General features: G+C 57.1%; 45 protein-coding genes (1 of these 45 only partly in view). 24 read left to right on the top strand and 21 right to left on the bottom strand.

What is annotated here, in order from left to right:
• The 5 genes in view from ftsH to OZ410_RS00360 are tightly spaced (at most 28 nt apart) and all read left to right on the top strand, a layout consistent with a single transcriptional unit that may run on beyond the window.
• Nucleotides 1–132 carry the final stretch of an ATP-dependent zinc metalloprotease FtsH gene (ftsH, locus tag OZ410_RS00340; RefSeq protein ID WP_277705917.1) on the top strand. The gene continues 1,902 nt to the left of window position 1, outside the view, so 132 of the gene's 2,034 nt are visible here — the last part of the coding sequence; its start codon lies off the left edge, out of view; its stop codon occupies nt 130–132.
• 28 nt (nt 133–160) lie between these two features.
• Complete coding sequence (locus tag OZ410_RS00345) at nt 161–772, top strand: LUD domain-containing protein (RefSeq protein WP_277705918.1); 612 nt, start codon at nt 161–163, stop codon at nt 770–772.
• Nucleotides 773–774: 2 nt separating this feature from the next.
• Nucleotides 775–1,578, top strand: coding sequence for a phosphatidate cytidylyltransferase (locus OZ410_RS00350; RefSeq protein ID WP_277705919.1), 804 nt, complete (start codon nt 775–777; stop codon nt 1,576–1,578).
• On the top strand, nt 1,568–2,239 hold the full coding sequence (locus OZ410_RS00355; protein ID WP_277705920.1) for a phosphatidylserine decarboxylase family protein: 672 nt from the start codon (nt 1,568–1,570) through the stop codon (nt 2,237–2,239). The genes OZ410_RS00350 and OZ410_RS00355 overlap by 11 nt, the downstream gene beginning before the upstream one ends.
• Nucleotides 2,229–2,495, top strand: a complete 267-nt coding sequence (locus OZ410_RS00360; protein WP_277705921.1) for an acyl-CoA-binding protein — start codon at nt 2,229–2,231, stop codon at nt 2,493–2,495. The genes OZ410_RS00355 and OZ410_RS00360 overlap by 11 nt, the downstream gene beginning before the upstream one ends.
• Here the strand turns inward: OZ410_RS00360 and OZ410_RS00365 are convergent.
• Nucleotides 2,488–3,264, bottom strand: coding sequence for a creatininase family protein (locus OZ410_RS00365; RefSeq protein ID WP_277705922.1), 777 nt, complete (start codon nt 3,262–3,264; stop codon nt 2,488–2,490). The genes OZ410_RS00360 and OZ410_RS00365 overlap by 8 nt on opposite strands.
• A 10-nt stretch (nt 3,265–3,274) precedes the next feature.
• Nucleotides 3,275–4,540 carry a sterol desaturase family protein gene (locus OZ410_RS00370; protein ID WP_277705923.1) on the bottom strand — a complete coding sequence of 422 codons (1,266 nt, stop codon included), beginning with the start codon at nt 4,538–4,540 and terminating at the stop codon, nt 3,275–3,277.
• Nucleotides 4,541–4,712: 172 nt separating this feature from the next.
• Here OZ410_RS00370 and OZ410_RS00375 point away from each other — a divergent pair, with 172 nt between their 5' ends.
• On the top strand, nt 4,713–6,830 hold the full coding sequence (locus OZ410_RS00375; protein ID WP_277705924.1) for a glycoside hydrolase family 97 protein: 2,118 nt from the start codon (nt 4,713–4,715) through the stop codon (nt 6,828–6,830).
• A gap of 6 nt (nt 6,831–6,836) precedes the next feature.
• Here OZ410_RS00375 and OZ410_RS00380 read toward each other — a convergent pair whose 3' ends face one another.
• Nucleotides 6,837–7,532: a response regulator transcription factor gene (locus OZ410_RS00380; protein WP_277705925.1), complete on the bottom strand. Its 696-nt coding sequence runs from the start codon at nt 7,530–7,532 to the stop codon at nt 6,837–6,839.
• A complete protein-coding gene (locus OZ410_RS00385; protein WP_277705926.1) occupies nt 7,513–8,799 on the bottom strand; it encodes a sensor histidine kinase in 1,287 nt (428 codons plus the stop codon). Before OZ410_RS00385 ends, OZ410_RS00380 begins: the two co-directional genes overlap by 20 nt.
• A 259-nt stretch (nt 8,800–9,058) precedes the next feature.
• Between OZ410_RS00385 and OZ410_RS00390 the strand changes: the two genes are divergently transcribed.
• On the top strand, nt 9,059–10,198 hold the full coding sequence (locus OZ410_RS00390; RefSeq protein WP_277705927.1) for a hypothetical protein: 1,140 nt from the start codon (nt 9,059–9,061) through the stop codon (nt 10,196–10,198).
• Nucleotides 10,199–10,210: 12 nt separating this feature from the next.
• Here the strand turns inward: OZ410_RS00390 and OZ410_RS00395 are convergent, their stop codons facing one another.
• Nucleotides 10,211–12,841, bottom strand: a complete 2,631-nt coding sequence (locus OZ410_RS00395) for a valine--tRNA ligase (protein WP_277705928.1) — start codon at nt 12,839–12,841, stop codon at nt 10,211–10,213.
• A gap of 199 nt (nt 12,842–13,040) precedes the next feature.
• Between OZ410_RS00395 and OZ410_RS00400 the strand changes: the two genes are divergently transcribed.
• Nucleotides 13,041–13,430 carry a DUF1573 domain-containing protein gene (locus tag OZ410_RS00400; protein ID WP_277705929.1) on the top strand — a complete coding sequence of 130 codons (390 nt, stop codon included), beginning with the start codon at nt 13,041–13,043 and terminating at the stop codon, nt 13,428–13,430.
• Nucleotides 13,431–13,484: 54 nt separating this feature from the next.
• Here the strand turns inward: OZ410_RS00400 and OZ410_RS00405 are convergent, their stop codons facing one another.
• Nucleotides 13,485–14,828 carry an aspartyl protease family protein gene (locus OZ410_RS00405; RefSeq protein ID WP_277705930.1) on the bottom strand — a complete coding sequence of 448 codons (1,344 nt, stop codon included), beginning with the start codon at nt 14,826–14,828 and terminating at the stop codon, nt 13,485–13,487.
• A gap of 167 nt (nt 14,829–14,995) precedes the next feature.
• On the opposite strand from OZ410_RS00405, the gene OZ410_RS00410 reads away from it, so the two are divergent.
• From OZ410_RS00410 to OZ410_RS00445, 8 genes are all read left to right on the top strand, one after another.
• Nucleotides 14,996–16,195 carry a pyridoxal phosphate-dependent aminotransferase gene (locus OZ410_RS00410; RefSeq protein ID WP_277705931.1) on the top strand — a complete coding sequence of 400 codons (1,200 nt, stop codon included), beginning with the start codon at nt 14,996–14,998 and terminating at the stop codon, nt 16,193–16,195.
• Nucleotides 16,185–17,198, top strand: coding sequence for a UDP-N-acetylmuramate dehydrogenase (murB, locus tag OZ410_RS00415; RefSeq protein ID WP_277705932.1), 1,014 nt, complete (start codon nt 16,185–16,187; stop codon nt 17,196–17,198). The genes OZ410_RS00410 and murB overlap by 11 nt, the downstream gene beginning before the upstream one ends.
• A gap of 223 nt (nt 17,199–17,421) precedes the next feature.
• Nucleotides 17,422–17,988, top strand: coding sequence for an RNA polymerase sigma factor (locus tag OZ410_RS00420; protein ID WP_277705933.1), 567 nt, complete (start codon nt 17,422–17,424; stop codon nt 17,986–17,988).
• Entirely contained in the window at nt 17,985–18,743 is a 759-nt protein-coding gene (locus OZ410_RS00425; protein ID WP_277705934.1) for an anti-sigma factor, read from the top strand. Before OZ410_RS00420 ends, OZ410_RS00425 begins: the two co-directional genes overlap by 4 nt.
• Nucleotides 18,744–18,817: 74 nt before the next feature.
• Nucleotides 18,818–19,018 carry a membrane or secreted protein gene (locus OZ410_RS00430; RefSeq protein ID WP_277705935.1) on the top strand — a complete coding sequence of 67 codons (201 nt, stop codon included), beginning with the start codon at nt 18,818–18,820 and terminating at the stop codon, nt 19,016–19,018.
• A gap of 38 nt (nt 19,019–19,056) precedes the next feature.
• Nucleotides 19,057–19,632 carry an RNA polymerase sigma factor gene (locus tag OZ410_RS00435; RefSeq protein ID WP_420917737.1) on the top strand — a complete coding sequence of 192 codons (576 nt, stop codon included), beginning with the start codon at nt 19,057–19,059 and terminating at the stop codon, nt 19,630–19,632.
• Nucleotides 19,633–19,694: 62 nt separating this feature from the next.
• Nucleotides 19,695–20,570: a lipoyl synthase gene (gene lipA / locus OZ410_RS00440; RefSeq protein ID WP_277705936.1), complete on the top strand. Its 876-nt coding sequence runs from the start codon at nt 19,695–19,697 to the stop codon at nt 20,568–20,570.
• A 240-nt stretch (nt 20,571–20,810) separates the two neighbouring features.
• Nucleotides 20,811–22,967, top strand: coding sequence for a tetratricopeptide repeat-containing hybrid sensor histidine kinase/response regulator (locus tag OZ410_RS00445; protein WP_277705937.1), 2,157 nt, complete (start codon nt 20,811–20,813; stop codon nt 22,965–22,967).
• Here the strand turns inward: OZ410_RS00445 and lpxK are convergent.
• The gene (gene lpxK / locus OZ410_RS00450) at nt 22,964–23,953 is read right to left on the bottom strand and encodes a tetraacyldisaccharide 4'-kinase (RefSeq protein ID WP_277705938.1); all 990 of its coding nucleotides are present in this window, start codon (nt 23,951–23,953) and stop codon (nt 22,964–22,966) included. The genes OZ410_RS00445 and lpxK overlap by 4 nt on opposite strands.
• A 50-nt stretch (nt 23,954–24,003) precedes the next feature.
• On the opposite strand from lpxK, the gene OZ410_RS00455 reads away from it, so the two are divergent.
• Both OZ410_RS00455 and OZ410_RS00460 read left to right on the top strand, forming a co-directional pair.
• Nucleotides 24,004–25,098 (top strand): Nif3-like dinuclear metal center hexameric protein, encoded by a 1,095-nt coding sequence (locus OZ410_RS00455; RefSeq protein ID WP_277705939.1) that lies wholly within the window; start codon nt 24,004–24,006, stop codon nt 25,096–25,098.
• Between the two features lie 3 nt (nt 25,099–25,101).
• On the top strand, nt 25,102–25,884 hold the full coding sequence (locus OZ410_RS00460; protein ID WP_277705940.1) for a zinc ribbon domain-containing protein: 783 nt from the start codon (nt 25,102–25,104) through the stop codon (nt 25,882–25,884).
• Nucleotides 25,885–25,956: 72 nt separating this feature from the next.
• On the opposite strand, the gene OZ410_RS00465 is transcribed toward OZ410_RS00460, so the two are convergent.
• On the bottom strand, nt 25,957–27,306 hold the full coding sequence (locus OZ410_RS00465; RefSeq protein WP_277705941.1) for an FAD-dependent oxidoreductase: 1,350 nt from the start codon (nt 27,304–27,306) through the stop codon (nt 25,957–25,959).
• Nucleotides 27,307–27,432: 126 nt separating this feature from the next.
• Here OZ410_RS00465 and OZ410_RS00470 point away from each other — a divergent pair, with 126 nt between their 5' ends.
• Genes OZ410_RS00470 through OZ410_RS00480 form a run of 3 tightly spaced genes read left to right on the top strand, consistent with a single transcriptional unit; the run spans nt 27,433 to nt 30,430 of the window.
• Nucleotides 27,433–27,588: a DUF2256 domain-containing protein gene (locus tag OZ410_RS00470; RefSeq protein ID WP_277705942.1), complete on the top strand. Its 156-nt coding sequence runs from the start codon at nt 27,433–27,435 to the stop codon at nt 27,586–27,588.
• Nucleotides 27,585–28,901 (top strand): DASH family cryptochrome, encoded by a 1,317-nt coding sequence (locus tag OZ410_RS00475; RefSeq protein ID WP_277705943.1) that lies wholly within the window; start codon nt 27,585–27,587, stop codon nt 28,899–28,901. The genes OZ410_RS00470 and OZ410_RS00475 overlap by 4 nt, the downstream gene beginning before the upstream one ends.
• On the top strand, nt 28,898–30,430 hold the full coding sequence (locus tag OZ410_RS00480) for a cryptochrome/photolyase family protein (RefSeq protein ID WP_277705944.1): 1,533 nt from the start codon (nt 28,898–28,900) through the stop codon (nt 30,428–30,430). Before OZ410_RS00475 ends, OZ410_RS00480 begins: the two co-directional genes overlap by 4 nt.
• Nucleotides 30,431–30,593: 163 nt before the next feature.
• Here OZ410_RS00480 and OZ410_RS00485 read toward each other — a convergent pair whose 3' ends face one another.
• From OZ410_RS00485 to OZ410_RS00500, 4 genes are all read right to left on the bottom strand, one after another.
• On the bottom strand, nt 30,594–31,142 hold the full coding sequence (locus OZ410_RS00485) for a ClpP family protease (RefSeq protein WP_277705945.1): 549 nt from the start codon (nt 31,140–31,142) through the stop codon (nt 30,594–30,596).
• Nucleotides 31,143–31,280: 138 nt separating this feature from the next.
• The gene (locus tag OZ410_RS00490) at nt 31,281–32,111 is read right to left on the bottom strand and encodes a mechanosensitive ion channel family protein (RefSeq protein WP_277705946.1); all 831 of its coding nucleotides are present in this window, start codon (nt 32,109–32,111) and stop codon (nt 31,281–31,283) included.
• A 26-nt stretch (nt 32,112–32,137) separates the two neighbouring features.
• Nucleotides 32,138–32,326, bottom strand: a complete 189-nt coding sequence (locus OZ410_RS00495; RefSeq protein ID WP_277705947.1) for a hypothetical protein — start codon at nt 32,324–32,326, stop codon at nt 32,138–32,140.
• Nucleotides 32,327–32,902, bottom strand: coding sequence for an RNA polymerase sigma factor (locus OZ410_RS00500; protein WP_277705948.1), 576 nt, complete (start codon nt 32,900–32,902; stop codon nt 32,327–32,329).
• A gap of 125 nt (nt 32,903–33,027) precedes the next feature.
• On the opposite strand from OZ410_RS00500, the gene OZ410_RS00505 reads away from it, so the two are divergent.
• Complete coding sequence (locus OZ410_RS00505; RefSeq protein ID WP_277705949.1) at nt 33,028–33,702, top strand: hypothetical protein; 675 nt, start codon at nt 33,028–33,030, stop codon at nt 33,700–33,702.
• Here OZ410_RS00505 and OZ410_RS00510 read toward each other — a convergent pair whose 3' ends face one another.
• From OZ410_RS00510 to OZ410_RS00520, 3 genes are all read right to left on the bottom strand, one after another.
• Complete coding sequence (locus OZ410_RS00510) at nt 33,703–34,848, bottom strand: MFS transporter (RefSeq protein WP_277705950.1); 1,146 nt, start codon at nt 34,846–34,848, stop codon at nt 33,703–33,705.
• Between the two features lie 29 nt (nt 34,849–34,877).
• Entirely contained in the window at nt 34,878–36,155 is a 1,278-nt protein-coding gene (kynU, locus tag OZ410_RS00515; protein ID WP_277705951.1) for a kynureninase, read from the bottom strand.
• A gap of 163 nt (nt 36,156–36,318) precedes the next feature.
• Nucleotides 36,319–36,786 carry a GNAT family N-acetyltransferase gene (locus tag OZ410_RS00520; protein ID WP_277705952.1) on the bottom strand — a complete coding sequence of 156 codons (468 nt, stop codon included), beginning with the start codon at nt 36,784–36,786 and terminating at the stop codon, nt 36,319–36,321.
• 121 nt (nt 36,787–36,907) lie between these two features.
• Here OZ410_RS00520 and OZ410_RS00525 point away from each other — a divergent pair, with 121 nt between their 5' ends.
• On the top strand, nt 36,908–37,549 hold the full coding sequence (locus OZ410_RS00525; RefSeq protein WP_277705953.1) for an O-methyltransferase: 642 nt from the start codon (nt 36,908–36,910) through the stop codon (nt 37,547–37,549).
• On the opposite strand, the gene OZ410_RS00530 is transcribed toward OZ410_RS00525, so the two are convergent.
• From OZ410_RS00530 to OZ410_RS00555, 6 genes are all read right to left on the bottom strand, one after another.
• Nucleotides 37,527–38,087 carry a phosphatase PAP2 family protein gene (locus OZ410_RS00530; RefSeq protein ID WP_277705954.1) on the bottom strand — a complete coding sequence of 187 codons (561 nt, stop codon included), beginning with the start codon at nt 38,085–38,087 and terminating at the stop codon, nt 37,527–37,529. The genes OZ410_RS00525 and OZ410_RS00530 overlap by 23 nt on opposite strands.
• 9 nt (nt 38,088–38,096) lie before the next feature.
• Entirely contained in the window at nt 38,097–38,375 is a 279-nt protein-coding gene (locus OZ410_RS00535) for a Sec-independent protein translocase subunit TatA/TatB (protein WP_277705955.1), read from the bottom strand.
• Between the two features lie 83 nt (nt 38,376–38,458).
• A complete protein-coding gene (locus OZ410_RS00540; RefSeq protein ID WP_277705956.1) occupies nt 38,459–40,768 on the bottom strand; it encodes a M1 family metallopeptidase in 2,310 nt (769 codons plus the stop codon).
• Nucleotides 40,769–40,832: 64 nt separating this feature from the next.
• Nucleotides 40,833–41,336, bottom strand: a complete 504-nt coding sequence (locus tag OZ410_RS00545) for a DUF6702 family protein (protein ID WP_277705957.1) — start codon at nt 41,334–41,336, stop codon at nt 40,833–40,835.
• Nucleotides 41,337–41,383: 47 nt separating this feature from the next.
• Nucleotides 41,384–42,112 (bottom strand): carboxypeptidase-like regulatory domain-containing protein, encoded by a 729-nt coding sequence (locus OZ410_RS00550; protein WP_277705958.1) that lies wholly within the window; start codon nt 42,110–42,112, stop codon nt 41,384–41,386.
• A gap of 52 nt (nt 42,113–42,164) precedes the next feature.
• Nucleotides 42,165–42,911 (bottom strand): carboxypeptidase-like regulatory domain-containing protein, encoded by a 747-nt coding sequence (locus OZ410_RS00555; protein ID WP_277705959.1) that lies wholly within the window; start codon nt 42,909–42,911, stop codon nt 42,165–42,167.
• Between the two features lie 270 nt (nt 42,912–43,181).
• Here OZ410_RS00555 and OZ410_RS00560 point away from each other — a divergent pair.
• Nucleotides 43,182–44,308, top strand: a 1,127-nt coding sequence (locus OZ410_RS00560; RefSeq protein ID WP_277705960.1) for a hypothetical protein, incomplete at its 3' end; no start/stop codon positions are given.

The raw sequence follows: 44,308 nt of genomic DNA on the forward strand, positions 1-44,308 counted from the left end.
CCCTTCGAGGACAATTTTGACCGCCTGGGACAGGAACGGGCCATTACCCCGGAGGAGAAGTCAAATGACGGTGCGAAAGGCGACAAGGGGTCCCAGACGGAAGAAACCGAAACCGCCGTAGAGGAAAAATAAACCGGTGGTGTAAACCCAAAACCCGATTATGGGCATACTGGACAAACTTTTCGGGGGAGGAAAGAAAAAACCCTCCCGGGACACGGTGCAAACCCGCGGCAAGCATATGCCGGACCTGAAGCTGCCCGTGGACGAAAAGTTTACCATCCACTTCAAGAAAAACGGCGGGAAATTCCTGTATTGCGATACCTTCGAGGAAGCTTCGGCTGCCCTGAAGGACATCGTAACCGAAAACCACTGGGAGGCCATGCCCTTTTTCTGCATGAATGCCAACCTGGAGGGCCGGTTCAAGGGAGAGGGTATCCAATTTACGGCTCGGGCTGGCGAGAGTGAGGTATTTTTCACCACCTGTGAACACCTGGTGGCCCAGGATGGCTCCATCCTGGTTTCCTCCCACCAGTTGCTGGAGAAAAAACTGCACGAAATTCCCGAAAATGTGATTGTCTTTGCCACCACCAGCCAGCTGGTGGAATCCATTGGCGAAGGGCTCAAAGCGATCAAGAAACAGTACCGGGACCGTATCCCCACCAACATCACTACCCTGAAGCACTTCGAACCCACGGATGAGAATGCGCAGGACTTCCTTACCTACGGGAGCAGTTCCAAACACCTATACCTGATCCTGCTGGAAGACCTGTAGCCATGAAAGAAGTCTTCCGACGCCTGATTACCGGTGGCCTATACGTGCTGATCCTACTATCCGCAGTCTTCCTGAGTTCGGATGCCTTCGATTTTCTCTTTATGGTTTTTGGGCTGGCCTGTCTGTATGAATACAAACGACTGGTCCGCCTGAAGGGTTATTATATTTTTATCGCCTACCTGGCCCTTTGGTGGGTTTTCATATACCTGAACCGCAGCCAGCTGCTCATCCATTTGCTGCTGGTGCTCACCCTGATGGTAGATCTGGTACTGATCGCGCGCCTGTTTAACCCCGGAGCGCGTGCCTTTACGGAAGTACAGAAATTCATTATCGGGCTGTTTTACCTGGGGGGCGGGTGTATATTCCTGACCATGATCCCCTACCAGGACCAGAGTTTTGCAAAATTCCTGATCATGGGGGTCTTTGTCATGATTTGGGTAAACGATTCCTTCGCTTACCTGGTTGGAAAAACCCTGGGGCGCAACAAACTTTTCCCATCCGTATCACCCAAGAAAACGGTAGAGGGTACTGTGGGAGGCTTCCTCTTTACCCTGGGGGCTGCAGTGGCGCTCGGGTATTGCACCCCTGTGCTGCGGGTCCCGCACTGGCTGGCCCTGGCCGTGGTGCTTACCGGGATGGGAACCCTGGGCGACCTGATCGAATCCAAACTCAAGCGCAACGCCGGCCTGAAGGACTCCGGCGCCATCCTGCCCGGGCACGGGGGGATGCTGGACCGCCTGGACAGTTTGGTATTTGCCGCGCCTTTTGCATATTTGACATTAATTATCCTGCGCTATGTTTCATAAGGAAGGCCAACGCATCATTTTAATTACGTTTTTCGCCACCGCGGCCCTGGCCCTGGGGGCAGAGTACTATGTGGGCACGCCCTGGCTGCGCATCGGCCTGCAGGTTCTGGCACTGGTGGTATTGGTGCTGATCCTGCAATTCTTCCGCAACCCCAAGCGCCCCGTGGTACCCAGTTTCGATGAGATCCTGGCTCCGGTGGACGGGAAGGTGGTGGTCATTGAGCAAACGGAGGAATCCGAGTACTTCAAAGGACTGCGCCTGCAGATTTCCATCTTTATGTCGCCTGTTAATGTACACGTAACCCGCTACCCGGCCTCCGGGGTGGTTACCTACTCCAAATACCATCCCGGGAAATACCTGGTGGCCTGGCACCCCAAGTCCAGCACCGAAAACGAACGCACCACCGTAGTAGTGCGCACCCCCAAATTTGGCGAAATCCTCTTCCGGCAGATTGCCGGCGCCATGGCCCGGCGTATCGTGAACTATGCCGAAAAAGGAGACAGCGTGCAGCAGGGGGAAGATTCCGGGTTTATTAAATTCGGTTCCCGGGTAGATGTGCTGCTGCCCGTGGATTGCATCCCAACCGTAAAACTGAACCAAAAAGTAAAGGGGGCCGTAACCTGCATTGCCACCCTGCCCCACCCCAGCGATGGAGAATGAAGCCCTGCGCAAGGAATTTGAAGCGGCGGTGGAGCAAATCAACAACTACACCGACCTGATCCCGGCAGACCTGCTGCTCAAGCTTTACGCGTACTACAAGATCGCAAACAACAACTTCAGCCACCCCGGCAGCAAGACCCCGCTGATTAACGCCTTTAAGGCCAATGCCCTGATCCAGGCCCGCCGTATGGAGCCCGAAGAAGCCATGCAGGCCTATGTGGATTTGGTGAGACGGGAAATCCCCAAGCTTAAGTAGCTTCGGCCTCGTATAAATCCTCCGGATTCGCCCGGCAGAGTTCCAGAAAAAATTCCCCTAGCTTTTTGGTAAGTAACCCCGTAATTTCCTGCCCTTTTTCGGCAGATGCCCCACTGGGGTCCCCTACCCCTGTATCCAGGGTGGCCCTGGACCATTGGCGCTCTGCCCAGGCCCAGCCTTCGCCCAGGGCCTTCATCTTAAAGGGCCTGGATTTGCCCTCACCCCATTCGGTCCTGGGTAGCACCAGGCCGGGCTGCAGGTGCAGCAACAGGCTGGTTTCCACCTCGTCCGCGTGGTCGCCAGGGGCTACCCCAAGGGCCTCACGGTCCAGGGCCCGGAACCATTCGGTCATACAAATAAACATTTCCGGGTACCTGAGGCCCAGCTCCCGCAACAGGGGTTTAAAATTATTGCCCCCGTGGCTGTTAAACACCAGGAATTTCCGGATACCATGCCGCTGCAGCGTATGGGCCATATCGTCCAGGATGGCCAGTTGGGTACTCGGGTTCAGGTTCATATCCAGGTAGATATCGGCCTGCCCCGTATTTACCCCGTAGGGCAGCGTAGGCAGTACCACCACCTTGCCGCCCCGCTCCCAGGCGTGGGCTGCAGCACCGGCAGCCAGGGCATCCGCCTCGTAATTGTCCGTGCCGTAGGGCAGGTGGTAATTATGGGCTTCCGTGGCGCCCCAGGGGAGTACCGCCAGCTCCATCCGGGCATCTTTCAGGGCCTTCCAGTTGGTCTCGGCCAGGATATAGGGTCGTATCATCTGTAGTTCTTTAAGCAATTTCTGGGTGCTGGCGTTTCAGGTCCTGTCCGCCCAAAAGGACCCCGCCCGCCAGGGTTAGGATTAGGTATGCTCCCATGGCTAAACCGCCGTAGGCCCACCAGGTTTCCAGGCCAAACCACCCGCCGCTGGCCAGCAGCCACCACAACCCTACCAGGGCGCGGCCGCTTTCCACCCAAATGGCATAGGGTTTGCGGTCCATCAGCGCGGTATACCCGAAGATGCCCACAAAAATAAAAGCCCCGAACCAGAGCAGGCCCTGGGTGCCGATTTGCGCGAAATTCCCGAACATAAAAAGCAAAAGCGCCAGGGTTGCCGCCATCTGCACTACCGCATAGGCCTTGCGCCAGGGGCCGGCCGGGGTCTGGTAGCGTTTAAAGCCATACACATCGGTGATGCCTTCCCTGGGGTAACGGGCCACCACATCGGCCGGGCGCCAGCCGGTGGGCATAAACCAGATGCGCAGCTTGTCCTGCCACCGCTGTGCCCTCCAGGCGTCCTGCATCAGGCGCCAGAGGTGCTGAAAATTGATCAGGATAGGGTTCCAGGTAGCCGCCGGTTTCAGCACCCCGTACTGGGGTGGCACCGTATCCAGCTCTTCCTGGAAGGTCCCGAACATACGGTCCCAGATACAGAGGATCTGCCCCAGGTTCTTGTCGATATACTCCGGGTTGATGGCGTGGTGCACCCGGTGCTGGGAAGGGGTAACCAGGACGTACTCCAACCATCCGAGCCTGCCAATGTGCTGGGTGTGGTACCAGAACTGCGCAAAAAGGTGAATAGGAGCCAGGACGGCAATCACCTGTTCCGGCACCCCGAGAAGGGCTGCGGGAATCAACAACAGGGAGAAATACCCCACCAGGTTGGAGATGGGCTGCCGCAGGGCACAGGCCAGGTTAAATTCCTCGCTGCTGTGGTGAATCACATGCTGGTTCCAGAAAACATTAACCCGGTGGCTCAGGCGGTGGTTCCAATACCCCGCAAAGTCTATGGCCAGAAAAGCCGCCAACCAGACCGCCCACCCGGCTTCCAGGTGTACCAGGGCCAGGTGGTCTACCAGTACCGGATAAGATACCAGCACCAGCACCAGCCCCAGGGAATCCTTTACCACATTGGTCAGGCCGGAACTCAGGCTGCTTACGGTGTCCATCAGCTTGTATTTCTGTTTTCCGGTAACATGGCCATAGGCCATTTCTACCCCCATCAGGAGCATAAAGAAGGGGATGGCGATCAGTAGGGCGTTGGCGTAGGCTTCCACAGTTGCGGCTTTCCCCAAAAATAAGAAAACCCGGAATACGGTACGGCCTGAAACCAGTGTGCCCCTCCCCTCTGTGCCATGGGCCATTTTCGGTTTTGGCCAGGGCTTTGTACTTTTAAGGCAGTACTCCGGCCGCGTGCCGGATGCCGCCTTGACCCAAAAACTTCGCTACATGAAACGCCTTTTATACCTGTTGCCCGCTTGGGCCCTGATCCTTAGCTCCTGCAATCCCAATCCCCAATCCGAACCCTTGTCTTCCCCCGGGGGGAACAACACCATAGACTTTTTCCTGAGCCCGGAGGGCCAGCCCATGTACCGGATTACCCATGGGGGGAAAGTGGTGATCGATACCTCGTCCATGGGGTTTGAATTCGAGGACCAGGCCCCATTATCTACCGGCCTGGAATGGATAGCCACCGAGCGCACGAGCATGGACGAAACCTGGGAAATGCCCTGGGGTGAGCAACGGGAAGTGCGCAACCACTACAACGAAATGACCGTTACCCTGCAGGAAGCAGCCGCCCCCAACCGCAGCCTGGATATACGCTTCCGGGCCTATGACGACGGGATCGGTTTCCGGTACGAATTCCATGCCCAGCCCGGGCAGGACAGCCTGCGCATCACAGACGAGCACACGGCCTTCCAGCTTACCGGAGACCATACGGCCTTCTGGATTCCGGGAGACTGGGACATTTATGAACATAAGTACAATACCACCCCGGTTTCCGGGATCGATGCGATTTCCAAGCGGGACAATGAAGACCTGGCTGCCACCTACATCCCGGAAAACGCCGTAAACACCCCGGTAACGCTGCGGGCAGCAAATGGGGTGCACCTGGCCTTCCACGAGGCGGACCTGACGGATTATGCCGGCATGACCCTGAAGGTAGACACCGCGGCCCTGAGGTTTGATAGCGAACTGGTGGGCTCAGAGCGCACCGGATATAAGGTAAAGCGGGCCCTGCCTTTCCATACCCCCTGGCGCACCGTACAGATTGCCGACCGTGCAGGGGACCTCATAGAATCCCGACTGATCGAAAACCTGAACGAACCCAACAAACTGGGGGATGTCTCCTGGTTCCAGCCCATGAAATATGTGGGTATCTGGTGGGAAATGCACCTGGGGGTTTCTACCTGGGATATGGAAGCCACCCAGGACATGAATACCTTTTCCACCCTGGGTAAGGATCAGACCAGCAGCAAACACGGGGCTACCACAGCCAACACCAAACGCTATATCGACTTTGCCGCAGCCAATGGTTTCGGAGGGGTGCTGGTAGAGGGATGGAATACCGGCTGGGACCACTGGATCGGGTTCGAGGACCGGGAAGGGGTTTTTGACTTTGTCACCCCCTATGCAGACTACGACCTGGAGGAAATCAACCGCTATGCCCGCGAGAAAGGGGTAGAAATGATCATGCACCACGAAACCAGTGCCGCACCCCGCACCTACGAGCAACAAATGGATACGGCCTATGCGCTCATGCAGCACTACGGCATGCACGCCGTTAAGACGGGATATGTGGGTAAAATCATCCCCAAAGGCGAATACCACCACGGGCAATGGATGGTGAACCATTACCGGAAATCCCTGGAAACGGCAGCGAAGTACCAGGTGGCCGTTAATGCCCACGAGCCCATTAAAGCCACTGGCCTGAGGCGAACCTATCCCAATGCCATTGCGCGGGAAGGCTTGCGCGGACAGGAATTCAATGCGTGGGCCACGGACGGGGGCAACCCGCCGGAGCACCTGCCCATAGTTGCCTTTACCCGCATGCTGGCCGGACCCATCGATTTTACCCCCGGGGTGTTCGAAATTTCCCTCCCGACCAAACCAGACAACCAGATCAATACCACCCTGGCACAGCAACTGGCCCTTTATGTGGTGATTTACGGCCCGGTACAAATGGCCTGCGACCTCCCCCAGAACTACGAGGGACAGCCGGCCTTTCAGTTTATCCGGGATGTTGGGGTAGATTGGGAACAAAGCCGGGTCCTGAATGGGGAGGTGGGCGAATACCTCACCATAGCCCGGGAAGAACGGGAGACCGGCAACTGGTTTGTGGGCGGCATCACGGACGAAAACGCCCGGGAACTGGAGGTGGATTTCTCCTTTCTGGAAGACGGGGTAACGTATAAGGCCCGGATTTATCGGGACACGGAAGCCTCCCATTACCAGAACAACCCTACGGACATTGCCATTGAAGAAACGGAAATTGCCAAAGGAGATACCCGCACCTTTGCCCTGGCCCCGGGCGGTGGATTTGCCATTAGCCTACTCCGGGAATAATCCGGGTTAAGGCATCCGGAAGATAAAGCCCTGGCCGTGGATGTTTTCGATCTTCAGGTCGGGGTCGTCGGTCAGGTGTTTCCGCAGGCGGGTAATAAAGACATTCAGGCTTTTGCGGTTAAAATAATCGTTACGCCCCCACAGCTTCTTGAGGATATCCGCGTGGCTGCACAGGCGGTTGGGGTGCTGGGCCAGGTAGGCCAGCAATTCGGCTTCCCGGTGCGTTAACGCCCGGGTGTCCCCTTCCAGTTCCAATTCCTGTTTTCCGGGGTCGAAGCGGAACCTGCCCAAAACCAGGGGGGCATCGGCCGTTTCGGGTTTGCGGGGTTCCAAGCGAGCCAGCAGGGCTTCGATGCGTACTACCAGTTCCTCTTCGTCAATCGGTTTTTTAAGGTAATCCACTGCCCCTACCGAAAACCCCTTCAGCACATCGATCTTCATGGACCGGGCCGTGAGGAAGATAAAGGGGAGTTCCGGGTATTTTTCGTGGATCTGCTGCCCCAGGGTAAAACCATCGGTTTCGGGCATCATCACATCCAGGATCAGCAGGTCAAACGCCCGCCGTTCCAGCATGGGCATGACCTCCTCGGCCCGCTGGGCCCATCGCATGCGGAATCCCTTCATCCCCAGGTATTCGGTAAGCAGGTAACCCAGGGAGGTGTCGTCCTCCACCAGCAGGATGTTATACGGGGTTTGTTCCATGGTCAGATAAAGGTAATACAATCGTGAACACTGCGCCCTTCGCGGCACCCGCTTCCAGGCGGATACGCCCCTTGTGGCGGTCTACCACCGTGCGCACATAACTCAGGCCCAGGCCATAGCCGCGCACGGCCGGCCGGTCGCCCTGGGGGATGCGGTAATATTTGCGGAATACCTCCTCCCGAAGTTCCGGGGGGATGCCCGGACCCTGATCCGTAACGGCCAGTACCAGTTTCCGCCCTTCCACCCGGGCTTCCAGGTGTACCGCCGCCCCACCCCCATATTTACGGGCATTGTCCAGTAAATTGTTCAGGGCGTGCTCCAGGTGGAAGGTCGATGCCTTCATAGGGAGGGCTGCATCGGGCAACTTCCAGGTAAACGGAATGCCTTCCAGCCGGCAAAGGGCTTCAAACTGCCGGCAGAGCTCCTCCAGGTGTGGGCGGAAATCCACCGGTTGGAGCGAAATGGCCGTAGCAGAGCGCTCCATGCTTCCGAGCTCCAGGACCTTGTCAATATGATCACTCATCCGGGCCGTCTGGCTCAGAATGGTGTCGGCCAGGGGCTCACTCGCCTTCCCGGCTTTTTCTTTCAGGATCTTGGCCGCCAGGCTGATGGAAAAAACCGGAGTGCGAAGCTCATGGGTGAGGTTGTTGATGAATTCGTGGGTAGTAGTTATGGTACGCTGCTGCCAGTAAAAGGTACGCAAGACCCAGAGTACGGCCACCAGAATCCCGGCCAAAAAGAGCAGGCTGGGCAGGGTCAGCCCATTGAGCTGGGTGCGGAAGTACCGGGGCAGGTGTGGGAACTGCAACTCCAGGATCAGCCGCTGCCCGATCTGGGCCGGGAGGTACCCGTGGACCTCCATGGGATAGGTATACGTTTCCCCGGATCCTTCCAGGGCCGGAGCCGAACCCAGATAAAAGGAGCTGTCGCGGGTTTTCAGAGCAAAGGTGAAGGGGGCGTCAATCTGGTTGTCCAGCAGTTTCTCCCTCAGGAAATCGTCCATAAAGTGCCGGGAGGCATCCGTCATGTGGTCCAGGCCGGTATTGAAGCGGGTACTGTCCTTTTCCAGGGCGGTACCTAACAGGTAGGTTAACTGGTTTCGGGTATACAGGCCAGCGCGGATATCGGTCCCGGCTTCCGCAATTTTCTGGCTAAACTGCAGCCGGGCCAGGCTCAGCCCTACGCGCAGATAGCGGTATTGCACCACGGCAAGGCCCGCTATACAGACCACAAACAACCCGATGAAGAAGATTCGCTTACTTCGCATCCCGGACAAAAATCGGGGATTTTCCGGCCCGAAACGGATCGTTAACCCGGATTTATCCTTTTTAATGATTCATTAATTGTTTTAACCCCTACCTAACCTTTCCCGAATGGGTTTAGGCGTAGTTTAGAGGAAAATAAAGGTAGTACTAATCTCTGTATAGTTATTAAGTTTAGTTCAAGGAGAGAAAGTTAGCCCGCGGGCTAACTTTTTCTTTTCCCGGAGGTCTGTGCGCCCTTTATATCACGTAACAGCAACTCTTATGAAAAACCAACATCTGCCCTGGGCCGGGGCCCTGCTGCTCTGTGCCCTGCTGCTTCCCGCCTTTGCCCGTTCCCAGGGCTGCGTGGCCATCCGACACTTTTCCACCTGTAACGGGGCCCACCCGGAAACCAACCAGCTGGGTCCGGGGGACCTGGTGCTGGGGGTCAATTACCGCTACTTCAAATCCTTCCGGCACTTCCGCGGCACGGAGGAGGAACCGGACCGGGTAGCCAACCAGACCGAGGTCATCAACCATGCCCACGCCTGGGATTTTACAGCTACCTATGGGATATCCGACCGGTGGTATGCCAGCCTGGTGGTCCCCACCGTGATCAATACCCGTTCCTCCCTCTATGAACATGGGCGAAACGAACGGAACACCACCTTCTCCCGGGGCCTGGCAGACGTGCGCCTGACCGCCGGCTACTGGCTGCTGGAACCGGCGGAAAACCCCAGGGGAAACCTGGCTCTTGGGCTCGGGGTTAAGCTTCCTACGGGGAACTTCCAGGCCACAGACATCTTCTACAACGTAGGGCCGGACGGCACCCCCCAGGTTCGGCCGGTAGACCAGTCCATCCAGCCGGGTGACGGGGGTTTTGGCCTGACCGCCGAATTGCAGTTTTACAGGGAGCTGGCCCCGGCCTGGTTCCTGTACGGCGGTGGATTCTACCTCTCCAACCCCCGGGAAACTAACGGGGTAAGGACCTTCCGGGAAACCCTTAGCCCCATCCTGGCCAACGAGGCCATCATGTCTGTACCGGATCAGTTTTCACTGCGGGCAGGAGTCAGCCATTCGCTTTCGGATGCACTGTCCGCCTCCCTGGGACTGCGCTACGACGGCGTCCCCGTCCGGGACTTGATCGGGGGTAGTGCCGGTTTTCGCCGGCCTGGCAATGTATTGGCGGTAGATCCGGGGCTTAGCTATGCCACCGGCCCGTTGTTGCTGAACCTGAGCGTACCCTTTGCCGTGCGCCGGGAACGGCCGCAAAGCCTTACGGATCTGGAAACCCAGCAAGCCACCGGGAACCCCAGAAACGGGGATGCCGCCTTTGCCGATTATGTATTGAATTTGGGCGTGGTATACCGCTTCACCCGGCAACGGGTTGCCCTGGATCCGGAATTACAGGACGCCTTTTAAGCGCAATCTCCGTTATTGCAGGGCGGCAAGGCTTCGCTCCAGGGTTTCGATCTTGGAGGCGGCGTCTTCCGCCTTTTTGCGTTCCAGGGCTACCACCTTTTCCGGGGCATTTTCCACAAAACGGGTATTGGAGAGCTTCTTTTCTACCGAAGCCAGGAAGCCCCGGGTGTAATCCAGCTCTTCCTGCAGTTTGCTGATTTCGGCTTCCACGTCTACCGCTTCGCCCATGGGTACAAAGTACTCGTTGCTGCCGGCCCGGAAGGAGAGGGCCGCCTCAGGCGCGGTATCCACATAGTTGATTTCGGACACATTCGCCAGTTTGGCAATTACCGAATCCCAGCGACGGTCCTGCCCCATTTCGTCCCGGACATGCAGGGCCAGGGCTTCCTTAAAGGGGATATTCTTGTCCTTGCGGATGGTGCGGATGCCGGAAATCACCTCCTTGGTAAATTCAAAGGCGGCCAGCAGCCCGGCATCAAAAGCGGACCGGGCAGGCCACTCGGATACGATCAGGGCCTCTTCCGGGGTGCGTTCTTCCACATGCTGCCATATTTCCTCCGTCAGGAAGGGCATAAAGGGGTGCAGCAGGCGCAGGTTGTCTTCGAACAGGGTGATGACCCCCTTATACGTTTCGGCATCTACCGGGCTGCCGTAGGCGGGCTTTACCACCTCCAGCAACCAGGAACAGAAATCGTCCCAGATCAGGCGGTAGGTAGCCATTAAGGCATCCGAAATGCGGTATTTGGAATAGTGATCTTCGATTTCTTCCAGGGCCTGGTCAAAGCGGTTGCGGTACCAGCTGATCCCCTGCCGGGCCGTATCGGGCTGCGGGATATCGGCCACTTCCCATCCCTGAACCAGGCGGAAGGCGTTCCACACCTTGTTGGCGAAGTTTTTTCCCTGCTGGCAGAGCGCCTCGTCAAAAAGCAGGTCATTCCCGGCAGCGGCACTCAGCAGCAGCCCCACGCGAACCCCATCGGCCCCGTAGGTCTCAATGAGTTTAAGGGCGTCCGGGGAATTCCCCAGGGATTTGGACATCTTCCGCCGCTGGGCATCCCGGACCAGGCCGGTCAGGTATACGGTGCGGAAGGGGCGTTCCCCCCGGAAGGCATAGCCGGCCATAATCATACGGGCCACCCAGAAGAACAGGATGTCCGGAGCGGTTACCAGGTCCGTGGTCGGGTAATAATACTTCACTTCGGGGTTGTCCGGGTCCAGGATACCCCCAAAAACGCTGATGGGCCAGAGCCAGGAAGAGAACCAGGTGTCCAGCACATCTTCGTCCTGCCTGAGGTCCGTTGCCTGCATACCGGCCTTCCCGCTTTTGGCGCGGGCCTTTTCCAGGGCGGATTCGGGCGTTTCGGCCACTACAAAATCATCTTTGCCGGGGCCGTAGTAATAGGCCGGGATCCGCTGCCCCCACCACAACTGGCGGGAGATGTTCCAGTCCCGGATGTTCTCCATCCAATGCCGGTAGGTGTTTTCAAATTTGGAGGGTACCAGTTGGACCTCCCCGGATTGCAAAACGGCATCCAGGGCTGGTTTGGCCAGGTCTTCCATCCGCAGGAACCACTGGTCGGAGAGGCGGGGTTCGATCACCGCCCGGGTACGCTCGGAAGTACCTACATTATTGGTATAGGGCTCCTTTTTCACCAGGAAGCCCTTCTCCTGAAGTTCCTTTTCAATGGCCTTGCGGGCCTCAAAGCGGTCCATCCCCTCATAGTGCAGCCCATAGGCATTCAGGGTGGCATCGGGGTTAAAGATGTCCACAATTTCCAGGCCGTGCTTCTGCCCGAGTTCGTAGTCGTTTACATCGTGGGCCGGGGTGATCTTCAGGCATCCCGTCCCGAATTCCATAGTCACGTAGGGATCCGGGATCACCGGCACCTCCCGGTCACAGATAGGGACGCGTACCCTTTTCCCGTGCAGGTCCTGATAGCGGGGGTCTTCCGGGTGTACGCACACGGCTGTATCCCCCAGCAGGGTCTCCGGGCGGGTGGTGGCGATAACCACCTGCTGGTCCGACCCCACTACCGGGTAGGCAATATGGTAGAGGAAGCCCTGCCGCTCTTCATAGATCACCTCCTCGTCCGAGAGGGTGGTACAGGCTTCAGGGTCCCAGTTGACCATACGATAGCCGCGATAGATCTGCCCCTTGTCGAAGAGCTCTACAAATACCTTGATCACCGAGGCCTCCATGTCCGGGTCCATGGTGAATTTGGTACGGTCCCAGTCGCAGGAGCACCCCAGTTTCTTAAGCTGTTGCAGGATGACTCCCCCGTAGTTGTGGGTCCAGTCCCAGGCGTGCTCCAGGAAGGACTCGCGGGTCAGGGAAGCTTTGGGAATCCCCTCTTCCTTAAGTTTGGCCACCACCTTGGCTTCCGTGGCGATGGAGGCGTGGTCGGTGCCCGGCACCCAGCAGGCATTTTTGCCCTGCATCCGCGCGCGTCGGATCAGCACATCCTGCAAGGTGTTGTTCAGCATATGTCCCATATGGAGTACCCCCGTAACGTTGGGGGGTGGGATCACAATGGTATAGGGTTCCCGGTGGTCCGGTTCGGAGTGAAAATACCCGTGTTGCATCCAGTAGTCATACCACTGGCCTTCAACCCGCTGGGGGTCGTATTTGGAGGGGATATCCATTTTTTGGTATGGTTTTTGACCCGTTGAATCGGCTTTTAGAAAGTGAAGCGGGCCGAAATGTTAAAGTGGGCCCGGACCGCCTGAAAAGCGCCGAAAAATAATACGAAACAAAAATAAGTAACGTTAGTAGATAACAAAAGAATTTTGGATGTTCCTGCCGCTTTGGCTACATTTGAAATTACACCCAAACCAAATTACTATGAAGAAAGTAGTATTACTATGCTTTGTGAGCCTGCTGAGTATCGGGGTTTTTGCCCAGGAAAAAACGGCTAAAATCGAATTCAAGTCCGAAACCGTGGACTATGGCGACATCGCCAAAGGCAGCGACGGCGTACGCGTTTTTGAATTCACCAATACGGGCGACGCCCCCCTGGTGATCAGCAAAGTGAGTTCCAGCTGCGGCTGCACCATCCCCAAGAAACCGGAATCCCCCATTATGCCGGGCGAAACCGGAGAAATCCAGGTGAAATACGACACCAATCGGGTCGGCCCTATCCGGAAAGCCATTACGGTCATTTCCAATGCGGATACGCCAACGATTATCCTGAAAATTAAAGGTACAGTGAAAGACGGGGCCGGCACGCGCTAGCCTGTTTCCACGCCTTTTGAAGCATATGATCCCCGGCTAGCGCCGGGGATTTTTTTATTCAAAAAGGTCCCGCAACACAAAGGAGAACATAAGGTTTCGGTTGGTGCGCTCAATAAGCAGGCGCACGCGTTTTCCCTGTTTCTCGTTGATCATCCGCACAATCTCCTGCAGCTTGTACTGGTGTACCTTCTTGCCGTTTACCGCAAGGATAATGTCGCCTTCGCGCAGGCCTACTTCCTCGGCCGGGCTGCCCGCTCGGATAGCCGAAACCACAATTTCCGGCACCAGGCTTACACGGGTCTGGTTCCCCAGCATGATCTGCACATTCCCAAAGGGGACCTCGTCCTGACGTACCACCCCCCGGGCATCCGTGATGCGTTCGGCGATATAGCGTACCCCGGCGTGTTCAATCTCGATACCCGCCATGTTGAAATGGAAGGGGCTGCTGAAACGCGTATTTTTCCCCAACACTACTTCCCCAGCCGGGTAATTCACCACCATATTGAAGCGCTTGAGCACTTCGCCACCGAGGCTGCCGTTGCGGTCACCCAGGTCCTGCACGGCCTGGAAGGACTCCATATAGGGAAAGGCCGCTTTGGCATCCTGCAGTACAAAATCCCCCAATTGCAGGCGCTCAATCCGGGTACGCTTCCCGAAAATGGTCCCACTCAGGCCCTTGCCCAGAAAGTCTTCATAGTTTTTGTCCGGTACGGGCAGGCCGGCTTCGGGATCGGGAAAAAGCCAGACCGCATCGCTGCTCCCGGTGTCCATTAGGAGTTTAACGGGCACGGCCTCCCCGCCCTGCACAACCACTTCACCCTTCAGATATGCCTTGCTGCCCTGTATTTCCAGGGGCAGGGACATTTCTTTTGCGGAGCTTTTTCCACGGTAGTGGTCCGGGTGGTGCAAACGGAGGAATTTCCGCCCGTAGTTGAGTTCCACCACAAAATCCCGGAAAATGTCGTAACCGATAATCCCGTGTACGGTAACCCCCAGGGCTGGTGAAAAATTCAGGTCCTTATCCAGGACCACGTATATCGCCTGGTTAAAATTTGCCGCGTTGGCCAGCCGAAAGGTATTGCCCACAGAGGCCAGGGCCTCGATAGGTTCCCCACCACCCAGGCCTTTAATGCTGATGCGGCTCACGTTTTTCAGCTGGATGGAATCCTGGTCGGAAAGGTTGAAGAGAATGGGCTTGCTCACCCCGGAATCCAGGATAAACCGCAAGGGTGTCCCGTTGACCTCTACCGGGACGATGACCAGGTTATTGATGAGTTCAAAGCGGATTTTGGGGGATCGCTCTGACTCCCCCGACAATTGGAAATACTGCCCCCATAGGCTGGTGCCGGCCAGCAACAGCAAAAGCGAAAATACCAGGTATGTGCGTTTGGTAAACATCTCGTCCGGGGGTGGTTGCTTTCAATTTAAACAATTTTGGGGATGCGGACATTTTTTTAACATACGTTTTAACGGTTTACTCCCTAGCCCACAGGGTGTTAAACCTACACGTAATAAGGTTGGAAAGCCGCGCATTATTTCCGATTTTTGCAGGACAAAACCCAGCTATGCCCCAATTATCCCACAAAGGCCTGGCCATGCCGGCCTCCCCCATTCGAAAACTGGTCCCCTATGCCGAAGCGGCCAAGGCACGCGGTGTGGAAGTCATCCACCTGAATATTGGCCAGCCCGACATCAAGTCGCCGCCCCAGGCCATGGAGGCGGTTCGCCAGCACCGCCTGGAGGTCCTGGAATACAGCCGCAGCGAGGGCAGCGATGCATACCGGGCCAAACTGGCCGCCTATTACGGCACCCACGGGATTGCCCTGAATAAGGAGCAGATCCTGGTTACCACAGGGGGTTCGGAGGCCCTTTCCTTTGTGATGGGGTGCGTGGCAGACCCCGGGGATGAAATCATCATCCCGGAACCCTTTTACGCAAATTACAACGGCTTTGCCGTGGCCATGGGCCTGACCGTGGTGCCCGTGCCCTCAGCTATCGAAAACAACTTTGCCCTCCCCCCCATTTCCAGCTTTGAAGCCCTGATCGGCCCCAAAACCAAAGCCATCCTGCTCTGCAACCCGGGCAACCCTACCGGGTACCTGTACACCCCGGAAGAGATTGAAGCCCTGGCGGCCCTGGTGCGCAAACACGACCTGTTCCTGGTGGCGGACGAGGTTTACCGGGAATTCACCTATGACGGGGCCTCCCACAACTCCATTCTACAACAGCCCGGTTTGGAAGACTACGCCGTGGTGGTAGATTCGGTTTCCAAGCGCTACAGCATGTGCGGGGCCCGCATCGGCTGCCTGATCAGCCGCAACCCCAAAGTCATGGAAACCGCCCTGAAATTTGCCCAGGCGCGGTTGTCACCGCCCACTTTCGCACAAATTGCCAGCGAGGCTGCCCTGGAGACCCCGCCGTCCTATTTCGAGGAAGTAATCCGGGAATACGGACAGCGGCGGAATGTGCTGCTGGAAGAGCTCGATAAGATCCCCGGCCTCAAGGTGGCCCGTCCCAGGGGCGCCTTCTACTGCATGGTGGAACTCCCCGTAGCGGATGCGGACGACTTTGCCCGCTGGCTACTGGAGGACTTCCAGTACGAGCAGGCTACGGTTATGGTGGCGCCTGCCGCCGGTTTTTACGCCACCCCGGGCCTGGGCAAGAACCAGATCCGGATTGCCTATGTGCTGGAAGAGGAACAATTAAAAAAGGCCGTACGCATCCTGGCCGAGGCCCTGAAAAGCTATCCCGGGCATGAGGCTTGAGCGGAACGTTTCCCTGAAACCCTACAACACCTTCGGCATGCACGAAGAGGCCAGCCATTTTGTGCGGGTCACCTCTTTGGACACCCTTCGGGAAGCCCTGCGCACCCCGGGAGTCCCGCCCCCCTTTCTGCTTAGCGGGGGCAGTAACCTGTTGTTAACCGGACCCCTGGAGGCTCTAGTCCTGTACATGGATACCCGGGGCAGGGAAATCGTTTATGAGGATGGAGATACGGTACGCCTGCGCGTGTTGGGGGGTGAAATCTGGCACGACCTGGTCATGTGGACCCTGGAACAAGGCTACGGCGGGCTGGAAAACCTGGCCCTGATCCCCGGGAAGACCGGCACGGCCCCGGTCCAGAACATCGGGGCGTACGGGGTGGAACTCAAGGACGTGATGCACAGCTGCCAGGCCGTGGAACTCGCCACCGGGAAGCTGCGGGAATTTTCGCGGGAAGCCTGCCGCTTCGGATACCGGGATTCCATCTTCAAAAATGAGGCCCGGGGCCAATATGCCATCTGGTCCGTTACCCTGGAACTCACCTGCCGCAACCACCGCATTCGCGACCAGTATGGCGCCATCCGCCAACAACTGGAGCAGGAGGGCATTTCCAGCCCCACCCCTGCAGATGTGGCCCGGGCGGTCATTGCCATTCGCAGCAGCAAGCTGCCGGACCCGGCCAGGCTGGGCAACAGCGGCAGTTTTTTCAAAAACCCCGTGGTGCAAGGCCCTGTCTATGAACGGCTGAAGGAGCAGTATACGGACCTCCCGGGATACCCCCAGGCAGACGGTAGCGTAAAGGTGCCTGCCGGCTGGCTAATCGAACACCTCGGGTTTAAAGGGATACGCCGTGGGGATGCGGGGGTACACGCACAACAGGCCCTGGTGCTGGTGAACTACGGACAGGCCCGGGGATCCGAAATCCTGGCCCTGGCGCGGGAAATCCAGGAAAAGGTACAGCAGGCCTTCGGGATTGTACTGGAGCCGGAGGTCAATGTCCTCTGAGGCCCTGAAAAAGATAACCCCCGCATCCCTGCGGGGGTTAAGCCAAACCAAACTAACCAAAAGACAGGGCACCTAAGAACGGCGTACCCTGGTATTGTCAAAGCCCGTTGCCCGAAGTGGTACGGGAATCAAAATTTCTTACCTTAGCCTTCACCCAGATATACGCGGGGAAAGCAGGGAATGGATTTCCGGAGTCAGAAAATTTTCCGCCCTCCCCAGAGCTATGAGCAAACTACTCGAGAAACATATTGTGGAACTCCTTGGGGAGGGAAACGAAAAAGCCATATCGCTCCTGTATGAGCACTATGGGGATACGCTCTATGGGGTGGCCCTGAAGGTGGTTCGCAACGAGGCCCTGGCCCAGGACGTGTTGCAGGAGAGCTTTGTTAAAATCTGGAAAAAAGCCGCTACCTACGACGCCTCCAAGGCCAAGCTGTTCACCTGGCTCTTCCGCATTGTGCGCAATACGGCCATCGACAAACTGCGGAGCCTGGGCACCAAAAACGAAAAGGAAATCCAAATTGACGTTTCGGACGTATATACCATAGGCGTGGAAGGGTTAGACCCGGAGCTGATGGACATGCGAAAACACCTGGGCAGGATAGAACTCAAATACCAGGTGGTGCTGGAAGCCCTCTTTTTTGAGGGCATGACCCAGCAGGAAGCCAGCGACGAGCTGGACATCCCCCTGGGTACCATCAAATCGAGGCTGAAAATCGGCCTTCGGGAGCTTCGGAAGATCTACGACCCCGCCTTAATTGCCCTATGGCTCCTAATTCAAGGGTTATGAAAGAGAAAATTAAAATATTCCTGGAAACGGACCTGCTGGAGCAGTACCTGCTCGGCACCACGGATACCGCCGAAAGCGCCCGTGTGGAACGGTACATTGCCATGTACCCGGAGGTAAGACGCACCTACCTGGAATTGCAGGAGAACCTGGAAGCCTACGCCCGTATGCACGCCGTACCCACCCCGGAAGGGTTGCGGGAACGCATTCTGCAAAGCGTGCGCCGCGAACAGGGATTCCGCCGCCGGTTTATGCGGTATGCCGCAGCAGCCAGCGTGGCCGCGGTCTTCTTTTTGGGGGCCTCCGTCTTCTTCTGGAACCAGAACCAGAACCTGCAGGCCGAAAACGACCTGGTGAACAACAAGATCCGGGTGCTGGAGGCAGACATGAAGGAACAGCTGGAAGATGTGCGCAACCAGTTTATCGTACTGAACAACCCCCAAACCCGCAAGTTTATGGTAGAGGGCAACCGCAAGGCGCGGGAACTGAAGGCCATTGCCTACGTAAACCCGGTTAAGAAGCTCTCCTACATCAACGTGAAAAATCTGCCCAACCTCCCGGAAGACCAGGATTATCAGATGTGGGCCGAGGTGAACGGGGAAATGGTAAACCTGGGGGTTTTACGGAACTTTGTAGACTCGGATAAGCTCCTGGCCCTCCCGTATGGCGAAAAGGCTGTCAGCTATATCACCATAGAACCCAAAGGCGGGAACCTGACCCCTTCCGTGGAGAATATCGTGGCGGATTTCAGCTACTGATCCGCGAAGGTCCTACGCATTCAAGCCCCTTGTTCCGGGGGCTTTTTTTGTATCTTTGCACAAAGTAATCCCCTATGAAGCTCGCATTGCTTACAATCGGTCTGCTCGCCCTGGCCTTTGGCGGCATCGCCATCAAGATCTGGGCTAAGAAGGACGGTGCATTTGCCGGCACCTGCGCCAGCCAAAACCCCCACCTGAACAAGGACGGTCAGGCTTGCGGCATGTGCGGTAAAATGCCCGCGGAACAGGAATGCCGGCAGGAAGTCGGGGCCTGATCCGGGCCCTGAACCCCGGGGAATAACCGATACGCCTTTTGGACTCAGAGAAGGAAACCGTCCTGGAAACCATTGCTAAGGCCCAGGCAGGCAACCAGATGGCCTTCAGCCGTTTGCTGGACCTGTACTGGCCCGAAGTCTACCATTTCCAACTGAAGCGGACGCAGAACGAAAACGACGCCGAGGACATCACCATACAGACCTTTTCCAAAGCCTTTGACCGTATCGGCTCCTACGATCCCAATTACGGCTTTAACACCTGGCTGATTTCCATCTCCAAGAACCTCCATATCGATATGGTGCGCAAGCGCAAGCGCAATGTACTGGAGAGCAGCGATTCCAGCCAGTCCGAGGCCGTTTCGCGCATCCTGGACGAAAGCCCCACGGCAGAAGACCGCATCATCATCGAACAAAACCTGAAAACCCTGCTGCGCTACCTCAAGGAACTTAAACCCGCCTACCGCAAGGTGATCGACCTGCGGTACTTCCGCGAAATGAGCTATGCCCAGATTGCCGAGACCCTGGGAGAACCCATTGGGAATGTTAAAGTGAAGCTGCTGCGGGCCAAAAAGCTGTTAGCAGGCCTGATTTCAAGCCATCCGGAGCGTTCCTGAACCGGGTCCGGCCACCCGTGCCTCCCGCTGAATTTGTTCGTATATTTGCCTAAAAATTGGACATGAGCACCACTACCCTGGATTCTGCTGCCCCGCCCAAGGGAAAACCGAAATGGCTTCGGGTTAAGTTGCCCACCGGCAAGAAGTACACCCAATTGCGCGGGCTGGTGGACACCTATAACCTCCACACCATCTGTACCTCGGGCAGCTGCCCCAATATGGGCGAGTGCTGGGGGGAAGGCACGGCCACGTTTATGATCCTGGGAAACATCTGTACCCGCTCCTGCGGCTTCTGCGGGGTAAAAACCGGGCGGCCGGAAGATGTGGACTGGGCCGAGCCGGAAAAGGTGGCACGCTCGATCAAAATCATGGGGATCCGCCATGCCGTGGTGACCTCCGTAGACCGCGACGACCTCAAGGACATGGGCTCCATCATGTGGGCCGAAACCGTAAAGGCGATCCGCCGCATGAACCCCGAAACTACCCTGGAAACCCTTATTCCTGATTTTCAGGGCATTGAAAGGCACCTGGACCGCATCCTGGAGGTAGCGCCCGAGGTCATTTCACACAATGTGGAAACGGTACGCAGGCTCACCCGCGAAGTGCGCATCCAAGCCAAATACGACCGGAGCCTGGAGGTGTTGCGCTACCTGAAGGAACAGGGGGCACGGCGCACCAAATCCGGGATTATGCTAGGGCTCGGCGAGACCGAGGAAGAAGTGATGCAGACCCTGCGCGACCTGCGGGACGCCCGTGTAGACGTGGTCACGATTGGGCAGTACCTGCAGCCCAGTAAAAAGCACCTGCCCGTGAAAGCCTTTATCACCCCGGAGCAGTTTGACCGCTATCGCGATGCCGGCCTGGAAATGGGCTTCCGCCATGTAGAAAGCGGGGCATTGGTCCGTTCCTCCTACAAGGCCCACAAACACGTAGATTAGAGACATTCAGATACCTACGGACCCGCCTTCCGGCGCCGTGAGAAGGATTTTTCCCAAAAAGGGTTTATTTTTCGGATTCCGGCGCGTACTTTCAGCCTCCGGATACAATACAAACGCCTTTATCGCGTTAGAGCAAAGATGCATCCCCCGTAGGGGGAAGCCTCGGGTAACGAACCGTATTTGACACACCGCCAGTTTTCCATACGGCTTTTTGCAACCCTGTGCGCAGGGTTGTTCTGGGTGACCTCACTCGGAGCACAGCTCCTCAATACCCAGGACGAAACCTTCCAGGCCTACCTGCAGGAAGCCATACTCTACCGGAACCAGGACCGCATAGACGAGGCCCTGGAAACCCTGGACAAGGCCTCGAAATGGGCAGAGGACCAGCAGGACGAGAAAGGGCTTATCGACTGTTATCACTACTTTGCCCTGATCTACCAGGACCTGGGCAAGAAAGAAACCGGGCAATTCTACTGGGAACGGGCCAACCTCCTGCTGAATCAGATCGAGTACCCCATGGGCCGGGCATTTCACCGCTACATCGAGGCCCGGGTCCTCTTCGATGAACGGAACTACTTTATGGCCCTGAACATGATTTCAGAAGCCAAGCAAAGTACCAACGACCGCAACCTGCTCAATAACCTTATCCTGCTGGAAGGGGACAGCTACCTGCAAATCGGGAAGCTGGACCTGGCCGAAACCAACTACAATGCCCTGCTGGTCAATACGGACCCGCTGGAAAAGGAATTCCTGCAGGCGCGGGCCTACATGGGCCTGGCGCGCCTCCGGTTTGACCAGGGGGATTACCAGCAGGCCATCAGCAGTGCCGAAAGCGCCCTGGCACTGGCTTCTGAAGAAGGGTTTTCTGCCCTGAACCGGCAGACTGTGGTGATGCTGAGCGGCTTGTATGAAACCACCGGGCAACTGCAGGAGGCCCTCCTATTTGAGCGCCGTCTGGCAAATATCAAGGATTCGGTCTATTCCCTGGAAAAGGCCAAGGCCGAAGCCGGGATAGCCAGCGAGGTAGAGTTTAAACACCTAAATCAGGAAATCCGCAAACAGGACGAGGAAATCGTGAGGCTCAACAAGACGGCCAACCGCTCGGAGCTTACCGTGATTTTCACCTCCATCTTCCTGACTATAATTTCCCTGCTGGCGGTATCCCTGTACCGGAACAACCAGATCAAACTCAAGACCAACGACCTGCTGCATACCAAAAACCGGGAGTTGCAGGCCGCCCGGGACGCGGCCGTACAGGCCATGGAAGCCAAGACCAACTTCCTGTCTACCGTAAGCCATGAGTTGCGAACGCCCCTCTACGCGGTAACGGGCCTCACCCACCTGCTGCTGGAGGAAAACCCCAGCGACAGCCAGAAAGAACACCTGAAGGCGCTGAAGTTCTCCGGGGATTACCTGCTGAACTTCATTAACGACATCCTGCAGATCAACAAGATCGATGCGGACAAGCTGGAACCCATCGAGGTGGAATGCAGCCTGAAGAAAATCCTGGTGGAAGTGCTGAATTCCCTGCAACAAACTGCCAAGGAAAACCGTACCGAACTCGTCCTGGATTTTGACCCGCGTATTCCCGGGCTGTTGAAGAGCGACCCCCTGAAACTGTCGCAGATCTTCATCAACCTGGTCGGTAATGCCCTGAAATTTACCAAGGGCGGGGAAGTTAAAGTAATCGCGAAGCTCCTCGGAGAAGCCCAGGAACAAGCCCGGATCTATTTCGAAGTCCGGGATAATGGTATCGGTATTGATGCGGAACAACAGGCCAAGATTTTCGACAGCTTTGAGCAGGGCTCCGTGCAGATTAACCGGGAATACGGGGGTACCGGCCTGGGCCTGACCATTGTGAAAAGCCTCCTGGGCCTGTTTGGCAGCAAAATCTACCTGCGCAGTGAACTCGGGAAAGGCAGCTCCTTCTACTTTGAACTGGACTTTACCTGCCAGGACCACTCCGTAAGTGAGCAGACCTTTGAGGTTACCAACCGGGAATACACCTTTGAAGACCTGCACCTGCTGGTCGTGGAAGACAACAAGATCAACCAGGTCATCACCAAGAAGATGTTGGCCAAAAAAGAGATTACGTGCGACATTGCCAATAACGGCACCGAAGCGGTAGACCTGGCCCGCACCAAGCATTACGACGGTATCCTGATGGACATCCACATGCCCGGTATCAGCGGGGTGGAAGCCACCGAACAAATCCGGACCTTCAACCCGGATATCCCCATCATTGCCCTTACGGCCATCTCCCTGGACGACAGCCTGGAGACCTTCTACGCCGCAGGGTGCAACGACGTGGTCACCAAACCCTTCAAACCAGAGGTGTTTTACCAAAAAATCGGGGAGAATATCGTGGAGTACAAACTCCGCAAGACCGCTACCTAAAAGGCCGAGAGAAAGGCTTCCAGGCGCTGCCGGTCTTCCGGCCCAAACCGATGCGCCACCCCTATCACCCAAAAATTATCCAGGGATCCACCCAGGCGGACGGCATCCTTTTCCGTGGTCAGCACCCGCCCTGCAGCACGAATCTGCTCTATTTCCGAGGAGGAAAAGGCATGGTGGTCCGGGAAGCGCAGGTGGCGTACTTCCAGGCCCAGCCCTCGCAGGTGTTCCACTAGGGGCCCGGGGCGCGCAATTCCCGTAACCAGGGTTACCGGGGCTTCGCGCAGCCGCTCCAGGGAGACTTCTTCCCCTTGCTCGGATCGAACCGGACCATAGGCCAGGGTAGCAAACAGAAGGGGTTGCGAAGGTTTCGGGGCCAGGCGGGCGGCTACGGCTTCACGGGCCTGTCGGGAAAGGGTTTGCGGACATTTGGTCACTACAATAAGGTCTGCGCGCCGGGCCTGGGAGCGATGGTCTCGGAGGTCCCCGGAGGGCAGGTATCCCAGGTCCGTATACAGGGCGTCGTAAGCCGTTAGCAAAATGGAAGCCTGCGGCCGAACCTTGCGGTGCTGGAACCCGTCGTCCAGCAAAATAATTTCGGGCTGTTCGGCAGCCATCAGGGTCTCGATACCCCGCCTGCGGTTGGCATCGACCGCCACAAGGGCATGCGGGAACTTACCCGCCAGTTGCAGGGGTTCATCCCCAACGTCACGGGCGGTATGTCCCTGCCCTACCCGGAGGAAGCCCCGGGTCTGTCGCCGGTACCCCCGGCTCAAAACAGCCACCCGCCGATCTTCCCAGTACCGCAGCAGCCACTCCACCATAGGGGTTTTGCCACTGCCCCCCACGCTCAGGTTCCCTACGCAAATCACGGGCACGGCATAGTCCCGCGATGGCAGCAGGCCCGCATCGTAGGCCTTGTTGCGCAGGTAAACCACTGCCCTGTATACCAGGGAAAACGGCCAGAGGAGTTTGCGAAACCGGTTCATAAGCGCGAAAATAGTTTATTTATCTTTGGGGAAACCCTAACCCCCCAAGGATGACCGTAAAAGAAATCGCTGCCCAAGTGGAAGCCCTGGCCCCCCTGCATCACGCCGAGGATTTCGACAATGTTGGCCTGCTGGTAGGCCGCCCGGACATGGAAGTGACCGGAGTACTGGTAACCCTGGACACCCTGGAAGCCGTGGTGGACGAGGCGATTGCCAGGGGGTGCAACCTGATCCTGAGTTTTCACCCCATATTGTTCAAGGGGCTCAAGCGCCTTACCGGCAAAACCTATGTAGAACGCGTGGTGGCCAGGGCCCTGGAAAACCAGATCGCCATCTATAGTATCCACACCGCCCTGGACAACGTGCCCGGGGGCGTGAACGGAGCCCTGTGCCAGGCCCTGGGCATACAGGACCCTTCCATTCTGATCCCTAAAAAACAGGGGATTAAAAAATTAGTGACCTACGTTCCCAAGGCGCATACTCCAACGCTTTTGGACGCCCTTTTTGCCGCCGGGGCAGGCAGTCTGGGGCACTACTCCCAATGCAGTTTCCGCCTGGAAGGCGAAGGTAGTTTCCTGCCTTCGGTAGCGGCCAACCCGGCCCTGGGCACCCCCGGCACCTTGCAGCGGGAACCGGAAGACCAGCTCCACCTTACCTTTACCGCAGACCGGGAAGCTTCGGTACTGGCGGCGCTTTTCCGTACCCATCCCTATGAGGAGGTGGCCTATGAGGTCACCACCCTGGAAAACGACTACAACCACCTGGGAATGGGCATGATTGGGTCTTTGGAGGCTCCCTTGGGCCCAGAGGCCTTCCTGGAGCACCTGAAGCAGGTCTTGGGCACCCCCTGTATCCGCCACAGCGCCCTGCCAGAAACCCCGGTGCAACGGGTGGCCGTGTTGGGCGGCAGCGGGGCATTTGCCATCGAAGCTGCCAAGGCTGCCGGGGCCGATGCTTTTGTAACGGGGGACGTGAAATACCACCAGTTCTTCCAGGCCGAAGGAAAGCTGCTGATCGCCGACGTGGGGCACTATGAAACTGAGCAGTTTACAAAAAGATTGCTGTGCGATTATCTTAGCGAAAAAATTCCTAATTTTGCCATCTCTTTATCGGAGACGAAAACGAACCCCGTCAATTATTTTTAAAGTATGGCATCAAAGACCGAAGTAACAGTAGAGGACAAGCTCAGGGCGCTTTACGATTTGCAACTGATCGACTCCCGGGTGGATGAAATCCGCAACGTACGCGGAGAGCTCCCCCTGGAGGTGGAAGACCTGGAGGACGAGGTCCAGGGCCTGAAAACGCGGGTGGACAAACTGAAGACCGACGTGGAAACCGTGAACTACGAAATCACGGCCAAGAAGAACATGATCGAGGATGCCAAGGCCCTGATCAAAAAATACACCGAACAACAAAAAAACGTTCGCAACAACCGGGAATTCAACTCCCTTTCCAAAGAGATCGAATACCAGGAGCTGGAAATCCAGCTGGCCGAGAAGCACATCAAGGAATTCAAGGTTCAGATTGAGCAGAAGAAAGAGGTCATTACCGAGACCAAAGAAAAGCTCAGCGAGCGGGAAACGCACCTGAAGCACAAGAAAGGGGAACTGGACGCCATTCTGGCCGAAACCGAAAAAGAGGAAAAAGCCCTGCTGGCTAAGAGCGAGGAATACGAGAAACAAATTGAGCCCCGCCTGGTAAATGCCTACAAACGCATCCGCGGCAGCGTAAAGAACGGCCTGGCGGTCGTCCCGATTGAGCGGGGTGCCTCCGGCGGATCCTTCTTTACCATCCCGCCCCAGGTGCAGGTAGAGATTGCCTCCCGCAAGAAAATCATTACCGACGAACACAGCGGCCGTATCCTGGTAGACCCGGCCCTGGCCGAAGAGGAGCAGCAGAAAATGCACGAGCTTTTCGAAGGCATCAATTAAACCCAGCCCAAAGGCGCATAAAAAACCATCCTGTCGGATGGTTTTTTTTATGGCTGTACCTGAAGTAAGGCGTTAAGGGGCTTCCAGCAGCTCCAGGATCCGAGCCGTGACCTCCGGGCTGTCCCAGCGGGTTTCCAGATCCGGCATTTGCATGATTTCTCGCATAATGGCCTCCTGCTGGTCGCCCATGGCAAGGGCCTCGGTATAGGGCCGGTCCGAAAAGGTCACCCGGGAATAGGCCGGCACCCATTTTTCCGGGTACCGGGTGGCAAAATGTTTTTCGATTTTTTTCTGCAGCAGAAAATCGGGGTCGGCCGTGCGGGAACTCATCTCCATAAAATTCCGGTAGCTGAGTTCCGCTATGGCATCGGCATTGGGTTTGCGCTGTTGCTGGTACTCCTGCAACAGCCCTTCCCAATCGTCCCCATAGGTCTGCATCAGGCGGTACAGGGCGCCAATGTCTTCAAAGCCGGCGTTCATGCCCTGCCCAAAAAAGGGTACGATGGCATGGGCGGAATCGCCTACCAGGGCCACCTTATCCCAGTAGGTCCAGGGGTAGCACTTTACGGTAACCAGGGCAGAGGTCGGGTTGCGGAAGAAATCTTCGGTGAGGTTTTCGATCACCGGGGTTACGGTAGGGAAATGGGTCTTGAAAAAGGTTCGCGCCCGGTCCTTGGTGGTCAGGGCTTCAAAGGAATCCGGACCTTCGAAGGGCAGGAACAGGGTACAGGTAAAACTCCCGTCCAGGTTGGGCATGGCGATAAACATAAAATGCCCCCTGGGCCAGATGTGGAAGGCGTTGGGGTCCAGCTGGTGGGTACCGTCTGCCGCAGGCGGAATGGTGAGTTCCTTGTAACCTACATCCAGGAAATGCTGGGAATAATTAAAACGGCTGCGCCGCTGCATCTTGTGGCGTATGCGCGAAAAGGCGCCATCGCACCCAAAGATATGGTCAAAGGCATAGGCCTTCCACTCCCCTTTCTCCGATTCCCCGGTAAAGAGTTGGGCGGTGGGCAGGTCTACATCCCACACCTTTTCCTCAAAGCGGAATTCGGCCCCGGCGGCTTCGGCCAGGTCGATCATCTTCCGGTTGAGCACTCCCCGCGAAATAGACCAGATGGCCTCCCCTTCCCTGCCGTATTTCTGGAGGTATACCGGCTTGCCCACTACATGCATCGCCCGGGCGTAGAGCGGAATTCCCAAGGGGCGGATCTCCTGGTCAATCCCGGCTTCCCGCAGGGCTTTCCACCCCCGGTTACTCATGGCCAGGTTAATGGAACGGCCCGAGAATTCGACCGTTCGAATATCCGGCCGCCGGTCAAAAACTGTAACCTGATGCCCGGCCTTGCGCAGGTAGATGGCCAGCAGGGCGCCTACCAGGCCGCTGCCCACAATGGCGATATTCTTGGGGGTTTGCTTCATCAGTGGGAATTTCGTTCCCGTTAAAGGTACGAAAACCACGGGGCAACCCTACTGCAGGGGGACGGGGTAATTTAGGGAAATACTAACACGTTTTTGTTTAATAATAACTTATTTTCGTTAAACGCAATGAAAAACAAAAACGACCTCCCCCAAAAACTTTGTCCCGTTTGCGGCCGGCCGTTCCGCTGGCGCAAGAAATGGGAGCGATGCTGGGAGGAGGTACGCTACTGCAGCCAGCGATGCCGCAGCCGCAGAACGTCCACCCCAACCACTACCCCATGAGCACATCCCTGTATTGGTTCCGAAACGACCTCCGCGCCACCGACCACCCGGGCCTTTTGGCCGCCCGCCAGGCCGGTCAGGTCTTTGGGGTTTATTGCTTTAACCCCCGCGACTATGCCGTGGGTGATTACGGCTTTCCGCGTACCGGGCCCTTCCGGGCGCGTTTTTTGATCGAAACCGTAATCCGTTTGCGTGCAGACCTGGAGGCCCTGGGCATTCCCCTGTTTGTGGCCCATCAGGCCCCTCAGCTCGCCATCCCCGAACTGGTTACACGATATGGGCTGCAAACGGTCTTTTTACAGAAGGAGTGGACCCGGGACGAACAGCAGGAAGCTGAAGCGGTACGCCAGGCCCTGCCGGCAGCGGTAGGGATGGTTTCCCATTACGGGCAATTCCTGTTTCACCCCGAAGACATCCCCTTTAAAGACAGCGGCTCCATCCCCGAAGTATTTACCGCCTTCCGGAAGGCCTGTGAAAAACAAGCTTCGGTTCGCCCGGTCCTCCCCCGGCCCGAACCCCAGCCCTACCCCGATACTCTTTCCGAACCCGGTCACATTCCCACCCTGGAAGCCCTGGGCTTTTCCGCAGTGGAAACGGATACCCGTACGGCGTTCCCTTTTCCAGGCGGGGCAGGGGCCGCCTGGGACCGGCTAAATGCCTATTTCTGGGAACACCGCCGCCTGAGCTTTTACAAAAAGACGCGCAACGGGCTGGTGGGCACCGAGTACAGCTCCAAATTCTCGCCCTGGCTGGCCAACGGCTCCCTCTCCCCCAGGGAAATTTACTGGGAAGTAAAACGGTATGAACAGGAAATCCGAAAAAACCAGGACACCTACTGGCTGGTCTTTGAGCTGCTCTGGAGGGACTACTTCAAATACATCGCCCTGAAACACCAGGACCGCATATTTTACCCCGGCGGCATCAAAGACCGCCATTACCCGTGGGGGCGTTCCCAGGACCTGCTGAAGGCCTGGACCCAGGGGCTTACGGAAAGTGACTTTGTAAACGCCAACATGCGGGAACTGGCCCGCACCGGATGGATGAGCAACCGGGGCCGGCAGAACGCCGCCAGTTACTGGACCCGTACCCTGGGGCAGGACTGGCGCCTGGGGGCCGCCTGGTTCCAGTACCTGCTGCTGGATTACGACGTGCACAGCAATTGGGGAAACTGGATGTACAACAGCGGGGTGGGCAACGACCCCAGGGACCGGACCTTTAACCCGGAACTGCAGGCGCGCCGCTATGATGCGGACGGCCGCTTCCGGCGGCTCTGGCTGCAAACCTCCCTCTTCGAAAACCCGGCCACGCCATGAAAACCCTGCGCCTGATCCTGGGAGACCAGCTAAACCTGCAGCACAGCTGGTTTGAAAAAGCCGACCCTGAAGTCTGTTACCTGATGGCCGAAATGCGTCAGGAAACAGATTACGTCACCCACCACCTGCAGAAGGTACTGGGGTTCTTCGGGGCCATGCGGGCCTTTGCGCAGGCCCTGGAAGAACGCGGCCACCGGGTGCGTTACCTGCGCATCTCCGACCCGGATAACCCCCAAAACCTCCCGGAATTGCTGGACCAGGTGCTGGAGGCCGAAGGGGCCGGGAGCCTGGAATATCTGGAACCTGACGAATACCGCCTGGACCGGATGCTGGCCGACTATGCGGAGGCGGCATCGGTACCCTGCCGGATGGTATCCTCCGAGCACTTCTACACCTCCCGCAGCGAACTGGCCGGGTTCTTTGGGGGCAAAAAGCAGTACCTGATGGAGTCCTTTTACCGCATGATGCGCCAAAAGCACGGGATACTGCTGGAAGGCGGACAACCTGAAGGCGGGCAGTGGAATTTTGACAGCCAGAACCGCAAAAAATGGAAAGGAGACCCGCCGCCCCCGCCCGCCCTGGAATGGGAGCAGGACCTGAGCCCCCTGGAAGCCGAACTCCGGGATGCGGGGATTGATACCCTTGGCAAGGGTCGGGCCGAAGCCTTCCCCTGGCCCCTGACCCGGGCGCAATCCCTGGAACTGCTCGAGTACTTTTGCACCCGCCTGCTGCCCTTGTTTGGAGACTACCAGGACGCCATGCATACGGGCGTCCCCTATTTGTTCCATTCCCGCCTTTCCTTTGCCCTGAATACCAAAATGCTCTCCCCGGCCGAGACCGTGGAGGCTGCGTTGGCGGCCTACCGGGAACGCCCGGGGGAAATCCACATCTCCCAGGTGGAGGGGTTTGTGCGGCAAATCCTGGGGTGGCGGGAATACATGCGGGGTATGTACTGGCAGCAGATGCCCGCCTATGAACATCAGAACCAACTGGAGAATTATGGGGCCCTGCCGGAATTTTACTGGACCGGGGATACCCGGATGCGATGTCTGGCCTCAGCCATTGGCCAGAGCCTGGAGCTGGCCTACGCCCACCACATCCAGCGGCTGATGATTACCGGGAATTTTGCCCTGCTGCTGCGAACGGACCCGGCCCTGGTAGACCAGTGGTACCTGGGCATCTACATCGATGCCATCCAATGGGTGGAACTCCCGAATACCCGGGGGATGAGCCAGTTTGCTGACGGGGGCCTGCTGGCCACCAAACCCTATATCAGCTCGGCCAACTACATCCACAAAATGAGCAACTACTGCGAAACGTGCGCCTACAACCACAAGAAGCGCACCGGTCCGGATGCCTGCCCGTTTAATGCCCTGTACTGGGATTTTTTGGAAGACAAACGGGAGCAGCTGGCCTCCAACCCCCGCATGGGGATGATGTACCGCCTGCTGGATAAAATCCCGGCCGATGAGATGCAGGCTATTCGGGAGCGTGCCGGGGAGGTCCGCAGCAATCCGGACGCCTTCTGAAGCTGGGAAATGGGAAAACCTTAACCCCCCATTGGGCATCTGTACGGCACGCCTTTTGCGTATATAGGTATGAATTTAACGCTTCGGCGACACTATATAGACAAGAAAAGGCCTTCCCGTCACTGGCGGGAAGGCCTTTTCGATTATGTCTTGAGAGCCGGTCCTATTCCAGGATACCGTCTACGATGCCGTACTCCACGGATTCCTGGGCATCCATCCAGTAGTCCCGGTTAAAATCCTTCATAATCTTGTCGAAAGATTGGCCGCAGTTTTCGGCCAGGATGCGCGCCCCGATTTCACGGGTTTTGAGGATTTCACGCGCCTGGATCTCAATATTGGACGCCTGCCCGCGGGCCCCGCCGCTGGGCTGGTGAATCATGACCCGGGCGTGGGGCTGTACAAACCGCCGCCCCTTGGCCCCAACCGAAAGCAGGATGGACCCCATGGAGGCCGCCAGGCCGGAGCATATGGTGGAAACCGGGCTTTTCAGGGCCTTGATGGTGTCGTAAATAGCGAACCCGGAAGTAACGTAGCCCCCCGGGCTGTTGATGATCAGCTGGATTTCCTTGTGGTTCAGCAGATCCAGGTACATAAGCCTGTCTATCACATGTTTGGCGGAATCGTCATCTACCTGCCCCCAGAGAAAAACCTTGCGTTCCTCCAGTAAACGGGTATCGATCAGCTCCTGTACCTTTCCTTTTTTTGCGCTCATAGTGCTTAGGGATTACCCGTCAAAAATAGTGATTTTATAAGAAAAGGACGGGGCCGAAACAAAAGAATCGACCCCGTGAAACGCATAGGTAAAGCCCGGGAAACCCCGAAGAGCAAATGCCCGTAGGATGTCCTTTTTTCAGAGGATTTCTACGCGGTTTTCCACCAGTTCCCGAATGGGGAAAACCACCTTGCCCTTTTCGGTTTTAATCACCACGGTAATGGAATCGATGGTCTCGATGGTGCCCTCGATCCCCTTGTCCCGGATGGCGATGCGGTCTCCGGCCATATAGGTCTTGCGGGAATAAAATCCCCGCAGCAGGTCCGTGAATATCTCCCGGGACCCCAGGCCGAAACCGATGGCCCCGGCCAGCAGCAATGCCCCCAAAATCAGGGTAACATTGCCGGTAATGATGGTGGTATCGATCCCGGCCTGGTTCAGGGCGGTAACGGAAACGATCAGCACAATGGCGTAGAAAACCAGGTTACTGATGATCTTGGAACCGCTCAGTTCCAGGGATTCAAACAGGGAGCGGATGGCTTTGCGGATGTAAGAGGCAATATACAGCCCGATCAGCATCAGGGCGATGGCGCTGAACAACCGGGGCAGGTACCGAAGCAGGTTTCCGATCTCGGTAGAGACAATAGTCCAGTTCAGGATATCCGCCAGGATAATGACCAGCACCAGGTAGAGCAACCATTTCAGGAAGCCGAGCAGGATCTTGCCCAGGTCCAGTTTCATCTCCGGGTTTCCAAACAGGTCCGCTTCATTGAGCTTTTCGCTCAGGCGATCGATACCGGAGACGCGTAACAGCCTGCGGGTGGCCCAAAGGACAATACGGATGGCAAAAGCGCCAAGCACCAGCATCAGCAGGGCGCCGGCCAGGCTGGGGAGGGCGGAGGAGACCTCCTGCCCGATGTTTTTTAAGGAAGACAGGGTAATTTCTTTCCAGTGGTCAATAGTTTCCATGAGGTAAGGGTTTGAATGGCTTGCGATTAATCTTTTTTCTTGCGGCGTTTACGCAGGGTCTGTTCCAGGGACTCGGGGCCGCTATAAGTCATCAGCGTACCGATATCCAGCATGAGCCGGGCCGTGGCAATATCGCTCATGACCTTCTGCTTCATTTCCGGAGGTACTTCCAGCAACGATTTCTCGAGCTCTTTAAATGGGTTCTTCTGTGACATCTATGGAAGTTTTCGGTACTGTTCAACTAATTTGGCTCGCGCCCGCTTCAGGCGCATCTTCACGGCACTCTCGCCCAGGTCCATCAATTCCTGTATGTCCTTAACAGAGGCTTCGTCCTGGTACTTCAGCAACAGGATGGCCCGGTCGTCCGCTTCCAGGGCAGCCATGGCCCTGGCCAGTTTATCCGAACGCATCTGCAGGATTTCGGCCTCGTCCACCTCCGGATAGGCGGCCTCGTCCCCGATCTCGGCCTCCCGGACCTGCTTGTCCGCCATTTTGCGGTGCTTGTCCCGGTTCACGTAATTCACGCAGAAATTATAGGTAAGCGAATATACCCAGGTCGAGAACCGGGAGCGGCCCTTAAAGCTGGGTAACTTCAGGAAAAGGTGCAGGAATACGTCCTGGGTAAGGTCCTGGGCCTCGGCTTCGGACCGGGCAAACCCATAGCATTTGTTATAGATGCGCTGGGCGTACCGGTCGTAGAGGACCCCGAACAACAGGGCGTTGCGGGACCGCACGATTTCCGCTACCAAATCCTCGTCTGCGAGGTGGTCGTATGACTGGTCGGTTTCCAATCCGGGTTGGCTTGCGAGATTTGTTTTCCTTGTGACACCGTTTTTGGGCCGGGGTCACATCTGGTGGGCACCCAATGTAGGAATTCCCGAAAGAAAAGGCCGTATCTTTGAAAAAAGACCTGTTTATGAAACTGTTTTTACCCCTGCTGGGCCTGATGGCCATCATGAGTTGCAAACCTTCGGACAAGAAGGCCGAACCCGCCGCGGAAACCCCGGCAGAACTCCCCTTGCTGGACCGCCTGGCACAAGCCCACGGCTACGACCACTGGAAGGGCGTTTCCGAAATCCGTTTCACTTTTAATGTAGACCGGGACACTACCCATTACGAGCGCAGCTGGATCTGGGACGTCCGCAGCCAACGCGTCACCCGCATTGCCCAGGGGGATACCGTCTCCTACCTCCGCAGCGCTGTGGATTCTACCCTGGCCCAGGCAGACGGCGGTTTTATCAATGACAAATACTGGATGCTGGCCCCCTTCCAATGGGTATGGGACCGGGAAAGCTTTACCCACACCTACGAGGAAGGTGTGGCCGCCCCCCTATCCGGAAAAACCAGCAATAAGCTCACCATTGTGTATCAGGGCGACGGGGGCTACACCCCGGGCGACGCCTATGATTTTTTCCTGGACGAAAACGACCGGGTCTTTGAATGGAATTTCCGTCGCGGCAACCAGCCGGAGCCTTCCCTGACCTCCACCTGGGAAGACTATAAGGACTTTGGCGGCCTGCAGATCGCTACCATGCACCAGAATGCAGACGGCAGTTTTAAACTGTATTTCACGGGGATTGAAGTAAACTGATCAGCCTTTGCGGCCCAACCCGGCGGTAGCCAAAAGCACCAGCAGAGCACAACCCGCAAGCACCCAGAAGGATACCTGCAGGGAATAGCCCTCCGCCAGGTACCCTAACAGGGGAGGTGTGGCCAGGAACCCCCCATATCCGGCACCGGCAATCAATGCAATGCCCTTGGAGGAATCCACCCCCGGCACCTTCCCGCCAATCCGGAAGAGCTCCGGGATAATAACCGAGAACCCCAGGCCGATCAGGGCAAACCCGGACAGGGCGGCCAGGGCCCATTCCGTAAGTACGGCGGCGTAGCCGGCCAGGGCCACCAGGCTGCCCATGCCTACCATACGCACCGAACCGATTTTACGGCTGATGCCGTCGCCCAGAAAGCGCCCCAGGGTCATGGTGGTGGAAAAGGCCAGGAACCCGCTGCCCCATAGCCAGGCTGGTGCCTGGCTGACCTCTTTCAGGTACAGGGCGCTCCAGTCTACCACAGCGCCTTCGCCCCCCATCACCACAAAGGAAATGACCGCCAGCAGCAAGAGGGGTTTAAGCAACCCCAGGTTTACCCCTTCCTGATGTACCGGGGCCGCGGTGATGTGCAGGTATTGCCGGCGCAGGTAAAGGTTAATCCCGAAAACCACTACCACCACAGCGGCCATATGCAGGGGCGGGAGCCCCACAAAAGGGATCAGGAAGCTGCCCAGCCCGGCCAGTACGCCCCCCAGGCTGAAGAACCCATGGGCCGCAGACATAAAGTGCTGCTGGTCTTCCTTTTCGATTTCCGTCACCAGGGTATTCATGGAAATGTCCGTAAAGCCGTTGCTCATCCCGAACAGGTACAGGGCCGCCATCAGGGAAATGTAATCCCAGGCCAGCAGGGGCAGCAGGGCGGCAAGGCTGCTGGAAACCACCCCATACCAGGTGGCTCGCCCCACCCCCAGGCGGTTGATCAGGCGGGAGGCAATGGGGAAAATGGTAAACACCCCCAGGGAGAGGAAAAAGATGGCAATCCCCAACTGGGCCTTGTCAATCTCCAGGCGCGCCTGCACCCTGGGGATATAGATGGCCCAGGTCCCGAACCAGAGGTTCAGGCTGGCAAAGACCCAGGCCGGGGCAAAATACCGGCGGCGGGTGAGGATGAGTTTCAGGGAGTTCAAGGGTGGTTGTTTTTAGGGACCCGGGGGGCTTAGCCCTTGCCTTTGGCCTGGATTCCGGTTTTCAGGATCTGGCCAAAGCGGTACATATCGACAAAGGAACAATAGAAAGGCGCCGGGGCCAGCCGGATAACGTTGGGTTCCCTCCAGTCCGCAATCACCCCCTGAGCCATCAGGTAATCAAAAAGGGGGCGCCCCTCCCCGTGCAAAAAGACCGAAAGCTGGCATCCCCGAGCCGGGGGCGTTATGATTTCGAAGGTGCTGTCTACCTCCCGGTCAACCTCCTTCAGGATGAATTCCAGATAGGCGGTGAGTTTGCGGCTTTTGGCCTGCAGGGCCTCCATGCCCACCTGCTCAAAGAGTTTCAGGGAGGCCAGTAGCGGAGCCAGGGAGAGGATGGGCGGGTTGCTCAGTTGCCAGGCATCCGCACAGGGGGCGGCATCAAATTCCGGTTCCATCAGAAAGCGGGTTTCCCGCCGGGTGCCCCACCATCCCTCAAAGCGGGGCAGGTCTTCCCGCCCCAGGTGGCGCTGGTGGATAAACACCCCGGAGGCATTGCCCGGGCCGCTGTTCAGGTATTTGTAGGTGCACCAGGCGGCAAAATCCACCCCCCATTCATGCAATTTAAGGGGTACATTACCGGCGGCATGGGCCAGGTCCCAACCTACGGCAGCCCCGGCATCTTGGGCCGCGCGGGTAATGGACTCCATATCGAAAACCTGCCCGTTGTAGTAGTTCACCCCGCCCATGAGTACCAGGGCCAGTTCGTCTTTATGCTGCGCGATGGCCTCCAGCACATCCGGGGTGCGCCAATGGTGTTCTCCCGGGCGTTTGCGAACCTCCACCAGGGCTTCGGCCGGGTCCAGCCCGTGGAAGCGGAGCTGGCTCTTAAGCATGTACTGGTCCGAGGGGAAGGCCTTTTCCTCGCAGAGGATCTTGACCCGCTTGCCCCGGGGCCGGTAAAAGGAAACCATGAGCAGGTGCAGGTTCACCGTCAGGGTATTCATGACCGTGACCTCCTCCGGCATGGCCCCTACAATGGCGGCCATGGGGGCCCGAAGGGCTTCGTGGTAGGTCCACCAGGGCCGGTCGGCTTTAAAGTGGCCCTCTACCGCCAGGGCTTCCCAGTCCTGCATGACCTCATCTACAGCAGCCCTCGCCCCCCTGGGCTGCAACCCCAGGGAATTCCCGGTAAAATAGATCACGTCCTTCCCCCCTTCCTGAGGAAAGAGGAATTCCTCCCGGAAGGGGGCCAGGGGGTCTTCCCGGTCCAGGGACCGGGCAAAGGCTTCGGTATTCTGAAACTCCATGGCGATGTTTTGGCCAAAAATACGACGATCCGGGCAAAAAGCGGGAAGGTCTGCGGCGATCTGCCAGGGAAGGCCTGCAAGGGGGTTGCGGGGTTGGGGGGTATTTTGGAATTGGGTGGGATGGCGGGGGGACCCCCTCCGCAAAAAAATAAAAAAACCGAGGCTACTCCTCCCCTTTCCGCAGCCGCATTTCCAGGATATGCGGCCTGAATCCAAACTTCTCATACGCCCTAAGCGCCGGGTGGTTCCCGGAATACACCGTGAGGCGCATCTCGGTAAGCCCCTGCTCCAGGGCCCACTCCCGAAGCACGGCCATCACCTGCCCGTTCAGGCCCTGCCCGCGGAATTCGGGGAGCGTATACATAAAGCCAAACAGCGCATAGGCAGCATGGTCCAGGTAATGCCGTGGGGTGCGGCGGGCCGCATAGCCACAACTGACTACCTGCCCATCGGCCTCGGCCACCACCAGGTGTGTATGCGGGTCTTCCAGCATGGCTGGCAGGTCGTAATAGGCCACCGGGTTGGGCCGGATGGTCGGGTCAAAAGGGCGCTCATCGCGGATAAGGCCCTGCTCCATGTCGCGCAGCACGGGCAGGTCGGATGTGCGGGCGGGTCTGATGGTTGCCTCCATTGCCTATAGGTTGGGATTCGAAAGTAAGGAATTCCCGGGAGGGTGCCACGGCATTTTCAGCCCATACCGCCTCTGATGTTCTTGTGGGGATTCCCTACTTTTGGACAAAGCCTGTACGCCCATGCATTTTCTGTCGCCCCAACTGGAAGATTACATTGCCCGCTGCAGCGAGGAAGAACCCGAGCTCCTGCAAGAACTCACCCGGGAAACCCACCTGAAAGTGCTGCGCCCCCGCATGATCACGGGGCATTTCCAGGGGCGGGTCCTGAGCCTGATCTCCCGCCTGGCACATCCGAGAAACATTCTTGAAATTGGGACCTATACCGGGTATTCCGCCCTTTGCCTGGCCGAGGGGATGGCTGCAGACGGAGCCCTGCACACTGTAGACCTGAATCCGGAACTGGAGGAAATGCAGCGCAGGTACTTTGATCGCAGCCCCTACGGGGATCGGATTTTCCAACACCTGGGCCCGGCCCTGGAAGTTATCCCCAAACTGGACCTGACCTTCGACCTGGTCTTTATCGATGCGGAAAAAAAGGAATACCCCGACTACCTGGAAGCCGTCCTCCCCAAGACCCGGAAAGGCGGCCTCATCCTGCTGGACAATGTGCTCTGGTCCGGGAAGGTACTGGACCCCCCGGAGAAAAAAGACAAGGTTACTCCCATCCTGCAGGAACTGAATGCGCGCCTGCCTTCGGACCGCAGGCTTCGGACCGTATTGCTGCCCATCCGGGACGGGCTTACCGTATGTACCGTGGAATAAGGCGCTGGTACAACCCGTACCAGGCCATGGCTATCGCAATCCCCACCAGAGTCCCCACCAGGATGTCGATCGGATAGTGTACCCCTACATAAATCCGGCTGAAGGCAAAGAGCAACGGCCAGAGAAACAGCAAGGCGGCCCAACGGAAATGCGGCCTTAAAAAGAGGAAAACCAGGGTGCTGATGGAAAAGGAAGTGGAGGCATGGCCCGAAAAGAAACTAAAGGAGGAAGGGCGCCTCAGGATGCGGATCAGCGTATTGACCTGCGGCTCGTTGTTGGGGCGCAGCCGCCCCACCCACTCCTTGGTCAGGTCTGTGAGCAACAGCATAAACCCCAGCATCAGCAGGGTAGCCAGCAAGATCGCTGCCCCTTCCCTTCGGCCGTACTTCCAGAACAACAATGCGGCCAGCAGCAGGAATAACGGGATCCAGGTGGCTATATCGGTTACGGCCTGCCAGAAGCCGTCATAGGACTCAATGCCCAGGCTGTTCAGGTAGATCAGGGTCTCGCGGTCCCATTGCAGGAGGTGTTCCAGCATAGTGCAGGATTATTTGCGGCTAATGGTGCCGCCTACGTCGTCCAGGTTCCGTTTTACGGCCTGGATGTCTTCTTCGATCTCCTTGGTAAAGGAAGTATCGATACCTTGTTTTTCGGCGCTTTTGTGGATTTCGCGCTTAATGTCTTCGGTGGCGTCCTTAAGCTGGCGCATGCCTTTACCCAATCCCTTGGCAATACCTGGGATCTTATCCGCGCCAAATACCATCACCACAATGAAGAGGATGAAAAAGATTTCGGCGCCGCTGATAAAAAGTAATACGGTAGACATAGCACAAATATAATCAAGTTTAAGACCTCCCCATAAAAAAAGTCCCGATGGGCAACATCGGGACTTTTTCAGGTTTTACGGGCTTAGCGACCTTTGATCTGCTCCTTGAATTGCTCGAATTCGGAAGGGGATTTATCGGCCGGCCACTGGTTGTTGGCCGTATCGATATCCGCCGTTTCGGCGTCCGGGTCTACCATAATCCCCACCAACTCCTTGGTGGAGGAAATCACCCGGCTTACCTCCTGGTCATTCTTGCGCCAGATCTCCGGGGGGTAGGTTACCCGCTCGGTAGAGCCGTCTGCATAGGTGTATTCCACAATCAGGGGCATGGGGATGCCTCCCGGCTTATCAAAGGTTACCTCGTAGAAAAACTTGGGTTCCTCTACCCGGTTGCGCTCCTCGGCTGTCATGTTATCCATCATAAACTCCTTCAGCGGCTGGGAAACCTCGGAGGGTTTCTTGCCCTTCAGATTGGGGTCGTAGTCCTCGCTGTCTTCTTCCGCCAGGTACACCAGGGGCGGCAGCTGGGCTTCGGTAATCCCGTTGTTGGCCATGTATTCCTTCATTTGCTGGGTAGGCTTGTCGGATACATAGTATTTCTTCACGCCCTTTACTCCGATATCCACATAATCGGTGGTGTAGAACCAGGACCTCCAGAACCAGTCCAGGTCTACAGCAGAAGCATCTTCCATGGTGCGGAAGAAATCCTCCGGGGTGGGGTGCTTGAATTTCCAGCGCTGGGCATAGGTCTTAAACGCGTGGTCAAACAGCTCGCGGCCCATTACGGTTTCCCGCAGGATGTTCAGGGCGGTAGCCGGCTTGGCATAGGCGTTGGGGCCCAGCTGGTACACGTTCTCAGGGTTAGCCATAATGGGGGCAATAAAACTCTGGTCGCCCGCCATATAGGGCACAATAGCCGCAGGGGCGCCACGGCGGGAAGGGTAGTTCTCGTTGGGTTCGATCACCTGGGGATAAGCCTCGCCAAACTCCTGTTCGGCCAGGTATTGCATAAAGGTATCCAGGCCTTCGTCCATCCAGCCCCACTGCCGCTCGTCGGAGTTCACGATCATGGGGAAGAAGTTGTGGCCCACCTCGTGAATAATCACGGAAATCATGCCGTATTTTACTCGGTCGGAATAGGTGCCGTCCTCATTGGGCCGCCCGTAGTTCCAGCATATCATCGGATATTCCATCCCCTGGTTTTTGGCGTGTACGGAAATGGCCTTGTGATAGGGGTAGTCGAAGGTGTGGGCCGAGTAGCTTTTTAGGGTGCTGGCCACCACCTTGGTAGAGAGGTCTTCCCACAGGGGGTTCCCTTCCTTGGGGTAGAGGGAAACAGCCATCACGTCCCGGTTGCCCAGTTTTACGGCCATCATATCCCAGATAAATTTCCGGGAGGTGGCAAAGCCGAAATCACGCACATTGCTGGCCTTGAACTTCCAGGTTTTGGTCTTGTCCGCAAAGCCCTTCTCTGCGGCTTCGGCCTCTTCCTGGGTCACGATCATCACCGGCTCGTCGTAGGTCTTTTTGGCCTGCTCGTAGCGGCGCATCATTTCCCGGCTGAACACTTCCTTCCGGTTCTGCAATTCCCCGGTGGCATCCAGCACGTGGTCTGCCGGCACGGTAATATTAACCTCGTAGTCTCCGAACGGCAGGGCGAATTCACCGCTACCCCAGAACTGGTGGTTCTGCCAGCCTTCTACATCGGAGTACACGGCCATACGGGGGAAGAACTGGGCAATCACATAGGCCCGGTTCCCGTCTTTTTCAAAATACTCGAATCCGGAGCGGGCGCGGTTAACGGTGTGGTCCGGGATGTTGTACCACCATTTGATGCTAAAGGAGATGCTGGCGCCACTGGCCAGGGGCTGCGGGATGTTTACCCGCATCATGGTCTGGTTAATGGTGTAGGAAAGCGGCTTGCCGCCAGCATCCCGCACGTATTCGATGTTAAAGCCGCCGTCGAAGGGTTCGCCCAGGTATTCCCCGGCAAAGCTGCCGGTGCGGTAGGCCAGGGGCACTCCGTTACCATTGCGCAGGGGGGATTTGGAATCCTTGGCCCGTACGTTCTGGTCCAGCTGCACCCAGAGGAATTCCAGGTTGTCCGGAGAGTTGTTGTGGTAGGTAATGGTTTCCTCCCCGTAGATTTTGGCGTTTTTATCGTCCAGGGTGATGTCCATGCGATAGTCCGCCTGTTGCTGGTAGTAGTCCGGCCCGGGGGCGCCGCTGGCCGAACGGAAGGTATTCGGGGTGGCAAATTCCTGGTAGAGCTGGCGAAACTTGCTTTGGTTTAAATGCCCCGGTTGCTTTTCGGGGGCCGCAGGTTCTTCCTGGGCAAACATCGCTATCCCCGAAAGAAACAGGGCAGCGGAAAGAATGGCTTTACATTTCATATTGGTTTGTTCGATTTTTTGACGCGGGAAATTAACATTTTAGACCCAAAAGCTGTGGAAAGTGTTACAAGTTTAACATTCCTTTATTGTTCTCGCGCACCAGCACCAGGCTGTGCTTCTTGCCCAGTGCCTTCAGGTGGACCAGGTTTTTCTGCTCTTCGAACATATCTGTCAGCAGGTCGTTGCGCACCCCGATGCTCGTTAGCGTACCGGCCTCCAGGTTGGGCACTTCCAGGTAACAAACCAGCAGGTCCTTGTCCGTGCGTGTACCCAGGAAGGTGTATTCCACCGGGTCCCCGTTTACCTCCAGGGCAAATTTGGCCCGGAAATACCGCTCTATATACGCCTTGGCCAGGGGGGATTCCTCCGGGGTACCCAGGCCGGCCTTCAGGTCATAACGCTCCAGCAGGGTCGCTTCCAGGTCGTCGATAAAAATCCGGCTGATCACCTGCAGGGAGGCGTTCTTTTCGGAGTACTCCACGTTGGTCACGCTTACATAAAATTTGTGGGCCAGGCCAAAGCTGCTCAGGGTCAGTACCAGGGCCAATAAAAGGATGCGTTGTTTCATTTTCTTGCGTTTCGAAGTATTTCTTGCAACAGCCATGCCAGAACCGGTTAATCCGCCACGGAATTATACCCCCGGTATTCGTTGCTCTTCCGCCTCAGAAAAGCCCATAGGCGCAACCGGTCTCCGGAATCGGCCACCGGTTCAAAGAGGGAATCCACTTCGCAAAAATACAGGAAGTCCGGGATGCGGCCCGCGGGGATGCCCAGTTCCCGGATCAGTACGCTGTCCGTAAACTGCACCCGTAGCTGCTCTGCCTTGGCATAGCGCCGTTCGTAGGCCAGTTGTTTTTTGAGCTGTTTGGTGCGGCCGGTAATGGCGTTCAGGATGGGGTTCAGGGGTACAATACCCGCCCCCGTGGTGGCCTCGTTCAGGCGGTTTTCGGTCGGGGTGAATTTGCGGGCATTGGCATTGGGCAACCCCAGGGTCCAGGCGTTTACCACTTCCTTTTCCGGCAGGCGCTCCAGGTCCCGCGTCAGGTCTCCCGTAAGGTGATAGGGAGTCACCACCACCTCGTCCAGTTCATTCACAAAGGGTTCCAGGGGCACGGTAATCTCCGGGGCCTCCAGCATGGCCTGGCTCACCACCAGGGAAGTCCGTCGGTAGCGAACGGCCGAAAAAAGCAATGTATCCCCGGCCTGTGCTGCCAGGAAGAAATACCCTGTGGGGTTGGTGATGGTAGCGGTCTGGGCAGAGAGGTTCAGCACGTGTACATCCGTGATGCCCTGCCCCTCTTCCACCACCTGCCCGCGCAACAGCCCGCCTTGCTGTGCCCGCAAAGGGCCCGGCAGGATGCAGAGGAACAAGAGTCCCCAAAAGGCCAGGGCTCCCCTATTCCAGGGTCTTGTGGAAAGCCTCACTCTGGTTGACCAAAAAATCGATGAGTTCAAATTCGTTTTCCTTGCGCAGCAGGCTGCGGGGCGGCAACTGGGCATCGCAATACGTCAGGAAGTCCGCTATGCGTTCCGGGGGAATGCGCAAATCGCGGATAAAAAAGGCATCGTCGTAAATCTGACGGAGCACATCGCTCATTTTCAGGGTGGGTCCCTCATCGGCCGCCGATTTCTTGTAGGTCCCCGTAAGGAGTTTAAAGAGGTTTACGAAATTCAGCCCGTTCTGCATGCCACGCACGGTGGGGTCTTCCGCTATGTTTATGACCTCAGAGGTGGCGTCCGGCTCGTAGTCGAACTGCTTGAACTCTTCGTTCTGCAGCCGCAGGAATTCCTGCTGGTCCTCCGGGCTCACCGTTACCTCGTCCAGCTGGGTTACCTTTTCATTGACCTCCACCACCAGGCGGTTGCGCTGCAGGGTGGGGGCATCCACCGTCACCACCTTCAGCTCGTAATTCAGGGCCATAAAGACCAGTTCGTCCCCCAGGCGGGCAGGGATAGCAAATTCCCCCCGCTCGTCCGTAATAGTGGCCAGGCCGGCCGTGCTGTTGATCACATTTTCGTTGGGCACCGGGCTGTTGCGGTACAATACCGTTCCCCGAAGCAGGGGCCGGTCCGCATCCGCATCCTGGGCGGCAACGGGCAGTATCCACAAACAGGCCAAAACCCAAATCCAAACCTTTTGCATAGCCATTGAATTCCTTATTAAAGATAAAGAAAGGGGATGCAGTACGAAAAAAAAACCCGCACAACTTAAACTTATGTTAATTGATCTGCGGGGCATCCGGCCGGAAATCCGCTGGGTGCGGGGCGGAATCGTTAAAATGCAACCAATATTCCGGGCAGTTCGGCGTTATAGATGCGGAACATTACATTTGTTTTAGAACAAACGGCGTAAAAAGGGGAATGACACGTCGCCTTTCCGCATGCCCGCGGACGCCGGAAGAACGCAACGGCCATGAAACAAAACTTCCTTCTTACGGGGCTGCTCCTGCTGCTTGCCGCCACCCTGCACGGGCAGGTCAAGATCGGGGACAACCCCCAAACCATTGACCCTGCCTCCCTGCTGGAACTGGAGAGCACCAACCGCGTATTTGTCATCAACCGGATGACCGGGGCGCAGATGACCGCCATCACCCCCAGCCCGGGGGCCCTGGTGTACAACACGGACGAGGACTGCCTCTTCTATTTTGACGGGGCCGCCTGGATCAACATCTGCGAGGCGCTGCGGCTGAATTTTACGGCCGAGGCCATTGTAAACAGCGCACCCACCATTGTAATCACGGCCATTGGAGACTCCCTGAACTTTGAGGTGGGGGAAATCCGGAGCGAAAACGTGGTGGACTTTAGCCTGGGCAGCCAGGACATTCAGAACAATGCCATCAATGCAGACAAGATTGCGCCGGACGCCGTGGGTACGGATGAGTTGCAGGACAATGCCGTTACGGACGCCCAAATCGATTATACCCAGGTAACCATCAGTAACCTGTTGTACGACAATACCGCTTCCGGCCTGCTGGCTGGCAACGTACAGGCCGCCCTGGACGAGCTCGCCGCCTCGGCCGGCACCGTGTCTATGGTAGACAACGGGGACGGCTCCTATATCTTTACGGATGCCTCCGGGAATACCACTACCATTTCCGACACCTCCCTTTCTACCCTGGTCGATAATCTGGACGGTACCTACACCTATACGGATGAAAGTGGAGCTACCCAGGTCCTGGATACCCGGGCCGCCTCCAACCCCTATGACAACACCACTTCCGGCCTGGCAGCCACCGATGTGCAGGCCGCCCTGGACGAGATTAACGGCCTTACCAATACCGTTTCCCTTACGGACAATGCAGACGGCACCTACACCTTTACGGATGCCTCCGGGAATACCACTACCATTTCCGACACCTCCCTTTCTACCCTGGTCGATAATCTGGACGGTACCTACACCTATACGGATGAAAGTGGAGCTACCCAGGTCCTGGATACCCGGGCCGCCTCCAACCCCTATGACAACACCACTTCCGGCCTGGCAGCCACCGATGTGCAGGCTGCCATTGACGAAGTAGAAGCACGGGTAGATGTAAACGA

It is taken from the genome of Robiginitalea aestuariiviva, from assembly GCF_029537735.1.
GTDB classification, from domain to species: Bacteria; Bacteroidota; Bacteroidia; order Flavobacteriales; family Flavobacteriaceae; genus Robiginitalea; species Robiginitalea aestuariiviva.

Coding starts and splice junctions, on each gene's coding strand:
- OZ410_RS00345 (WP_277705918.1), top strand. CDS start 161: ATGGGCATACTGGACAAACTTTTCGGGGGAGGAAAGAAAAAACCCTCC.
- OZ410_RS00350 (WP_277705919.1), top strand. CDS start 775: ATGAAAGAAGTCTTCCGACGCCTGATTACCGGTGGCCTATACGTGCTG.
- OZ410_RS00355 (WP_277705920.1), top strand. CDS start 1,568: ATGTTTCATAAGGAAGGCCAACGCATCATTTTAATTACGTTTTTCGCC.
- OZ410_RS00360 (WP_277705921.1), top strand. CDS start 2,229: ATGGAGAATGAAGCCCTGCGCAAGGAATTTGAAGCGGCGGTGGAGCAA.
- OZ410_RS00365 (WP_277705922.1), bottom strand. CDS start 3,264: ATGATACGACCCTATATCCTGGCCGAGACCAACTGGAAGGCCCTGAAA.
- OZ410_RS00375 (WP_277705924.1), top strand. CDS start 4,713: ATGAAACGCCTTTTATACCTGTTGCCCGCTTGGGCCCTGATCCTTAGC.
- OZ410_RS00380 (WP_277705925.1), bottom strand. CDS start 7,532: ATGGAACAAACCCCGTATAACATCCTGCTGGTGGAGGACGACACCTCC.
- OZ410_RS00385 (WP_277705926.1), bottom strand. CDS start 8,799: ATGCGAAGTAAGCGAATCTTCTTCATCGGGTTGTTTGTGGTCTGTATA.
- OZ410_RS00390 (WP_277705927.1), top strand. CDS start 9,059: ATGAAAAACCAACATCTGCCCTGGGCCGGGGCCCTGCTGCTCTGTGCC.
- OZ410_RS00395 (WP_277705928.1), bottom strand. CDS start 12,841: ATGGATATCCCCTCCAAATACGACCCCCAGCGGGTTGAAGGCCAGTGG.
- OZ410_RS00400 (WP_277705929.1), top strand. CDS start 13,041: ATGAAGAAAGTAGTATTACTATGCTTTGTGAGCCTGCTGAGTATCGGG.
- OZ410_RS00405 (WP_277705930.1), bottom strand. CDS start 14,828: ATGTTTACCAAACGCACATACCTGGTATTTTCGCTTTTGCTGTTGCTG.
- OZ410_RS00410 (WP_277705931.1), top strand. CDS start 14,996: ATGCCCCAATTATCCCACAAAGGCCTGGCCATGCCGGCCTCCCCCATT.
- murB (WP_277705932.1), top strand. CDS start 16,185: ATGAGGCTTGAGCGGAACGTTTCCCTGAAACCCTACAACACCTTCGGC.
- OZ410_RS00420 (WP_277705933.1), top strand. CDS start 17,422: ATGAGCAAACTACTCGAGAAACATATTGTGGAACTCCTTGGGGAGGGA.
- OZ410_RS00425 (WP_277705934.1), top strand. CDS start 17,985: ATGAAAGAGAAAATTAAAATATTCCTGGAAACGGACCTGCTGGAGCAG.
- OZ410_RS00430 (WP_277705935.1), top strand. CDS start 18,818: ATGAAGCTCGCATTGCTTACAATCGGTCTGCTCGCCCTGGCCTTTGGC.
- lipA (WP_277705936.1), top strand. CDS start 19,695: ATGAGCACCACTACCCTGGATTCTGCTGCCCCGCCCAAGGGAAAACCG.
- lpxK (WP_277705938.1), bottom strand. CDS start 23,953: ATGAACCGGTTTCGCAAACTCCTCTGGCCGTTTTCCCTGGTATACAGG.
- OZ410_RS00455 (WP_277705939.1), top strand. CDS start 24,004: ATGACCGTAAAAGAAATCGCTGCCCAAGTGGAAGCCCTGGCCCCCCTG.
- OZ410_RS00460 (WP_277705940.1), top strand. CDS start 25,102: ATGGCATCAAAGACCGAAGTAACAGTAGAGGACAAGCTCAGGGCGCTT.
- OZ410_RS00465 (WP_277705941.1), bottom strand. CDS start 27,306: ATGAAGCAAACCCCCAAGAATATCGCCATTGTGGGCAGCGGCCTGGTA.
- OZ410_RS00470 (WP_277705942.1), top strand. CDS start 27,433: ATGAAAAACAAAAACGACCTCCCCCAAAAACTTTGTCCCGTTTGCGGC.
- OZ410_RS00475 (WP_277705943.1), top strand. CDS start 27,585: ATGAGCACATCCCTGTATTGGTTCCGAAACGACCTCCGCGCCACCGAC.
- OZ410_RS00480 (WP_277705944.1), top strand. CDS start 28,898: ATGAAAACCCTGCGCCTGATCCTGGGAGACCAGCTAAACCTGCAGCAC.
- OZ410_RS00485 (WP_277705945.1), bottom strand. CDS start 31,142: ATGAGCGCAAAAAAAGGAAAGGTACAGGAGCTGATCGATACCCGTTTA.
- OZ410_RS00490 (WP_277705946.1), bottom strand. CDS start 32,111: ATGGAAACTATTGACCACTGGAAAGAAATTACCCTGTCTTCCTTAAAA.
- OZ410_RS00495 (WP_277705947.1), bottom strand. CDS start 32,326: ATGTCACAGAAGAACCCATTTAAAGAGCTCGAGAAATCGTTGCTGGAA.
- OZ410_RS00505 (WP_277705949.1), top strand. CDS start 33,028: ATGAAACTGTTTTTACCCCTGCTGGGCCTGATGGCCATCATGAGTTGC.
- kynU (WP_277705951.1), bottom strand. CDS start 36,155: ATGGAGTTTCAGAATACCGAAGCCTTTGCCCGGTCCCTGGACCGGGAA.
- OZ410_RS00520 (WP_277705952.1), bottom strand. CDS start 36,786: ATGGAGGCAACCATCAGACCCGCCCGCACATCCGACCTGCCCGTGCTG.
- OZ410_RS00525 (WP_277705953.1), top strand. CDS start 36,908: ATGCATTTTCTGTCGCCCCAACTGGAAGATTACATTGCCCGCTGCAGC.
- OZ410_RS00530 (WP_277705954.1), bottom strand. CDS start 38,087: ATGCTGGAACACCTCCTGCAATGGGACCGCGAGACCCTGATCTACCTG.
- OZ410_RS00535 (WP_277705955.1), bottom strand. CDS start 38,375: ATGTCTACCGTATTACTTTTTATCAGCGGCGCCGAAATCTTTTTCATC.
- OZ410_RS00540 (WP_277705956.1), bottom strand. CDS start 40,768: ATGAAATGTAAAGCCATTCTTTCCGCTGCCCTGTTTCTTTCGGGGATA.
- OZ410_RS00545 (WP_277705957.1), bottom strand. CDS start 41,336: ATGAAACAACGCATCCTTTTATTGGCCCTGGTACTGACCCTGAGCAGC.
- OZ410_RS00555 (WP_277705959.1), bottom strand. CDS start 42,911: ATGCAAAAGGTTTGGATTTGGGTTTTGGCCTGTTTGTGGATACTGCCC.